General features: G+C 44.1%; 52 protein-coding genes (1 of these 52 running past the window's edge). 36 read left to right on the top strand and 16 right to left on the bottom strand.

Annotated elements, in window-relative coordinates; genetic code table 11:
* Window positions 1-12: 12 nt before the first annotated feature.
* Entirely contained in the window at window positions 13-2331 is a 2319-nt protein-coding gene (locus tag PSM36_RS03090; RefSeq protein ID WP_083711126.1) for a transglycosylase domain-containing protein, read from the top strand.
* Window positions 2332-2395: 64 nt separating this feature from the next.
* On the opposite strand, the gene PSM36_RS03085 is transcribed toward PSM36_RS03090, so the two are convergent.
* From PSM36_RS03085 to PSM36_RS03065, 5 genes are all read right to left on the bottom strand, one after another.
* Window positions 2396-3031, bottom strand: coding sequence for a tetratricopeptide repeat protein (locus PSM36_RS03085; protein WP_161947547.1), 636 nt, complete (start codon window positions 3029-3031; stop codon window positions 2396-2398).
* Window positions 3032-3074: 43 nt separating this feature from the next.
* On the bottom strand, window positions 3075-3404 hold the full coding sequence (locus PSM36_RS17585) for a hypothetical protein (RefSeq protein ID WP_179947215.1): 330 nt from the start codon (window positions 3402-3404) through the stop codon (window positions 3075-3077).
* A 254-nt stretch (window positions 3405-3658) separates the two neighbouring features.
* The gene (locus PSM36_RS03075; protein ID WP_019538484.1) at window positions 3659-4021 is read right to left on the bottom strand and encodes a BlaI/MecI/CopY family transcriptional regulator; all 363 of its coding nucleotides are present in this window, start codon (window positions 4019-4021) and stop codon (window positions 3659-3661) included.
* Window positions 4022-4166: 145 nt separating this feature from the next.
* Entirely contained in the window at window positions 4167-5246 is a 1080-nt protein-coding gene (gene serC, locus PSM36_RS03070; protein ID WP_076928740.1) for a 3-phosphoserine/phosphohydroxythreonine transaminase, read from the bottom strand.
* Between the two features lie 138 nt (window positions 5247-5384).
* Window positions 5385-6314, bottom strand: a complete 930-nt coding sequence (locus PSM36_RS03065; protein ID WP_076932009.1) for an NAD(P)-dependent oxidoreductase — start codon at window positions 6312-6314, stop codon at window positions 5385-5387.
* Window positions 6315-6557: 243 nt separating this feature from the next.
* On the opposite strand from PSM36_RS03065, the gene recR reads away from it, so the two are divergent.
* The 6 genes from recR to fmt all read left to right on the top strand — a co-directional run bounded on the left by recR (window position 6558) and on the right by fmt (window position 11795).
* Window positions 6558-7190 carry a recombination mediator RecR gene (gene recR, locus PSM36_RS03060; protein ID WP_076928739.1) on the top strand — a complete coding sequence of 211 codons (633 nt, stop codon included), beginning with the start codon at window positions 6558-6560 and terminating at the stop codon, window positions 7188-7190.
* A 14-nt stretch (window positions 7191-7204) separates the two neighbouring features.
* Window positions 7205-7786 carry a hypothetical protein gene (locus PSM36_RS03055; RefSeq protein ID WP_076928738.1) on the top strand — a complete coding sequence of 194 codons (582 nt, stop codon included), beginning with the start codon at window positions 7205-7207 and terminating at the stop codon, window positions 7784-7786.
* Window positions 7776-8291: a GNAT family N-acetyltransferase gene (locus tag PSM36_RS03050; RefSeq protein ID WP_232001504.1), complete on the top strand. Its 516-nt coding sequence runs from the start codon at window positions 7776-7778 to the stop codon at window positions 8289-8291. Before PSM36_RS03055 ends, PSM36_RS03050 begins: the two co-directional genes overlap by 11 nt.
* Before the next feature lie 27 nt (window positions 8292-8318).
* Window positions 8319-8882 carry an L-threonylcarbamoyladenylate synthase gene (locus PSM36_RS03045; protein WP_076928736.1) on the top strand — a complete coding sequence of 188 codons (564 nt, stop codon included), beginning with the start codon at window positions 8319-8321 and terminating at the stop codon, window positions 8880-8882.
* Between the two features lie 69 nt (window positions 8883-8951).
* Window positions 8952-10742: a chloride channel protein gene (locus PSM36_RS03040; RefSeq protein WP_076932008.1), complete on the top strand. Its 1791-nt coding sequence runs from the start codon at window positions 8952-8954 to the stop codon at window positions 10740-10742.
* 75 nt (window positions 10743-10817) lie between these two features.
* Window positions 10818-11795, top strand: coding sequence for a methionyl-tRNA formyltransferase (gene fmt / locus PSM36_RS03035; protein WP_076928735.1), 978 nt, complete (start codon window positions 10818-10820; stop codon window positions 11793-11795).
* Window positions 11796-11797: 2 nt separating this feature from the next.
* Here fmt and PSM36_RS03030 read toward each other — a convergent pair whose 3' ends face one another.
* Window positions 11798-13411: a DUF3078 domain-containing protein gene (locus tag PSM36_RS03030; protein ID WP_076928734.1), complete on the bottom strand. Its 1614-nt coding sequence runs from the start codon at window positions 13409-13411 to the stop codon at window positions 11798-11800.
* A gap of 193 nt (window positions 13412-13604) precedes the next feature.
* Here PSM36_RS03030 and PSM36_RS03025 point away from each other — a divergent pair, with 193 nt between their 5' ends.
* The 10 genes from PSM36_RS03025 to PSM36_RS02980 all read left to right on the top strand — a co-directional run bounded on the left by PSM36_RS03025 (window position 13605) and on the right by PSM36_RS02980 (window position 24438).
* Window positions 13605-14555 (top strand): PA domain-containing protein, encoded by a 951-nt coding sequence (locus PSM36_RS03025; RefSeq protein WP_076928733.1) that lies wholly within the window; start codon window positions 13605-13607, stop codon window positions 14553-14555.
* Window positions 14556-14798: 243 nt separating this feature from the next.
* Complete coding sequence (locus PSM36_RS03020; protein ID WP_076928732.1) at window positions 14799-15380, top strand: LemA family protein; 582 nt, start codon at window positions 14799-14801, stop codon at window positions 15378-15380.
* 58 nt (window positions 15381-15438) lie between these two features.
* The gene (locus PSM36_RS03015) at window positions 15439-15861 is read left to right on the top strand and encodes a TPM domain-containing protein (protein WP_076928731.1); all 423 of its coding nucleotides are present in this window, start codon (window positions 15439-15441) and stop codon (window positions 15859-15861) included.
* Window positions 15839-16636: a TPM domain-containing protein gene (locus PSM36_RS03010; protein WP_076928730.1), complete on the top strand. Its 798-nt coding sequence runs from the start codon at window positions 15839-15841 to the stop codon at window positions 16634-16636. Before PSM36_RS03015 ends, PSM36_RS03010 begins: the two co-directional genes overlap by 23 nt.
* Window position 16637: 1 nt before the next feature.
* Window positions 16638-17561, top strand: coding sequence for a tRNA (adenosine(37)-N6)-dimethylallyltransferase MiaA (gene miaA / locus PSM36_RS03005; RefSeq protein ID WP_076928729.1), 924 nt, complete (start codon window positions 16638-16640; stop codon window positions 17559-17561).
* 146 nt (window positions 17562-17707) lie between these two features.
* A complete protein-coding gene (gene lysA, locus PSM36_RS03000; protein WP_076928728.1) occupies window positions 17708-18865 on the top strand; it encodes a diaminopimelate decarboxylase in 1158 nt (385 codons plus the stop codon).
* A 5-nt stretch (window positions 18866-18870) separates the two neighbouring features.
* A complete protein-coding gene (locus tag PSM36_RS02995; protein ID WP_083710907.1) occupies window positions 18871-20070 on the top strand; it encodes a glycosyltransferase in 1200 nt (399 codons plus the stop codon).
* A 334-nt stretch (window positions 20071-20404) separates the two neighbouring features.
* The gene (locus PSM36_RS02990) at window positions 20405-21937 is read left to right on the top strand and encodes a Do family serine endopeptidase (RefSeq protein ID WP_076928726.1); all 1533 of its coding nucleotides are present in this window, start codon (window positions 20405-20407) and stop codon (window positions 21935-21937) included.
* A 203-nt stretch (window positions 21938-22140) separates the two neighbouring features.
* Window positions 22141-23001 (top strand): sigma-70 family RNA polymerase sigma factor, encoded by an 861-nt coding sequence (locus PSM36_RS02985; RefSeq protein WP_076928725.1) that lies wholly within the window; start codon window positions 22141-22143, stop codon window positions 22999-23001.
* Window positions 23002-23283: 282 nt separating this feature from the next.
* On the top strand, window positions 23284-24438 hold the full coding sequence (locus PSM36_RS02980) for an OmpA family protein (RefSeq protein ID WP_076928724.1): 1155 nt from the start codon (window positions 23284-23286) through the stop codon (window positions 24436-24438).
* Between the two features lie 102 nt (window positions 24439-24540).
* Here the strand turns inward: PSM36_RS02980 and PSM36_RS02975 are convergent, their stop codons facing one another.
* From PSM36_RS02975 to PSM36_RS02955, 5 genes are all read right to left on the bottom strand, one after another.
* Window positions 24541-27009, bottom strand: coding sequence for a bifunctional UDP-N-acetylmuramoyl-tripeptide:D-alanyl-D-alanine ligase/alanine racemase (locus tag PSM36_RS02975; protein WP_076928723.1), 2469 nt, complete (start codon window positions 27007-27009; stop codon window positions 24541-24543).
* Window positions 27010-27106: 97 nt separating this feature from the next.
* Complete coding sequence (locus tag PSM36_RS02970; protein WP_076928722.1) at window positions 27107-28078, bottom strand: GSCFA domain-containing protein; 972 nt, start codon at window positions 28076-28078, stop codon at window positions 27107-27109.
* Between the two features lie 407 nt (window positions 28079-28485).
* Window positions 28486-29679 (bottom strand): class I SAM-dependent rRNA methyltransferase, encoded by a 1194-nt coding sequence (locus PSM36_RS02965; RefSeq protein ID WP_076928721.1) that lies wholly within the window; start codon window positions 29677-29679, stop codon window positions 28486-28488.
* A gap of 56 nt (window positions 29680-29735) precedes the next feature.
* Window positions 29736-30311 (bottom strand): 3'-5' exonuclease, encoded by a 576-nt coding sequence (locus PSM36_RS02960; protein ID WP_076928720.1) that lies wholly within the window; start codon window positions 30309-30311, stop codon window positions 29736-29738.
* Window positions 30302-30874 (bottom strand): DUF5063 domain-containing protein, encoded by a 573-nt coding sequence (locus PSM36_RS02955; RefSeq protein WP_076932007.1) that lies wholly within the window; start codon window positions 30872-30874, stop codon window positions 30302-30304. The genes PSM36_RS02960 and PSM36_RS02955 overlap by 10 nt, the downstream gene beginning before the upstream one ends.
* Before the next feature lie 406 nt (window positions 30875-31280).
* On the opposite strand from PSM36_RS02955, the gene rimP reads away from it, so the two are divergent.
* The 19 genes from rimP (at window position 31281) to PSM36_RS02860 (ending at window position 53394) form a co-directional block, all read left to right on the top strand.
* Entirely contained in the window at window positions 31281-31748 is a 468-nt protein-coding gene (gene rimP / locus PSM36_RS02950) for a ribosome assembly cofactor RimP (protein WP_076928719.1), read from the top strand.
* A gap of 3 nt (window positions 31749-31751) precedes the next feature.
* Window positions 31752-33140 (top strand): transcription termination factor NusA, encoded by a 1389-nt coding sequence (nusA, locus tag PSM36_RS02945; RefSeq protein WP_076928718.1) that lies wholly within the window; start codon window positions 31752-31754, stop codon window positions 33138-33140.
* A 76-nt stretch (window positions 33141-33216) separates the two neighbouring features.
* Entirely contained in the window at window positions 33217-36318 is a 3102-nt protein-coding gene (gene infB / locus PSM36_RS02940; protein ID WP_076928717.1) for a translation initiation factor IF-2, read from the top strand.
* Window positions 36319-36536: 218 nt separating this feature from the next.
* Window positions 36537-37061: an OmpH family outer membrane protein gene (locus PSM36_RS02935; RefSeq protein ID WP_076928716.1), complete on the top strand. Its 525-nt coding sequence runs from the start codon at window positions 36537-36539 to the stop codon at window positions 37059-37061.
* Window positions 37062-37079: 18 nt separating this feature from the next.
* Window positions 37080-37931 carry a glutamate racemase gene (gene murI / locus PSM36_RS02930; RefSeq protein WP_076928715.1) on the top strand — a complete coding sequence of 284 codons (852 nt, stop codon included), beginning with the start codon at window positions 37080-37082 and terminating at the stop codon, window positions 37929-37931.
* A 5-nt stretch (window positions 37932-37936) separates the two neighbouring features.
* Window positions 37937-38518 carry a CvpA family protein gene (locus tag PSM36_RS02925; RefSeq protein WP_076928714.1) on the top strand — a complete coding sequence of 194 codons (582 nt, stop codon included), beginning with the start codon at window positions 37937-37939 and terminating at the stop codon, window positions 38516-38518.
* A gap of 90 nt (window positions 38519-38608) precedes the next feature.
* Window positions 38609-39289, top strand: a complete 681-nt coding sequence (locus tag PSM36_RS02920) for a phosphatidylserine decarboxylase family protein (protein WP_076928713.1) — start codon at window positions 38609-38611, stop codon at window positions 39287-39289.
* Between the two features lie 6 nt (window positions 39290-39295).
* Window positions 39296-39994 carry a CDP-diacylglycerol--serine O-phosphatidyltransferase gene (gene pssA, locus PSM36_RS02915; protein ID WP_076928712.1) on the top strand — a complete coding sequence of 233 codons (699 nt, stop codon included), beginning with the start codon at window positions 39296-39298 and terminating at the stop codon, window positions 39992-39994.
* A gap of 267 nt (window positions 39995-40261) precedes the next feature.
* The gene (locus PSM36_RS02910; RefSeq protein WP_076928711.1) at window positions 40262-40507 is read left to right on the top strand and encodes a hypothetical protein; all 246 of its coding nucleotides are present in this window, start codon (window positions 40262-40264) and stop codon (window positions 40505-40507) included.
* A gap of 174 nt (window positions 40508-40681) precedes the next feature.
* Window positions 40682-41944 carry an aminotransferase class I/II-fold pyridoxal phosphate-dependent enzyme gene (locus tag PSM36_RS02905; protein ID WP_076928710.1) on the top strand — a complete coding sequence of 421 codons (1263 nt, stop codon included), beginning with the start codon at window positions 40682-40684 and terminating at the stop codon, window positions 41942-41944.
* A 9-nt stretch (window positions 41945-41953) separates the two neighbouring features.
* The gene (locus PSM36_RS02900; protein ID WP_076928709.1) at window positions 41954-43285 is read left to right on the top strand and encodes a threonine synthase; all 1332 of its coding nucleotides are present in this window, start codon (window positions 41954-41956) and stop codon (window positions 43283-43285) included.
* A 51-nt stretch (window positions 43286-43336) separates the two neighbouring features.
* A complete protein-coding gene (locus PSM36_RS02895; RefSeq protein WP_083710906.1) occupies window positions 43337-44131 on the top strand; it encodes an SDR family oxidoreductase in 795 nt (264 codons plus the stop codon).
* Window positions 44132-44135: 4 nt separating this feature from the next.
* The gene (locus PSM36_RS02890; RefSeq protein ID WP_076928708.1) at window positions 44136-45230 is read left to right on the top strand and encodes a VOC family protein; all 1095 of its coding nucleotides are present in this window, start codon (window positions 44136-44138) and stop codon (window positions 45228-45230) included.
* A 53-nt stretch (window positions 45231-45283) separates the two neighbouring features.
* A complete protein-coding gene (locus tag PSM36_RS02885) occupies window positions 45284-46258 on the top strand; it encodes a PorP/SprF family type IX secretion system membrane protein (RefSeq protein ID WP_161947546.1) in 975 nt (324 codons plus the stop codon).
* An 83-nt stretch (window positions 46259-46341) separates the two neighbouring features.
* Window positions 46342-47760, top strand: coding sequence for a T9SS ring complex lipoprotein PorK/GldK (gene porK / locus PSM36_RS02880; protein WP_076928706.1), 1419 nt, complete (start codon window positions 46342-46344; stop codon window positions 47758-47760).
* Window positions 47761-47844: 84 nt separating this feature from the next.
* Window positions 47845-48600: a type IX secretion system motor protein PorL/GldL gene (gene porL / locus PSM36_RS17285; RefSeq protein ID WP_076928705.1), complete on the top strand. Its 756-nt coding sequence runs from the start codon at window positions 47845-47847 to the stop codon at window positions 48598-48600.
* Window positions 48601-48608: 8 nt separating this feature from the next.
* Complete coding sequence (gene porM / locus PSM36_RS02870) at window positions 48609-50159, top strand: type IX secretion system motor protein PorM/GldM (RefSeq protein ID WP_076928704.1); 1551 nt, start codon at window positions 48609-48611, stop codon at window positions 50157-50159.
* Window positions 50160-50249: 90 nt separating this feature from the next.
* Complete coding sequence (porN, locus tag PSM36_RS02865; protein ID WP_076928703.1) at window positions 50250-51215, top strand: type IX secretion system ring subunit PorN/GldN; 966 nt, start codon at window positions 50250-50252, stop codon at window positions 51213-51215.
* A gap of 130 nt (window positions 51216-51345) precedes the next feature.
* Window positions 51346-53394 carry an acylase gene (locus PSM36_RS02860; RefSeq protein WP_154670951.1) on the top strand — a complete coding sequence of 683 codons (2049 nt, stop codon included), beginning with the start codon at window positions 51346-51348 and terminating at the stop codon, window positions 53392-53394.
* Window positions 53395-53406: 12 nt separating this feature from the next.
* Here PSM36_RS02860 and PSM36_RS02855 read toward each other — a convergent pair whose 3' ends face one another.
* The 5 genes from PSM36_RS02855 to pyk all read right to left on the bottom strand — a co-directional run.
* Window positions 53407-54723 carry a UDP-glucose dehydrogenase family protein gene (locus PSM36_RS02855; protein ID WP_076928701.1) on the bottom strand — a complete coding sequence of 439 codons (1317 nt, stop codon included), beginning with the start codon at window positions 54721-54723 and terminating at the stop codon, window positions 53407-53409.
* A 202-nt stretch (window positions 54724-54925) separates the two neighbouring features.
* Window positions 54926-56149: an FtsX-like permease family protein gene (locus PSM36_RS02850; protein WP_076928700.1), complete on the bottom strand. Its 1224-nt coding sequence runs from the start codon at window positions 56147-56149 to the stop codon at window positions 54926-54928.
* An 11-nt stretch (window positions 56150-56160) separates the two neighbouring features.
* A complete protein-coding gene (rbfA, locus tag PSM36_RS02845; protein WP_076928699.1) occupies window positions 56161-56499 on the bottom strand; it encodes a 30S ribosome-binding factor RbfA in 339 nt (112 codons plus the stop codon).
* A gap of 7 nt (window positions 56500-56506) precedes the next feature.
* Window positions 56507-57139, bottom strand: a complete 633-nt coding sequence (locus PSM36_RS02840) for an O-methyltransferase (protein ID WP_076928698.1) — start codon at window positions 57137-57139, stop codon at window positions 56507-56509.
* 118 nt (window positions 57140-57257) lie between these two features.
* A protein-coding gene (pyk, locus tag PSM36_RS02835; protein ID WP_076928697.1) for a pyruvate kinase crosses the window boundary here: on the bottom strand, window positions 57258-57671 show its end. 1059 nt of this gene lie beyond the right edge of the window; only the last 414 of its 1473 coding nucleotides appear in the window; its start codon lies off the right edge, out of view; its stop codon occupies window positions 57258-57260.

The following is a 57671-nucleotide window of genomic DNA, read 5'->3' as shown; positions in this document are numbered from 1 at the left end:
ATCATCAAAGTGATGTGGGGTCTCTTCGGCCTCACAGCGGGAGGTGTCATCCTTTTTTTCCTACTTGTCTCCGCGGGGATGATAGGTTATATTCCCAAAATTGAACAACTGGAAAATCCGATTGACAAATACGCTTCGCAGGTAATTTCAACGGACAATGCACTGCTTTTCACCTATTCTCTAAGTGATGATAACCGTATATTAGTAGATTACTCTGAGCTCTCACCCCATCTTATCAATGCATTGATCGCTACGGAAGATATACGCTATTATTCTCATTCCGGCATCGACATTATCGGCCTGGGAAGAGTAATATTTAAGACACTTATACTCAGCCAGGAAGAAAGCGGAGGAGGTAGTACTATCACACAGCAGTTGGCAAAACTACTCTATTCACCAAGGGCTAATAATAAAATAGAACGTATTTTTCAGAAACCGGTCGAATGGGTAATTGCAGCCAAGTTGGAACGCTTTTACTCAAAAGACGAAATCATTAATCTTTATCTGAACAAATATGATTTCAACTATAATGCAGTAGGAATTGAATCTGCCGCCCGTACCTATTTCAACAAAACACCCAAAGATCTGAGCATTGAAGAAGCGGCCATGTTGATTGGAATGCTTAAAAACTCTTCCCTCTATAATCCCCAACGCCGTCCGGAAGTAACCAGAGACCGCCGGAATGTGGTAATCACACAGATGCAGAAAGCCGGCCACCTCAGCAAACAGGAAGCCGACTCTTTGAAGCAACTTCCTCTGGAAATCGATTTCAACCGTTCCGACCACATCGATATTATCGCTCCCTATTACCGTCAGCATCTCGCAAAAATAATGATGGCTAAAAAGCCGGAGAGGAAAAATTATGCGTCATGGGAAGGACAACAATTTGTTGAAGATTCGATTTCATGGGAAGAAAACCCGCTTTTCGGGTGGTGCAACAAAAATAAAAAATCGGACGGATCCAGCTATAATATCTATACTGACGGATTAAAAATTTACTCTACCCTCGATTCCCGTATGCAACGCCATGCGGAAGCAGCTGTAAAAGAACATTTGGGAGGTTATCTCCAGAATCAGTTCTTCCGTGAAAAGAAAGGAAAGAGTTATGCACCCTACTCCCGTGAAGTAAGCGACAGGGTAGACAACCTGATGATGGTCTCCATGAGGCAAAGCGAACGCTATCGTGTCCTCAAACAAGCCGGCCTCAACGAAGAGGAGATTATCCGGAACTTCAAGGAAAAACCGGTGGAAATGAAGGTCTTTTCGTGGGAACACCGGGAAGTAGATACACTCATGACACCTTGGGATTCCATCCGTTACCACAAAAATTTCCTCCGTACCGGTTTCATGGCGATGGATCCTTTGACGGGCCATGTAAAGGCCTACGTGGGAGGTCCTGATTTCAAGTTCTTTAAATATGATAGTGCCACCGGCAAACGACAGATCGGTTCTACTATCAAACCCTATCTCTACACATTGGCAATGGAGGAAGGGATGAGCCCCTGCGACGGTATGATCCACGGGCCGGTAACCCTGATGCCCGAAGTAGGAGAACCATGGACTCCACGTAATACACGTCCGGCAAGCCGAGAGTTTGTGAGTATAAAATGGGGGTTGCAGAACTCCGACAACTGGGTCACCGCCTGGCTGATGAGCCAGTTCTCACCCTATGCGTTTGCCAGGATGCTCCAGTCGTTCGGGTTAAAGACACCTGCCGATCCGGTAGTCTCCTTGGCATTAGGGCCGAATGATGCTTCCGTATATGAGATGGTGGGCGCTTATTCAGCTTTCATCCACAGAGGTATCCGTGTGGAACCGATGGTAGTGACCCGAATTGAAGATTCTTACGGAAATGAAGTGGCTTCATTCGTCCCACGGATGAAGGAGATCTTTAGCGAATCAACTTCTTACAAAATGCTCGATATGTTGAAAGGAGTTGTTGACGGTGGAACAGGTGGCCGGTTACGCCGCATCTATAACCTGAAAGGACAAATGGGTGCCAAGACCGGTACTACCAACAACAACTCCGACGGCTGGTTCATGTCCTTTACTCCCAACCTGGTAGCCGGCTGTTGGGTAGGAGGAGATGAACCCTCTATCCATTTCGACCAGATGGCTTATGGGCAGGGAGCCAGTATGGCACTACCTATTCACGGCATCTTCTATCAGAAGGTCTATGCCGATAAGGAGTTGAATTACACCGACAACGGGGTCTTTGATATCCCGGCCGATTTTGACCCCTGTCACGATATGCAGCGATATTCACCCGACTTCTACCGGAACAATGATCCGGTGATAGAAAGTGAAGGCATTGACGATATATTCAATTGATATTCAATTGTTGTTCGGTAGTTGTTCAACTGTTATTCGATGGTTATTCGAGCGCAAACAAGCATTATTTATTATTCTGGAAGAACAGTTCCTCCCTTAATTTTTCAAGGCGTAAGGCAACATATCTGTAAAGCCGGTCAGTGGTGCTAGGTTTTCCGGCTTCACCATCTGCCAGATCCTCCATATCCGCATCCCACCCCTCGGGAGCCGTCTTTAGAAAACGTTCAAAGTAGTTGATCGCATTCTTATAATCCTTGTTTAAATCATAGCAGTAACCAATATTGTAGAGTAGTGAGTGGGCCTGGGAATCGCGCTTATATGCCGAACTGTAATACTCCACGGCCTTGACAAAACTTCCCGACCGCATATAGGCATCACCAAAGGAGCGATCGAAATCAAACAACATCTCATTCATTTTCTCGATTATCTCCACTCCTTCCGCCAGCACCTCTATCCCTCTCTTCCGGTTGTATGTCCAGGAAAGGGCTGTTCCATAATAATAAAGCAGATAGATATTGGTATCGCTATTATTCTGATTGTATGCTTTTTCCAGCCAGGTAACGGCCTCATAATACAATTGGGAGGCATATAGGCTCATACCGAGATAGTAACAGGTTGTATACGAACTGTCACCCAGAATTATATTATCTTTTAACCGTTCGGTCGCTTCCTTATAATTGCCTGCCGAATAATGAGCCATCCCGTTCAATTGACCGATTAGTTGCTGTGCGGGATTAATATTTTCAAGATATGTCTGCGTCAGATTGTTCGTGCAACAGAATCTGGGACAATTCGGTTTCGGAATGCTTTTCGGCATGAATAAAAATCAAACTGAAAAAAGAGAAGGGAGTAATATCTTTCTTCAGTTGATGCACAGGTATCCCTGAAATAACCTGCTTCTCACTTTTTACCCATATATTATAAATGGATAGCAGCTGAAAGACAAACCGTAACAAGAGTCCAAGCGTGATAACTGTATAAAACAGTGCAAGGATGCTTCCCCAAGGAATAATTACAGGTCGTGTAGACTCCTCTTCCAATACCGTTGACGTAGTAGTTGGTTCACCCTTCATAACGGTGACAGCCGTTTCCTGAAGGTCAGAAGATCGGGTAGTCCACACATCACTCAGGCCAGGAATCGTAAAAAAAGGATAAAGGAGAGAAAAAATAACCACTGACAAGAAAAAAAGGCGCCTTAACCGCAGAAAGGTATCCCTCTTCAATACAATTGTATATAAGAGATAAAAAAGGGACAGCGCAATATTTACTTGTATAAGGTATATAAAAAAGAGTGACATGATTTGTTCAATTTGGTTGAAACAACTCCTTACTTCCGTTTCTTCTCAATAAGGCGAATAATCTCCTCAAGTTCGTCTGCCGTAATTTTCTGTTCCTTGGCAAAAAAAGAAACCAGCTCTTTATAAGAGTTATCGAAATAACTTTGCACTACCCCTGATAAAAAGTGCCTCTTATAGGCCGATTCCGATATCACGGGCTTAAATACCTTCACATTCCCAAATCGTCTCTTTGCAAGATATCCTTTATTCTCGAGGTTTTTGAAGATAGATGCCACCGTAGTATAGGGCGGTTTCGGATCTTCCATTCTATCTACCACATCCTTAATGGCACACTCGTTGAGTTGCCACACATGCAACATTACATTTTCTTCCTGATGAGTTAAACGTTCCATATCTTTTTATCTATATTAATAATACAAATCTACGACTTTATCGTAACAAACAATACGTTTCGTAAAAATAATCTGGTTAAATAATTATAAAAAGAGCCGCCTCCAATGGTAGAGACAGCTCTTGATAATCTACATGCAACAGGAATCAGGCCTGTTCTTCAAAGTCTTGCATACACCGGATCAAAGCCTCTACAGCCTCTTTTGGGCAGGCATTATAGATAGAAGCACGGAATCCGCCTACTGAACGATGGCCTTTGATACCTATCATACCTCTCTCTTTCGCGAACTCAAGAAAAGCGGACTCTTTATCTTTATACTCTTCATTCATCACAAAGCAGACATTCATGATGGAGCGGTCTTCTTTGGCAGCAGTCCCCACGAAAAGTTTATTACGGTCTATCTCATCATAGAGAAGTCCCGCCTTCTCTTTATTGAGCCTGTGCATCGCCTCAACACCACCTTGTTCCTTCACCCATTTCAAGGTCTCATGCATCACAAAAATAGGAAATACGGGAGGTGTGTTGAACATGGAACGGTTCTTTTCGGAGTCGCTGATATGTGTATGGTAATCGACCATGGTCTGCAATGGCCGGTCGATCTTGCCCAGGATATCTTCACGGACAATTACGAAGGCCACACCCGCCGGCCCCACATTCTTTTGGGCTCCACCGTAAATAATACCATATTTGGAAATATCTACCGGACGGCTCATTATGTCGGACGACATATCTGCAACCAATGGCACGGGACTATCTATATCTTCGTGTATCTCAGTTCCGTAAATGGTGTTATTGGTTGTGATATGAAAATAATCGGCATCTGCCGGAATAGTATAACCTTTGGGGATATAGGAGTAGTTCTTGTCATCTGAAGAGGCCACCACCTCCACTTCCCCGTAAAATTTCGCTTCTTTGATCGCTTTTTTAGCCCACACCCCGGTCTGCAGGTATGCCGCTTTCGTCTTCATCAGGTTGGCCGGAACCATAAAAAACTGTGTACTGGCTCCTCCGCCAAGCAAAAGTACCCGATAATTATCGGGAATATCAAGCAGTTCTTTCCACAAATCTGCTGTCTCTTTCATGATCCGCTCCCATCCCGGAGTACGATGCGATATTTCCAGAATACCTATTCCGGTGTTGTCGAAATCGCGTATCGCTTCAATGGCTGACTCTACTGCCGGCCGGGGAAGTACGCACGGACCAGCATTAAAATTGTACTTTTGCATACGATTATATTTATGAATTATGAGTTATGAGTTATAAGTTATGAATTCCTGAGAATTAAAAGTGAATAGTGAGGGATTAACCACTCAGGCACTTGGACATTCGGACACTTAGGCACCTAATCACTTTCCCACTTAAATTCACAGATTTACCCTGAAACGTTCGTCTCCGTTCTGAAAGTATGCCACAATTTGATTGGCAGCTGCCAATCCTGCATTTTTATTAGCATCTGTAGTTTGCGCACCCAATTTTTTAGGAGTGGCAAAATAACGTCTCGGGAATTTTTCCAGGAACTCCTCATGTTTGTCGGGCTTGACATCAGTAACATATTGGAAAGCGGGGCGCTCTTCCATGATACGGATGAGATCATCTTCAACCACCAGTTCCTTACGAGCTGTATTGATAAGAAGCCCATCTTGTGGCATCAGGGACAAAAGAGAATAATCCACACAGTACCGTGTTTCTTCCAGCAAAGGCATATGGAGTGATACAAAATCACTATTCCCGAACAGTTCCTTATTGGTATAGGCAGTGATTACCCCATATTCCCCTTCTTTACGCAAGTCGTCGTGTGTAAGCGTAGGTGAGAAAGCATACACCGGCATATCGAAGCCTCTCGCTATCTTGGCCACCATTTTTGCTACGTTCCCGAAAGCATATAACCCCAGCCGTCTGCGGGTCAACTCACGCCCTACCGAACCATCGAAATGGTTACGCTGAGCATAGATCATCATGCCAAAAACAAGCTCAGCTACGGCATTGGCATTCTGGCCCGGGGTATTCATCACACAGATACCGCAATTGGTAGCTGCCTCCAAATCCACATTATCGTAACCGGCCCCTGCCCTTACGATTATTTTCAGATTGGGGGCTGCCTCCATTATCTCCTTATTGACAATATCACTTCGTATGATCAAAGCATCCACGTCCTTCACAGCATCAAGCAACTGGCTTTCATTTTCATACTTCTCTAACTTCACGAACTTATGACCCGCAGATTCAATAATATGCTGAATCCCCTGTACAGCAGGTAAAGCGAATGGCTTACTCGTTGCCAAAAGTACTTTCATATTCATTCTTTGTTTATAAAAATTTTACCGGATACTTGACCGATTCCCTCAAGTCAGGGCTTTTTATATACTTTTTAAAATTATCACTTTGTAATTAAGAATTGCAAATTTACAAACTTATATCTAACAAAAAACGAAATCGGAATAAAAAATCCATGATGATTCCATTTTCTGTGATTTAAAAGTTATTTGTCCGATAAATTGAATCATCGTATCTTTGTACGACTCGAAAATGTTACATAAATGAACAGTCCTTACCCATCCGCTTTACTCGAAAATGCAGTCAACGAATTTGCCAATCTCCCCGGGATTGGAAGAAAATCGGCATTACGATTGGTACTCCATCTGTTGCGTCAGGATGAAGGGAGAGTAGCCAATTTTGCAGGTACTATGCTAAAATTGAAGCGGGAAATCAAATATTGTTCTGTCTGTCACAACATCTCCGATACGGATGTATGTAATATTTGCAGCGACAAATCACGGGATAGTTCTTTGATTTGCGTTGTGGAAAATGTAAAAGAGGTGATGGCCATCGAGAAAACGGTACAATTTGGTGGACTTTACCACGTTTTAGGAGGTATTATCTCCCCTATCGATGGCATTGGCCCGTCTGATCTGGAAATCGCCAGTCTCGAAGAGAGGGTGAAATCGGGTGAAATCCGGGAGGTGATCCTTGCCCTCAGTGCAACCATGGAGGGTGATACTACCAATTTTTATATCTACCGCAAACTTCAACCTTACGGGGTGAAAGTAAGCATCATAGCCAGAGGAGTATCGATTGGAGATGAGATCGAGTATGCTGATGAGGTGACACTTGGCCGCTCTATTATGAACCGGACTCCATTTGATGAATCCTATAAACTGGTATCAAAATGAAAAACACGCATGTAATGGAAAAAACCATAAAACTCTTGAGAGGACATTATTACGGGAACATTATCCTGCTGGCAGTCATTTTCCTGTTTTCCATATTTAGTATGATCCCGCTCTTTGCAGATAGACAGGCAATCAGTGCCACTCTGGAAAGATATGCCATCATGATCACTATTATAGCCATTCCGGCTTCACTGAAATTTTTTGTCGACCGGCTGAAAAAGTCGGCTTGTCCCGTAGATATCCCGACCGCCTCAAATAAATATAAAAATATCTCTTTCATACGTCTATACACCATCAGCACAGTGGCACTTATGAATATCTTCCTGTTTAATATCTCCCGAAACATGAATTTTTTCTGGTTTACAGTGGTACTTTTTATCGTATTTCTTTTTTGCAAGCCATCTTATGCGGAACTGGAAGGTCTCACCAAACTACCGGAAGGGCAGGGTCTGACAGAAGAAGAGGGACTAGTGGTACCTAAACAAAAGGAAAGAGAATCCGGAGAGATGGAAGAACAACTTCTGGAAGAGATACAAAATAATCCCGAGCCAATAGAATATAATTATCCGGAAAATGAACAAGTTGATGGAAAATAATATCCTTCGCCTACGTGCTCCCGAACCGGAGGATCTGGATTTGCTTTACGCCTGGGAAAACGACACTGCCATTTGGCAAAAAGGAGCCTCTATCGTACCTTTTTCCCGTTACTCCATCAAACAATATCTGATCGACTATAAGCATGACATATATGTAGACAAGCAGTTACGGTTGATGGTAACACTGAGGGAAACGGACGAATGCATAGGCACCGTCGACTTGTATGATTTTGACCCGTTCCACAGGAGAGCCGGTGTGGGGATATTGATAGACAGTAAACACCGTCGCCGGGGATATGGCATGCAGGTACTCATGCTACTTGAAGATTACGCGTTTCGATTTCTCAATTTGAGGCAACTTTACGCCATCATTCCTGAAAAGAACAACAGCAGTATCCGTCTTTTCTCTAAAACGGGATATCGGAAGAGTGGGCTGCTGGAAGAGTGGCTTGCCTCGGAAGATTCATTCTGCCACGCGTTGATAATGCAAAAACTCAATTCATAAGACCATACAATATTTTTTGAGAGAACAATGCAAGACGATATAAAAAAAGCATGCGACATATTAAGGAAAGGAGGAATCATCCTTTATCCTACTGATACCATCTGGGGTATCGGTTGTGATGCGACTAATGAAGAGGCCGTAAAACGTATTTACGATCTGAAGCAGCGAGACGACACCAAATCGATGCTTGTCCTGATGGACAATCCCGCCAAATTGCAGACATACGTAAAGGAGGTACCCGACATTGCCTGGGACCTGATAGATCTGGCCGACAAACCCCTCACCATCATTTATGACGGAGCCAAGAACCTGGCACCAAACCTCATTGCTCCGGACGGATCCATCGGCATACGTATTACAGCCGAAACTTTTTCCATGGAGTTATGCCGGCAATTCCGCAAACCTATTGTATCCACATCAGCCAATATAAGTGGAGATCCCTCGCCCTCTTCTTTTTCGGAAATCGGGCAAACGATCAAAGAGGGAGTGGATTATATTGTTACGTACCGGCAAAAAGAACAAACCAAAGCCAAACCATCGGGAATAGTTAAACTGGGAAAAGACGGCTCCATCAAAATTATACGTAAGTAAAAAAATTAATTATCTTTGCATAAAGGCTGTTCATTCACTAAAGTTAGTTATTTTGAATTTCATTCCCCGATGCAACTGACAGAAAGATTCAATAAATTTCTTATTTGGCGCGACAGACACATAAAGGAGCGTCATTTTTTACTGTTTGTCTGCTTTTTAGTGGGAATTCTCACGGCATTGGCGGCTTTCTTCCTTAAAACGGCGATCCACTTTTTCCAGGTCTTTCTCACCGAAAATTTCAGTCGTCCCAACCTCAACTTCTCTTACCTGCTCTACCCTATTGCAGGAATCCTGATTGCAGGCCTGTATGTAAAATATGTGGTGAAGGATGATATCAGTCACGGTGTCACAAAGATCCTTTTTGCCATCTCCCAGCGGAAAAGCAGGATCAAGCCTCACAATATGTATTCGTCGTTAGTAGCCAGTTCCATCACCATCGGATTCGGGGGGTCAGTAGGAGCGGAAGCACCGATCGTATTGACCGGCTCCGCCATCGGTTCTAACCTGGGAAGATTCTTTAAACTGGAGCAACGCAGCCTGATGATCCTGGTAGGTTGTGGAGCCGCGGGAGCTATCGCAGGTATCTTTAAAGCACCCATCGCAGGCATTCTTTTTGTGATAGAAGTATTGCTGCTCGACCTTACCATGGCCTCCATATTGCCTCTTCTGGTAACAGCCGTGACAGCCACTACGGTATCATACATCCTCACGGGCATGGACGCCATGTTTGCCTTTACGCTGATCGAACCTTTCACGCTCAATCGTATTCCCCATGTAATCTTTCTGGGTATACTCTGCGGTTTCCTCTCCTTATACGTGATACGTGTCATGAGCCGTTTGGAAAGACTTTTCCACCGACTTTCATATTGGAAAAAATTCCTGCTTGGGGGAACCATGCTGAGTTTGCTTATCTTTTTCTTTCCACCGCTTTACGGGGAAGGATACAATACTATCAATATCCTGTTAGCTAGTGGAGATCTGTTCAATTCACTTACCAATGAAAGTTTCTTTCACCAATTGGAAAGCAGATGGACTATTGTGGCTTTTCTGATACTGGTCATTCTCTTTAAAGTTTTTGCCACCAGTGCAACCAACGGTGGGGGCGGTACCGGAGGGGTATTCGCTCCCACCCTGTTCTTAGGCTGCATCGTTGGTTTTGTCTATTCGTACACACTCAATCAACTGGGATATACAATATTTCTGCCACAGGAAAATTTTGCGTTGATGGGGATGGCTGGGGTGATGGCCGGGGTAATGCATGCACCGCTTACCGGCACCTTCCTTATTGCAGAGTTGACCGGAGGCTATGACCTGTTCCTCCCCCTCATGATCGTATCGCTACTCTCTTACGGGACTATCATGATATTCGAAAAGCACAGTATCTACGCCATACGTCTTGCCAAAAAAGGGGAGTTGATCACTCACCACAAAGACAAAGCCGTTCTCACTTTTCTGAAGATTAAAGACCTGCTCGAAAAGGATATCCCGACAGTAACGCCTGAAATGACGCTCGGTGATGTAGTAAGGGTGATTTCTACCAGCCACCGGAATATTTTCCCGGTAGTAGATGACAAGGGTATTCTTTTGGGACTCGTGATGATGAATGATATCCGCAATATCATGTTCCGCCCCGAATTATATGATCGATTCACCGTAAAGAAATTCATGGTCGGGGCGCCAGCCACAATAGAATTACACAGCACTATGGAAGAGGCAATGGCGAAATTTGAGAATACCAAGGCATGGAATTTACCTGTGGTAGACCAGAAAGGAGTCTATCAGGGTCTGCTGTCACAATCGTCTGTTTTCAATTCCTACAGGGAGGTTTTGGTTGAAAATTACTCCGAAACAGATGAGTAGACTAATGTGCCAATATGCCAATGAGGTAATTGGTAATTGGTAATTAGTAATTAGTAATTTTTAATTAACTATTTCATGGACAAAAAATCATTACGTATCCTCTTCATGGGTACTCCCGAGTTTGCCGTAGAATCTCTAAAATCACTGGTAGAGAACGGATATAATGTAGTGGGGGTTGTCACCATGCCCGATAAGCCGGCAGGCAGGGGGTATAAACTACAACCTTCACCGGTAAAACAATATGCGCTCCAACAGAGGCTACCGGTACTGCAACCCGAAAAACTGAAAGATGAAGGGTTCCTAAATAAACTAAAAGAATTGGGTGTCGACCTGCAAATCGTCGTCGCTTTCCGCATGCTGCCCGAAGTAGTATGGAATATGCCGCCGAAAGGCACTTTTAACCTCCATTCATCCCTCCTGCCCCAATATCGGGGTGCTGCCCCTATCAATTGGGCTATTATCAACGGAGAGAAAGAAACCGGCGTGACTACGTTTTTTCTTTCACACGAGATTGATACCGGTAAGATAATCTTTCAGGAAAAAACCACAATCGATGATCAGGACAATGCGGGTACTCTACACGACAGGTTAATGACAATGGGAGCTCAACTGGTACTGAAGACGGTCGACGCCATATTGGAAGAGAATGTACAATCGATCCCCCAGGACAAACTTTTCAAAGATGCCTCCGAATTAAAAAGTGCTCCAAAAATTTTCAAGGAAGATTGCCAGATCGACTGGGATAAATCCACACAGGAAGTCTATAATTTTATCCGTGGCTTATCACCCTATCCGGCAGCATGGACAGAATTAGTAACCGAAAACAGTGAAGAGAAACTCCGCTTCAAACTATTTGACAGTAAACCGATTGCGGACACAACACACAACCTGTTGCCGGGAAGCATCAGGACAGACAATAAGACATACCTCGATGTGGTTGTAAAGGATGGTTTCTTACGAATTGGCTCACTTCAATTAACAGGCAAGAAACGAATGAGTATCATCGACTTCCTGAATGGATACCATTTCGAAAAGAAAGTACGATTCAATTAAGATTACCATTTATAATTCAGCCCAAAGCTAAGGGTCTGATTCACCTGTAAATATTTGAATTTAGGATCTGCGGGAACTCCATCGTCAAACCTCATGTTCACATAAATACGCGTGGAGAAAGCATTGCTCAATGCCATATTCAGGCTATTCTCAAATTCCGATATAACTTTCTCGTAACTGGTAAAGTAGGTCAGACGCGAATCCCAGGAAATATACCTAGTGATGTCGTATTTCAATATTGATGTAAGGGTACTACCGATATCCAGTTGGGATTTCTTTCCTTCATCAATCCCGAACCGTTTCACATCCACATCATTGTTCAACACATAGGTGTAGTTGATGGAGATAGGGGCAAGCGCCAATTCCCATCTCACCCGGCGATGCCGTACTCTCTCGGATTTTTTGTCGATATTATACTTTAACCCGATCCCTGCATTGACATACAAAGGAGACATAAATGACGAAAGAAGATCGTTCGAGTTGACCGGATATGCTTTAAACATCTGGGATTTTGCCTCTAAGTTGGTAGAGTAAGACCATCCTTTACCAAAAGCATCTACCCCAAAGTCGCCATAATAACGAATAAGGTCATTACCGATACGGTGCTTGCGTAACGAATCGTCAGGAGCATTAAAGACAGATAAACGCCACTCCAGTGTGTTATTAAATTTCACCTTATCTTTATGGTAATTAGCCCTCAATATATGCAGGCTATTAAAATTCAGATTATTAACCCCTCCTTTGTGCCAGTTATCCGAGAAATAGTTCTGGGCAAACTGGAAAGAGTGTTCTCCGGAACGCACCCAGTATTTTCTACCAATTGTAACACCTTCAATACCGGGAGCATCTAATGAATAAGCTGTTTCAACCTTTATCAACTCACGGAAAGGATTAAATGTCTCCCTCACTACCCGGTCATCTGATTCCAAACTGGGTATTGAATCAAAACTAGCCACGGAATATCTGATCCTGTCGGGATATTTTACATAATAATCGCGTCTCACCTTTTGAACAAAGTCCACATGATCCAGCCGGGGAGCAAAGGTCTTTTCCCGGGGAATGAGGGCTCCCTTATCATGATCCTCTTCAACAGGGTATAAAGATAATTCCCGAGGAAGCATCTTCCCCGTAAATATCATAGGCAGGAAAAGTGGATTATAAAAGAGTGTGTCACGGAACGAGAGTCCATTCATTGATCCAACATTATTATAGTTCACAGGAAGTTGCAGCGTCCCATTTTCCCTCCTGAAATAAATGGAATCCAACGGGTTACGGAATAGAGGGATTGAATCTTTAACTATTATCGAGACTGTTCCCCTCGCTACCGGGTTTGAAACCGGAGGTATGATGATAGTATCGGGAGGTGTGATAATGGGGTTGGGAGGTGTATCAGCCCCTTGTTGCGGAGATATAACCTCACTATCAATTCTCTCCTTGGCTTGCATTGTACGACGTTCAATCTGCCTGCTGATATCGGTGATATCCCTGAACAGATCAAGACTATCTATCATTGTTATAGAGTCCGGCCTCTCGACAACTTTATTTTCAATCCCGGAAGCTATCACTCCGAACGAACATATTGTTATTATCAAAAAGGGGATAATAATTCGTCTCATACGATTATTTTATTTTTTACGTCAATTCACCTATACATTCTTCCAATGGGCAAAGATATAAAAAAAGTTTTATTTATTCTTTGTTTTTCTTGCCTAGGACTTTAAAACTCACTATTTTTGAGGAGTAAAGAATTAAAACCGAAAAACAGACGTTTATATCTTAATTGATAATTACCGTTTTATAACCTCCATTATGATAAGAATCATCATTATTCTCCTGTTACTGCTGTCCGGCTTATTTGTTAATTGTCTTCATTCGCAAGAAGTATCCTCAAAAGGATTAGAACAAATTTCGGAACCTTTGGTGAAAGAGTTTATAGATATTCTGGCTTCAGACAAAATGCGTGGACGCTCGGCACCGAGTATAGAAGCAGATAGAGCCGCAAATTATATCGCCATGAAATTGAAAGAGTTCGGGATAAGATCTGTAAATGGATCTTATTTTCAACCAATTCCATTTTGTGCGGCCGACCTGAATATTGAAAACTGTAAATTTATTTTAACTAAGGGCAGTATAAATCACGCATATGACTTAAAGGAAAATTTCACTCCTCTGTTCAATACAGGAAGTAACCAGGTACAAGGTGAACTGGTTTTTGCGGGATATGGTATCACAGCTCCCCAATATAATTATGATGATTATAAAGATATTGATGTAAAAGGCAAGATTGTGCTGGTGATGAAACAGGAACCTCGCAAAAACGACACTATCGCCACATTCTTTGAAGGAAAAAAAGAGACACTATATTCCGGCATACCCTACAAAATACGGAACGCGGCGGAACACGGAGCAGCAGGACTTTTACTGGTAACCGACCCGCTTCACAATGTAGCCATTACCGCACAGGGTTATTTGTGGAACAGCCTGTATATGAAAGGCAAGACAAATCCTACATATAATGTATGCGAAGAAAACGCAAATATTCCCGCAGTACAGGTGAATCGGGATGTGATTAATGAATTATTCGGTAGTGTGGATTCGCTGAGGACTCTACAGCGAAAAATCGATGAAAGCATGCATCCGGTAAGAATGGAAGAGAAAACCGGTATGGATATGAGTATCATAATATCCGGCCCACAATCCATGGCTATTCCCATGACACAGAACACAGAAACAAAAATTCAATTCTCAGAAGTGGAATAACGAATGCATTCAAAAGAAAAACTTTTCTCTCCGTTTATCTGTTATTTATATCTGTTAAGATCTCTTGAGGCAGACGGTAGCAACAAAAAATTGTTTTACTTTTGCCGGACGGGACAAGACAATGCGAATAATCCCGACAAGTAGTGCCAATGAGACTAATATACCAATGTACTAATAGGACTAATTTAAATTGGTAATTAGTAATTAATAATTTGGTAATTCATAACTCATAAATACAACCAAATGAGAAAAATTTCTTTCGTTTTACTGATCGTAGTAGGTGCAATGGGGCTCACCGGATGCCAGGGATACAACCGGATGGTAGAAAAACAAGAGGCCGTAACCTCACAATGGGGTAACGTACAGAATGCTTATCAGCGTCGTGCCGACCTCATTCCCAACTTAGTAAACACGGTAAAAGGATACGCCCAACATGAACAGGAGACTTTTACCCAAGTAACAGAAGCAAGAGCCAAGGCCACGCAAACAACTATCAATCCTGAAAATCTCACGGCAGAGAGCTTACAGGAATATCAGCAGGCACAAGACCAGTTGAGCCAGGCACTGGGTAGATTGTTACTGATACAGGAGAATTACCCTGAACTGAAAGCCAACCAGAATTTCCTCGCACTTCAGGATGAACTGGCAGGAACAGAAAACAGGATCTCGGTAGAGCGGAACCGTTTCAACCAGTTGGCGCAGGACTATAATGCCTATATCCGCAAATTTCCACAGGTGATCTATGCTAAATGGTTCAAATTTGAACCAAAAGCCTATTTCGAAGCGACTCCCGCAGCACAGACTGCTCCTGAGGTACAATTCTGAGAAGATATTTCCACACCATACAATTTAACTTAACGGGAAAATAAAAACCGGTTGAGATATGTTGAACAAAGAGGAACTACAGAGAATCACGGAATCGATCCAACTCGCAGAAAGCCATACTTCGGGAGAGATACGCGTATGCGTGGCCCGGCAATGCAAAGGCGATCCGCTGGAAGCCGCATTCAAAAAGTTCAATCAACTGAAGATGGATACGACCCGGCTCCGTAATGGTGTGCTCATCTACGTATCTCCATCCGACCATAAAACAGCTATTATCGGGGATCAGGGCATCCATGACGCTGTGAATGGTGGATTCTGGAATGAAGCCCTGGAAAAGATGCTCTCCTATTTCAAAAAAGGAGAAATTTCGGAAGGGATCTGCAAAGGTGTAGAAAAAGTGGGAGAATTGATCAAGTCCCGTTATCCTGTATCGGAAAATGATATAAATGAATTAGGCGATGAAGTTATTATGGAAGAGTAAATATCTTCTTATACTTATATTCTTTTCTTCTTTAGGGTTATCGGCGCAGGATATCCCCGAACCGATGGTGCCCTACCGTTTGGTAAACGACTTTGCAGATATTTTCTCTCCGGCTGAAGAACAGGCTCTGGAGCAAAAACTACGTGCCTACAATGACTCCACATCCACACAAATATATGTAGTCTCAGTAACCGATCTGGGCGGTTATCCCGCCTCCGATTATGCTTTCAGGCTTGGTGAGAAATGGGAGATTGGACAGAAGAGTAAAGACAACGGTGCCGTCATCCTTATCAAACCGAAAATAGGGAATAGCCGCGGACAGGCATTTATCGCCACCGGTTACGGTCTGGAAGCACGGATCAATGATGCCTATGCCGGTCGTATTGTACGCAACGAGATGATCCCCTACTTTATTGACGAGGATTATTTTGGTGGAGTGAATGCCGCTATTGACGTAATGATAGCACGCCTCTCCGGTGAATTTGTTGCCGATGCCGAAGAAGAGGAAGGAATCCCCTTTTTCGTGATCATTATTATTCTGGTCGGCATCATCCTGTTGCTCTCTTTCCTTTCTAAGGGAGGAGACCAGCATATCGGCGGCGGTGGTCACCGGACAAGCCCCCCTATATTCTTCCCGCCAATGAGTGGTGGGCGTAGAAGCGGCGGCTTTGGCAGCGGAAGCGGCTGGAGCGGGGGGTTCGGTGGAGGTGGAGGCGGCTTCGGCGGCGGTGGCGGCGGCAGATTCGGTGGTGGAGGCGCCGGAGGAAGCTGGTAACATGGAAAAGAAAACTTTGATCACCGTTCTGGGCCCCACGGCGAGTGGAAAAACCGCATTTGCTGCACAATTAGCATACACGCTCGATGGCGAAATTGTGAGTGCCGACTCCCGTCAGATATACCGGCGGATGGATATAGGTACCGGCAAAGACCTTTCGGAATACACTGTAGAAGGATCTTCTATCCCCTATCATCTTATCGACATCCGCGAACCGGGAGAGAAATACACCCTCTTTGACTATCAACACGATTTTCATAAAATCTACTGCGACATCCTCAGCCGCAACAAGACTCCCATCCTGTGCGGCGGCACCGGACTTTATATCGAATCGGTGCTGAAAGGATACAATCTTCCTGATGTACCCGCCAATCCGAGACTGAGGTCAGCACTCGAACAAAAATCACTCGAGGAGCTGACCGACATCCTGCAAAGTTACCGTCCACTACATAACACAACCGACACTGACAGTAAAAAAAGGGCAATCCGGGCCATCGAAATAGAAGAATACAAATCGAAACAAGAGAGTTCTGCCACCACATTCCCTCCGGTAGAAAGTATTATCCTGGGCCTCGATATAGACAGGGAACTCCGGCGAAAAAAGATCACCGCACGCCTGCACGCACGTCTTCAGGAAGGGATGATCGAAGAGGTGCGGAGTATCCTTGATTCCGGAGTTTCACCCGAAGATCTGATTTATTACGGACTGGAATATAAATTCGTAACACTTCACGTGACCGGTAAGTTAAGTTACGGAGAGATGTTCCGGCAACTGGAGATTGCCATCCACCAATTTGCCAAACGGCAGATGACATGGTTCAGAGGTATGGAACGCCGGGGATTCGTTATTCACTGGATAGATGCATCCCTGACTTCCGAACAAAAACTGCAACTGGCAGGTAAATTGGCAGTGGACAATGGATAATGGACAGTGGATAATTTTCAGTTGTCAATTGTCAATTGTCAATTAAAGAAAAAAATCGTAATTTTGCCGTTCAGATAGTGATGCGCCTGAAAAAATAAGATACGCAAGGTGCTTTTAACAAACTCCATTTTTATAAATTAACACCAATGATCAAAGGAATATTTCCCGTTGAGAAGTTCAAACAACTCGACACCCCATTTTATTATTACGATATAGAGTTATTACGTGCCACACTCCAGGCTATAAAAAAAGAGACAGAGAATAAGCGTTTTCATGTGCATTATGCGGTAAAGGCGAATGCCAACCCGCGCATTCTGAAAGAGATTGCCGCTTTTGGCTTTGGTGCTGATTGTGTAAGTGGCAACGAGATACTGGCCGCCATGGAATCGGGATTTACCCCGGATAAAATAGTCTTTGCCGGTGTGGGGAAAAGCGACCGGGAGATAGAGATCGGACTTGATAATGACATTTTCTGTTTTAACGTGGAATCAATCCCTGAACTCGAGGTTCTCAACACATTGGCCTCTGCAAAAGGAAAAACGGCAAGGGTGGCATTCCGCATCAACCCCAATGTAGACGCACATACACATAAGTATATCACTACAGGACTAACTGAAAATAAATTTGGCATCAATGAACAGGATCTGCCCCGGATCCTGGAAGTGATGAAGGATTCATCCAACCTGCAACTGACAGGCATACATTTCCATATCGGTTCACAGATTACCGATCTCAAATCATTTGAAGACCTTTGTGTAAGAGTGAAGGAGTTACAGGAGTGGTTTAATACACAGGGGATTAAACTACCGGTCATCAATGTAGGAGGAGGACTTGGGATAAACTACCAGCATCCTAACCACATCCCAATGGCCGATTTCGAATCCTACTTCCGGCTCTTTGAAAAAAACCTGCAACTACAACCAAATCAGGAACTGCATTTCGAACTGGGACGGGCAGTAGTGGCACCCTGTGGCTCACTCATATCACGGGTACTTTTCGTAAAAGAGGGCATCCAAAAAAAATTCCTGATCGTGGATGCAGGGATGACCGACCTGATACGTCCCGCACTCTACCAGGCTTTCCACCATATAGAAAATATCTCCTCCGAAAAAGGACCGGCGCTATATGATGTGGTGGGGCCTATCTGTGAATCGAGTGATGTTTTTGCAGAACAGATCATGCTTGACGAAAGTGCCAGAGGAGACCTGATTGCCATCCGTTCCGCCGGCGCATACGGAGAAGTCATGGCATCCCGATATAACTGCCGCAACCTGCCCTTATCATACTTTTCCGACCAACTTTAAATGATATGCTTTCAGGAACACAAAAGATGGATCTTCTCAATTCATTATTCAACCAATTCACCCTGACGGAATGGATACTGGGAGGCATATTGCTGCTTTGCTTCCTGATACAACTCTTTTTTTGGCTTTTCATTTACAGGCGCCCTTACAGCTACCAGAAAAAAAAAGGTGAACTTTCCATTCCTGATGAAGCACTCCCTGCCATCTCGGTCATTGTCACCTCGAAGAACAACGCCGAAGAACTGGGACGAAACCTGCCGTCCATACTGGAACAGGACTATCCGAACTTTGAAGTGATTGTCGTAAACAGTGGATCGACAGATGACACCGACATGGTATTGAAAGCCGCTGAACTAAAATATCCCCATCTTTACCATACTTATGTGCCGGCAGAAGCCGACGGTGGCATCAATGAAAAGAAACTGGCACTCACACTGGGAATTAAAGCAGCAAAGTACGATTTCCTCCTATTCACCGAAGCCTATTGCAAACCATCTTCTAAACATTGGATCAGAGAATTCGGAAAAGAATTCACGCAGGGAAAAGAGGTGATCCTGGGTTTTAGCCGGCTGGAGATTCCCAAGAAGACAGGCCTACGGGGGTTTATGCTATATGATAATCTCATCCATCATTTGAAATTCCTATCAATGGCCATATTGAGAAAACCTTTTATGGGAATTGGGCGCAATCTGGCTTATAAAAAAGAACTTTTCTTCAAAAATAAGGGTTTCTCTCCGGTATTAAACCTGGAGGGAGGAGAAGACGACATATATATCAACAGGATCGCCCCGAAAAAAAAGACAGGCGTAGTACTTTCCCAACAGGGCCTGACTGAAACCGGCAGTGTGCATCATTTCTCGGAATGGCGTACTTTAAAGTCCCGGTATCTCTATTCGAAACAGTACTACAAAGGATTCTCGTTCCGTATATTTAGCCTGGAAACATTCTCCAAATATCTCTTCTATATCTCATTAATTGGCACTATTGCATTGGGGATAGTAGCCGGTAACCACATACTGACAGCTTCGGCCTTATTATTTTTTGTGATCAGATATGTGGTTCAATGGAGAGTAACCACCCTTAACAGCCGTCTCTTCAATGCAGGGAAATACCATCTCAATCTCTTCTTTTACGATATTTTTCAACCTCTTAATAACACCCGATTCAGGAGATATGCCATCAAGCGGAACAGGGCAAGAGGATAATGCAAGAGCAACTGACAGGAGTAACAGAAAGAGGGAAGGCAAATCAAAATAAACAGGTATCATATAAGGCAAAGAGAGGGAAACCCGTCAATCTGTCAGGCAAAAGCTGCTCTGAATGAAACCGATAGGGTTAAATCGGGTTAATCACTCTTTGTTTGCGTTAAAAGTGTTAAAAAGCCGGTCTGCAGCTAAAAATTCTGCATGTTATTTGTCATATATTTGCAGGATATAGGTGCGACCTCGGGTAAGCCCAAAACAAGTTTAGCTTGCCTCTCGACCTTCTCTATATTATTGTATTGGTATGAATAATAATAAACATCAACACACAAAGAATATGAACACAGGAAATAGTAAAAACGTATTCATTATCGTATTAGTGGCAATTTTAAGTTCAGTTGTCACTTTATTGGGTTACAATGTAATAAACAGAAACAACGGGAGCAGTTCATTCTCCGATTTACCAGGGAGCAGGATTTCCGAAGAAGTACGTGCTTATGCCGACTCTTTTGAACAAGACAAAAATGTAGTGCTCACCAATCTCACCACATCGGATGGATATCCCGATTTTACCGAAGCAGCTGCCAAGTCGGTCGATGGAGTAGTACACGTGAAAACAACAACAATTAGCCAGCAACAATACATCAATCCGTTTGATTTTTTCTTCGGGTTTGGCGACCGCATGCCTTCTCAACCACGTGAACAGGTAGGTTACGGTTCCGGAGTGATCATTTCCAAAGACGGATATATCATCACGAATAATCACGTAGTGGATAAAGCAAATGAGGTCTCCGTCACCCTGAATGACAACCGGGAATTCAAAGCTAAGGTAGTCGGTACTGACCGTATGAGTGATATCGCCTTACTGAAGATTGATGGGGATGATTTTCCTTATCTCACTTTCGGAAACTCTGACGCGTTAAAAGTAGGGGAATGGGTTTTGGCGGTAGGTAATCCGTTCAACCTCACCTCTACGGTCACCGCCGGGATTGTGAGCGCCAAGAACAGAGGTAATGTGATGGGAGGCGGATTAGGTATCCAATCCTTCATCCAAATAGATGCCGCGGTCAACCCCGGGAATAGTGGTGGTGCACTGGTCAATACACGCGGAGAGTTGGTAGGTATCAATACTGCCATTTATTCACAGACGGGCAATTTTGCAGGGTATGCTTTCGCCGTGCCTATTTCCATTGCCGGCAAAATAGCTGCAGACCTGAAGGAATACGGCACCGTACAGCGCGCACTGCTGGGAATCCAGGCACCCAATATAGAGATCATCGGGCGTCAGGATCCCCAAAAAGCACGGGAACTGTCACAAATCAAAGGCGTACTGGTAGAAGATTTCAGCGACCGAAGCGCGGCCAAAGCAGCAGGTATCCAAAAGGGAGATGTGATCAACGCCATCAACAATGTACCTATCCGCAATTTCGCCGAACTACAAAGCCAGTTGAACAGATACCGTCCGGGGGACAAGATCAGCGTTACGGTCGACCGCAACGGCAACAGCCACTCATTCAATGTTGAACTGACGAACAACGAAGGCAGCACCGAAATAACACGCGGTACAAACGCCTTGAACACTTTAGGTGCCACATTCAAACAAATACCGGATGAAAGGAAAAGGGCTTTAGGCATTTCAAGCGGTATCGAAGTAGAAAGTGTAAAAAGTAACGGACTTTTCAGAAAAGAAGGAATTAACAAAGGCTTCATCATTATGAGGATAAATAATACTCCGGTCAATAGCGAAAGTGACGTGGCTAATATTGTATCGGCTGCTAACAACAGTCAGGATAAAGTGCTGTTGATTGCAGGTTTTTATCCAAACGGAAGAACGCAATATATTGCCATCGATTTGACAAGCAGTCGATGATATCCGGTTAATAAAGGTTAATCTCAACTTTTTAAGTAACAAAAAAGTAGTGATTCGTGTTTTATAGCAAAGGAATTGGGTTTCATCCCAAATTCCTTTGTTATGGTTTATTGACAGGGCTTTTATTTCACTATCAGAAATATTTTGTACTTTTGCACCCCCAAATGATGAATCATAAGATAACTTAGAAGGATTAAGCATAAATGAGACAATTAAAGATTACAAAATCAATCACAAACCGGGAAAGTGCTTCTTTGGACAAATACCTCCAGGAAATCGGTCGTGAAGATCTGATCACTGTGGAGGAGGAGGTCGAGTTGGCACAAGCCATCAAAAGGGGTGATCGTCAGGCACTGGAAAAACTCACCAGGGCCAATCTCCGTTTTGTGGTATCGGTAGCGAAGCAATACCAGAACCAGGGATTGAGCTTACCTGACCTGATCAATGAGGGGAACCTGGGTCTGATAAAAGCTGCCGAGAAATTCGATGAAACCAGGGGGTTTAAATTTATCAGTTATGCCGTTTGGTGGATTCGTCAATCGATTCTGCAAGCTTTAGCCGAGCAGTCCAGAATTGTCAGATTACCGTTGAACCAGGTGGGATCACTCAATAAAATCAGCAAGGCTTTCCAGAAGTTTGAACAGGAGAATGAACGGAGGCCTTCTGCAGAAGAATTGGCTCACGAACTGGATCTGTCTGTGGAAAAAGTGACGGATTCACTAAAAGTGTCAGGCCGCCATATTTCTATGGACGCTCCTTTTGTGGAAGGAGAAGACAATAGCTTGTTGGATGTCCTGGTGAACGATGACGCTCCTGTTGCTGACCGTACACTAATTAATGAATCTCTCCAGAAGGAGATCGACAGGGCACTCTCCACACTAACCGAAAGAGAAAGCGATATAATTAAAATGTTTTTCGGTATAGGATGCCAGGAAATGACTCTTGAAGAGATCGGTGATAAATTCCAGTTGACGCGTGAACGTGTCCGCCAGATCAAAGAGAAAGCCATACGCAGACTCAGACAAGACTCCAGGAGCAAGTTATTAAAAACTTACCTTGGCTAATTTAGGCCTTTTTATCAGCGGAAAAAGTAAAAAAATGGCTTAAAATGCCCTCATCATCATGTTTTTTGGTGATTTTTTACACAAAATTGGACATATGTAAAAATTAAGTTTTATATTTGTGATCCGAAGTAAGAATGAATATACTTCGATGAACATTATTTCAATGGAGATGTTATACATGAAAGCAATGAAAATTGCGCTGAGTGTATAATACACATGTTGATGGACGACGGAAATAATATCGAGTTATTGTAATAAAATGTTTAATTAGAATTTAAATTTATGAAAAAGTTTGGTTTACTTTTATTTTCTGCTCTTGTTGCTTTCAGCATAAGTGCACAAGAAGTACAAAACGTTTCTCACGGTACAGTGTATCTGAAAAACAAAGCAAGTGATAATTGGTATATTGGTCTTGGCGGTGGAACCAACCTCTACATGACTAAAGGCGAAAATGATGCCGATGCGAACTTCGGTGATCGTCTGGGATGGATGGGACAACTTGAAATCGGACGCTGGAACTCTCCTAACTGGGGTGCTCGTGTGGTAATTGACGGTGGCCTTATCAAGCACGTAGCAGGTGCTCCTGTTCCTGATGAACAAAACTGGCTAGGCGGTCATTTAGACCTGATGTACAACGTTACCAATGCATGGGGCAGCTACAATCCTGACAGGGTTTACAGCCTGGTTCCTTATCTTGGTATCGGTTACATGTACGGACTGGACGACTGGAAAAAACCCAATCCTGACGGCGATCTGTTCAAACACCAGAATCAGACATTGACCTACAATGTGGGTTTGATCAACAATTTCCAACTTTCCAAGAGCGTAGCCCTCTTCCTCGAACTGGGATGGAGAGTAATGCAGGAATCCTTTGATAAGAGCGGAGCAGCCGGAGATTATGAATATGACAGCATGTTCACCGGTACTGCAGGTATCAAATTCGGTCTTGGAGGAAAACAGGATTTCACTCCTGCCGAACTGATGGATTACAACCTGATCAACGACTTGAACAGCCAGATCAACAGACTGCGTGCTGAAAACGAAGAACTGAGACTGAGACCGGAATCTTGCCCGGAATGTCCTGAAGTTCAACCGACTGTTGTTGAAGAAGCTGTATACGTTCCTAACGTAGTATTCTTCCGCATCAATTCCGCGAAGATCGACAGAGGTCAGCAAATCAGTGTTCACAATACTGCTGAATACATGAAAGCTAACCCGAATGCGAAAGTTAACATCGTAGCTTATGCCGACAGACAAACAGGTACTCCTGAATACAACTTTGCACTTTCTGAAAAACGTGCAAGAGCGGTTGCCGATGCTTTGACTAACGACCACGGAATCAGCAGCGATCGTATCTCTATTGACTGGAAGGGTGATACCGAACAGCCGTATGCAGAAAACGACTGGAACCGTGTTGCTATCTTCTTCGTTGAGTAAGATTAAGGCACAACAAATAGTATAAAAAAATCCCGGCCAATTGGCCGGGATTTTTTTATATGCCCAGTAAAAATGCACGAAGATTAAAAGCTATTATCTTATCTATTCTTTTATGTAAATACGTTTAACACGAGGAGACACAGAGGTAAGTATTTCATAGGGGATAGTACCGATACTCTCAGCCAACTCGATCACCGATAGATTTTCACCAAACAGGATAACCGTGTCACCTTCCTCTGCTTTAATGCCGGTCACATCCACCATGCAGAGATCCATGCAGACATTCCCTACAATAGGTGCATATTGCCCGTTAATCAGAACCTTTCCTTTACGGTTGCCGAATTGCCGATCCAATCCATCTGCATAACCAAAACGTATTGTGGCGATGCGTGCATCCCGTTCCAGTTTTTCTTTTCTTCCGTAACCTATAGTCTCGTTAGAGGAGATATGTTTGATCTGTAGAATAGTCGTCTTCAGGGTACAGACATTTTTAAGACCCGGCAAACCGCTAGCACTGATACCATATAGTCCGATTCCAAGACGGGTCATATCCCATTTGGTATCAGAGAAACGTTCCATACCAGCCGAGTTGAGTATATGCTTATAGACGGGATAATTGAATGCTTGCTCTATTTCCTCTGCTGCCTTCCTGAATATCTCCATTTGCCGGTGAGTAAAATCATCAAAATGCCAGCTTTCGCTTGCAGATAAGTGTGAGAATACAGATATCACTTTCAATCCTTTTTGTTTTTTGAGCACGGATAACATATCAGGTATCTGTTCCGGAAGAAAACCCAACCGATGCATTCCGGTATCGATCTTCAAATGGATCGGATAATCTGTGATGCCTCTTCGTTCCGACTCCTTAATGAACGCCTCCAGAATACGGAAATTGTATACTTCTGGTTCCAAATCTGCGTTAAAGAGCTCTTCGAAACCGTTCACTTCAGGATTCAATACTATCAATGGCAATGAAATCCCTTCCTTCCTGAGTTGTATTCCTTCTTCGGCTACAGCCACTGCCAGGTAATCACAACGATGGTATTGAAGTGTTTTGGCAATCTCCACAGCACCCGCACCATATCCGTTCGCTTTTACCATGCAGACCAGTTTTATATCTGATAACAAGCGGGATTTATAAAAATTGAAATTATGTACTACGGCATCCAGATCGACCTCCAGCAGAGTTTCGTGTATACGTTCCTCAATAAGAGCTCCAATCTGTTCAAAATGGTACCTACGTGCACCTTTCAGCAAAATCAACTCATGATCGAAATTTTTCCACTCTCCGGAAGAGATAAACTGATCTGTTGTCAAATAAAAAGATTTCTCCGGCGTTGAAAACAGATCCTGGTGAGTTGTGATATCCCGGCCTATGCCTATCACTCTTTCTACACCACTCTGTTCTATCATTCCTGCCACTTTTTTATAAAGGGATCCCGGAGGAATTCCCGCCTGAAGTATATCGGAAAGGATCAATGTTTTCTTTAAATGCCGGTCAACCTTACGCTGTTGTTGGAAATCAAGTGCAATTTTAATGGAATTGATATCAGAGTTATAGGTGTCATTTATAATAATGCAGTTTTCTTTTCCTTTCCGGACATCTAATCGCATAGCTACAGGTTCAAGAATAGCCATCCTGGAGGAGATACCTGTAGGTGAAATATGCAGGTAAAGTGCAACGGCAAGACAACTGATGGCATTCTCAATTGAAGCCTCATCGGTAAAAGGGATTGTGAAGGAGTCATCAAAATCCAGGAATGAATAGTTGATTACCGTCTTCTCCCCTTTCTTTTTCACCGCAGATATATACAAATGCGCATCCCTGCTTTTTCTGGACCAGGTAAAGGTTTTCTGGGAAAGCACCATCTGATCGACACACTCGGCAACCAGGTGGTTGTCCTCATCAAAAATAAACACATCGCAGTTGACAAAAAGTTCCAGTTTCTCCATGATCTTCTGCTGCAAGGAGACAAAATTTTCCTGATGCGCCTCCCCTATTTTTGTCAATACTCCAATAGTAGGCCGGATAACAGGCTCCAGTTTGCCCATCTCTTCCGGCTGCGATATACCCGCTTCAAAAATACCCAACTGCGAATCATCATCCAATTGCCAGACCGAGAGAGGCACACCAATCTGGGAATTATAACTCCTGGGTGAACGGACAATATTGTAATCTTTCTCCAGTATCTGGTAAAGCCATTCTTTTACAATAGTTTTCCCATTGCTACCGGTAATTCCAATGACAGGTATATTGAATCTCTTTCTGTGATAAGCTGCGATCTTCTGCAGTGCCGACAAACTGTTTTTCACTTTCAGGAAATTGGCATCTCCAAAATCCGCCCATTCCGGGAAAGTCTTAGATACTACAAAATTACGTACACCCTTTTCATACAGTTCACCTATAAAAATATGTGCATCATTATTTTTTGTTTCCAACGCAAAAAAAAGGGTCTCAGCCGGCAATGCCAATTTACGGCTGTCGGTAAGCAAAATCGATATTTTATCCGATCCCTCCTTATTGACCGGTACACCTAATATAGTCCCTATCTCTTGAATACTGTACTGCATAATTAATTATCAATTACCAATTACCAATTATGAATTATGAATTTGTCCATTTTCAATTTTCAATTTTCAATTATCAATTATCACCTTCCCACCTTCTTCACTTGGGCAGATCAATATCATCGCACGAAATCTCAGGATATCTCCGGCTAAAAGTCTCCAATTTCCTCAACGTATCCTTCACAAATGCCTCATGCTCTTTCGTTCCCGGATAAAGCGGTCGATGCTCCATTGCCCTCCTGATCTGCTCCCATTCTTTATTTATCCCGATTGTCTCACTCGAAAAGAATGTATTGCTGAAAAGCTGCCAGATATAATCAATGGCAAAGGACGAAGGATGTATCATATCTTCATCATAAAACCTGTAATCACGTAACTCATCTATCATTACTTCATAAGCAGGAAAATAACGCACGTTCTCCGGAAAAAGTTGTACTAAATTATCTATCGCCAGATGAAGTATCGATTTGCTAATCTGATTTTCATGCGCACCCTCTTTCCAGTGACGGACAGGACTCACAGTAAATAATAGTTTGATGTCCGGATGCATGGCTGTAAGCATTGAAATCAGCTTTTCCCACTCCTCCGTAATTTCTTCTACCGATAAACGGAACCTGTGGAACAGGCGGGCGGGTAATTTATGGCAGTTACCTGCAATTTCCCCGCTTTCCTTCCACTGATACACATAGGCCGAGCCAAAAGTAATCAGGAAAAGATTGGCCCGTTTGATCTGCAAAACAGCACTTTCAAACCGTTCCGAAATATTCCGCAGACAGACCTCTTTGTCGGGAGCCGAAAATTGTCCATGATGCATCAAACTATGATATAGCCCATTGTTGAATATAAGGTCAGCTTCCAAAAAAGGTTTTGTAGACAGTAACCTTTGCATGGCTGTAGAAATGGAAAAAGGATTGTATAAAATACCAAAAGGATTTACATCCACCCGAAATTTAGATTGCTGAAGCTTCCTGCCTATATTTTCAGAAAAGCAGGAACCGAAAAGCATCATCCGGGAAGAGTGATTAATCTGTATATCCGAGACGGGAATATTTATGATTGTCCTAAAATCCATATATAAATCATTTTCATTACAAAAATAACAATAATGGAGCCATTTTACCCATTCAACAAGTGTATATTTTGTGAAACCGCACTATGATGATGTGATTATAGGAAGTTTGGAATTTTAAATCTGGGATCTATATAAAAAAGGAAAGGTTGTCTCACGACAACCAATCTTCATTGTTAACCTTAAATCTAATACCATGAAAAACACGTTGCAAATATAAGCGTTTTTGTGTTATAAAACATACTTTCCGAGCATAAAAATCAAACATTTCATATAATTTAACTAAGAAAGGATTGAACAGCGAAGTTTTAAACAGATTTAAATGGAATATCTATCTATTTTTTTATCTTCATCCCTCCTGTTCTTTATCCTTTATTTCACTTTTAATTTTTCATTCTTCGTTTAGTTTTTCATTCCACCTGGAGCACCAACCCCTTCAGATACTCTCCTTCCGGATGATAAATATTGATAGGATGATCGGCAGGCTGTGTAAGTTGATGCAAAATACGCACTTTCCTGCCCGATATGGCTGCAGCACTGAAAACCGCCAACCTGAACTGTTCGGCGGAGATTACCTGTGAACAAGAAAAAGTGAAAAGGAAACCACCTGGTGCAATTTTCTGCAATGCTTGCAGGTTCAACTTCTTATAACCCTGCAATGCGTTATTAATAGCCCCACGATGTTTCGCAAAGGCCGGAGGATCTAAAATAATAAGATCCTTTTCTCCACCGGAGAGTTGTCTCAGAAACTTAAATGCATCTTCAGGAAAGGAACTGTGCCGCGGATCTTCCCCAAAATTGAGGGCTACATTCTGGTCTGTGATCGAAACCGCTTTCGCGGAACTGTCGACCGACATCACCGAAGCAGCACCTCCCCGCAGGGCATATACTGAAAAACCTCCCGTATAACAGAACATATTCAGCACATGGCGGCCTTTCGCATAATATTCCAATAGTGCGCGGTTTTCCCGTTGATCGACGAAAAAACCGGTCTTTTGCCCTTTCAGCCAATCGATACGGAAACGCAAACCGTTCTCCATGGCAATCTCATCGACATCCTCACCTCCCGACAGATAACTGTTTTCAGGAAAAATACCGGCTTTATAGGGAAGCGTTCCCTCCGATTTATAAAAGATATGTTTCACCATATCGGTGGGGAGTATCTGCTTTAATGCATTCGTCACAAGTTCCAGATCTCTGTGAATTCCCACCGAGTGTGCCTGTATCACCGCAGTATCTCCGTATATATCGACTATTAGACCCGGGAGACAATCACCCTCTCCATGTACCAATCTGAAGATCGTATTATCAGGCCTGACAAGATTCAATGATGAGCGCATCCTATAGGCATTGGAAAGACTTTTTTTATAGAATGCTGCATCTATGGGCTCATCCACGAAAGACATAATGCGTACCGCAATACTGCCGATCTGGAAATGTCCCACTCCCAAAAAAGTACCATCGGCAGCCAACACCCGTACCGTCTCTCCTTCAACCAGGTCTTCAGGCTTTCGGGCGATGGCACCTGAAAAAACCCACGGGTGAAATCGCTGCAGCGACGCCTCCTTTCCGGAACGTAATACAATCTCTTTGTAAGAACTCATACTATTATTTTACTTTTTTGTTTCGGTGTATGAAACGTTTTAGACTAATAGTCGTTTCATTTCCCTGTTCGGGTTAAATGGTTATAAATGCGAAGGCAAGCCCAGGCATCGATCGCAGCATAGGATTGCTGGGCAGGGGTTAACGTTTCTGCTTCCCAGTTCGAAACACGTTGATTTTTGGATATTTTTTTACCGAAGAGGATAGCATAGATCTTTTGCAGGCTATTGTCCTCTATCCCGTATTGATCCACGAAACCTTGTAAGTCGATAAAATTCTCCGGCTTTCGTACGGAACGTTTCCTGATTGCAGCAAAATCGTCACGTAACGAAAGACCTATCTTTTTGATTCCCGGATCACTCATGATCGCCTCCAGTTCGTCGGGATAACCGATCTTATTCAAACGGAACAGGAAACACACCTCTTCCGTGGAGAGTTGCATTAGCGCTACTTTATTCACTTGTCCCCGTTTGAATGCAGGTTTGGTCTCCGTATCGAAACCGAGCGCACTCTGTGAAGAAAGAAAATTACATGCGTCCTGTACTTCCTCAACATGGTCAACAACCACTACATCTCCCCTAAAGGTCTCTAAAGGCAACTCCGCCACCTGCTCTTTTGAAATCGTCAACCCCACAATTCGTCCTCCGATAAATCCGCCTCATCATTCTCATTTTCCAGAGACAGACATTTCAACGTGTGCAGCGGACGCAGCACGTTCACCAATTTTTGCCCCCAATAGAGACGGAAATTCTCACTACATTGATATAGCGCATCATTCATCTGTCCAGTCAGACCAAACTGGTACACAGACACAAAATTCCTGATATCCTGATAAATATCTGCAATATTTTCCGAAATGAATGTAGATACGGGCGTATCACTATACTTCATATCCTCTACAAACACATCGAGATAAACATCTTCCTCCCCCATCACTTCCGACACCATGTTCGCTACGCGGGAATAATCTTCTTCACGTACAAAAGTGGCAGGAACTTCTTCCTCCGTAGATACTGTCCCGGGTAACAAAAGTGCTTTCACATACAAAAGGGGAAGCATTTTCAATAGCCTGTCCACCCACTCTTCGCGCGGGAGAGGCTCATTCTTTTCTAAAAAGACACATACCTCTACAGCAATCGTGACAAAATCGATCACACTTTTGTCGTATACGATCTTATCAATATCTGCTCTCTCCATACTTTCAATCCGTTTAGCAGCATACATCTTCTAATTCGTTCAGGATGTACACTTTTTTTTCAGGAGACAAAATTACACATTATTTTTGTAGAATATAGGATGCGGTTCGGCAATCTTCGTATGCAAGCATCCAAGATTGCCCTCACCTTTCACTATATTTCGATAATATTACACACGGTGATATCAAACAGAAGCCGGAATAACACAAAAAAAGTGGCAAAGATTTTGTGAATCCGTTTGAAAATAATATCTTTGCACTCGTAAAGGAGGAGGGAAGCAGGACACACCGCTTCCTTTTTTGTTCATAAAAATTAGAGTCAAGAGCCAAAAATCAAGATGTAAGATATATTAATCACATTCTTGTCTGTAAACTCGTGCTCATCGTACTCCCTTGCGGATAAATAATATGATCGAAAAGAAACTGATTGTCGATTTCACGGAACAATATCTGGACGGTTCGCCAAACTACTTGACGGATGTTTCGGTTAGTGCTGATAATACGATTACCGTGGAAATAGATAACGATCATGGGGTGGATATTGACGATTGTGTAACACTGAGCCGTTATCTGGAGTCGAAACTCGACCGTGACACGGAAGATTTCGAGTTGACAGTTACATCTGCCGGGCTCTCTTCTCCCTTTAAAATATTGCGCCAATACAAAAAATATGAAGGCAAGGAAGTAGAAGTACTCTGCAGGAACGGCCAGAAAATTACAGGAACGTTGAAATCGTCTGATGATAACGGTTTTACCGTCTCTATTACAAAGAAAGTAAAGCCCGAAGGTGCCAAACGTAAAATTGAAGTGGAAGAAGATATCCGCTTTGCGTTTGATGAAGTAAAACATACAAAATATCTTATACGATTTAAATAATATATGGGTAAGAAGAAAGAAACCATCAGTCTCATCGATACATTTTCCGAATTCAACGAGCTGAAGAATATCGATAAAGCCACACTCATCAGCGTGCTTGAAGAATCGTTCCGCAATGTTATTTCCAAAAACAACGGTACGGATGAAAACTATGATATCATCATTAACCCCGACAAAGGCGACTTGGAAATATGGCGTAACAGGGTGGTTGTGGAAGACGATGAACTGGAGGATCCCAATTTAGAAATTAGCCTGTCGGAAGCCCGGAAGATCGACGAGGATTTTGAGGTGGGAGAAGAGGTTACTGACGAGGTATCACTCGATCATTTTGGCCGCCGCACCATCCTGAATCTCAGGCAGACGCTGGCATCCAAGATATTGGAACTGGAAAAGGACAACCTCTACAATAAGTATAAGGAAAAAGTAGGAGAAATTGTCTCGGGAGAGGTCTATCAGGTATGGAAAAAGGAATTGTTATTGCTCGACGATGAGCATAATGAATTAATCCTACCCAAGACGGAACAGATACCCAGCGATTTTTTCCGTAAAGGAGAACACGCCCGCGCCGTAGTAGCAAGGGTTGAGAACAAGAATAACAATCCCAGGATCATCCTTTCACGCACATCCCCCGTATTCCTTGAAAGATTGTTTGAACAGGAGATTCCAGAGATTGCGGACGGACTGATCACTATCAAAGGGATTGCCCGTATCCCGGGTGAACGTGCCAAAGTAGCTGTAGAGGCTTATGATGACCGCATCGACCCGGTAGGAGCCTGTGTGGGAATGAAAGGATTCCGCATTCACGGCATAGTGCGTGAATTACGAAATGAAAATATCGACGTCATCAATTATACCAACAACACCACCCTCTACATTCAACGGGCGTTGAGTCCCGCAAGGATCAACTCCATCACTGTAAGGGAGGAGGAGCGTCGTGCAGAAGTATTTCTCAATCCCGAGGAAGTTTCCCTCGCCATTGGGAAGGGAGGAGCCAATATCAAACTGGCCTCCATGCTCACCGGTTACAACATAGAGGTGTTCCGCGACATAGATGAGGTAGACGAGGAAGATATCTATCTTGATGAATTCCGTGACGAAATCGATGGTTGGGTCATTGACCAATTGAAAAAAATCGGCTGTTCTACGGCCAAGAACGTACTTGCGATGGGACGTGAAAGGCTAATCAGGGAGGCAGACCTGGAGGATAGTACAGTAGATGAGGTATTGGCCATCTTACGTTACGAATTTGAGGAAGAAGATGACGATACAGAAATAGATACAGACATGGATGTAGACATGGGGATAAATGCAGATGTAGATGTAGACGTAGACGTAGATACAGACGCAGATGTAGATGTAGAGATGGGTACTGACGAGGAAAACAACCACTGATCTCAAATCCGGTCCCGGTCAAATAGTACAACATACTGTTCACAACATTAAAAGAGAGTAAAGGTAGGAGAGATATATGCCTGTAAGACTAATAAAAGTATCAAAAAATTTAAATGTAGGAATCAACACCCTTGTTGAATTTCTGCACAAGAAAGGTATTGAAATAGAAGCAAATCCCAACGCAAAAATTGAGGATGAACAGTATGATATACTGATTGCCGAATTCGGGAAAGACAAAAATATACGGAAAGAAGCGACTATCACCCGCGAAAAATTGCATCGTCGTGACGAAAAGCGGGAGACTGTCGCCATAGAAGGATATGAACTTCCGGAACAGCAAATTCCCAGGAAAAAAGTGGAAAAAGAAGCTATCGAGACAGAGATCCCGGACGAATTGAAACCTCATTTCAATGTCGTAGGCAGTATTGATCTGGACAACCTTCATAAAAGGAAAAGCGAACCGAAGAACGAAGAGCCGGCAAAAGAAGATAAGGAAGAGATTGTTGCTCCCGATACTCCGGAAGTAGAAGCACAGCCCGAACCGGAACTAGAAAAACCGGATTCCGTAAAAGAGGTGGCTGCAGAGGAGACTCCTATTGAACAAGTCCCCTATGAAGAGGTAACTTCGCCTCAGGTTGAAGAAAAACCCGAAGAGGAAACGAAGAAGAGTCCAAAAGAGAAAACAGAGGAACAGGTCGAAGAGAAAAAGGAAGAGATAGTACATCAGGTTGAGGCGGAAAAAACTAAACCGGAAGAAATAAAAAGGGAGGAACCGAAGGAGGAAGCGGTAACAGCACCGGAACCAGTATCTGTACCTGAAGCGGCGGATGCAGAACCATACAGGAATGAATCTGAAGCGGAAACGGAAGAAAAAACCGATGAAGCTAAGTCCGACTCAGTATTCCGGTTACACAACAACAAGCTGGAATCCAATATTGTGGTAAAAGGGTCTATAGATCTGGATTCTATCAATGATCGTACCCGCCCCCCCAGAAAGTCGAGGGCACAGCGCAAGAAAGAACGCCTTGAACGTGAACAGAAAGCGCTTGACAACAAAAAGCTGAAAGAAGAAAAAGTAAAACAACTGAAGAAAGAGGCTATTGATGAAAAGAAAAAACAGCCTGACACTTCAGAGGGAGATACCGACAGCGGGAAAAAGAAAAGAAAACGGATACGTTCCGGACAGGTGAATATTGATAAACCGGTTACCTACAATCAGGGGTCCAAGAGCAATAACAAAAAATTGTCGCTCAGAAAACCACTTAAGGCTGAAGTCAGTGAAGAAGATGTACAAAAACAGATAAAAGAGACACTTGCGCGCCTCACAGAAAAGAGAGGTAAAAAAGCCGGAGCGAAGTATCGTCGTGAAAAGCGTGAAGCCAGCGCCCAAAAGCAGCAAGAGGAACTCAAACAGCAGGAAAAGGCAAGCCGCATATTGCAGTTGACCGAGTTTGTTACGGCAAACGACCTGGCCAATATGATGAACGTTCCTGTAACCAATGTTATTTCCACTTGTATGAGTCTGGGTGTAATGGTGGCGATCAATCAGCGCCTCGATGCCGAGACCATCAATATTGTGGCGGAAGAATACGGTTTCAAGACCCAGTATGTGAGTGCCGACGTAATTGAAGCAATTGCTGATCAGGAAGATGCACCCGAAGACCTGATTCCGCGCCCACCTATTGTCACGGTGATGGGGCACGTAGACCACGGGAAAACTTCACTGCTCGACAGGATCCGCAGCACCAATGTGATTGCGGGTGAAGCCGGCGGTATCACGCAACATATCGGAGCATATAACGTACAGTTGTCCGACGGACGCAAGATCACCTTCCTCGATACACCGGGGCACGAAGCCTTTACCGCCATGCGTGCACGTGGTGCTAAGGTGACTGACGTGGCAATTATCATCGTAGCGGCCGACGACAATGTGATGCCGCAGACAGTAGAAGCGATCAACCATGCAGGCGCAGCCGGCGTACCGATTGTATTCGCCATTAACAAGATCGATAAACCGGGGGCAAATCCTGAAAAGATAAAAGAGAAACTGGCCGAAATGAACTATCTTGTGGAAGATTGGGGAGGAAAATACCAATCGCAGGATATATCGGCAAAAAGCGGTATTGGTATCCATGAACTACTGGAAAAAGTATTGCTTGAGGCAGACCTGTTGGAGCTGAAAGCCAACCCGGATCGGAGAGCTACCGGATCCATCATTGAATCGTCACTCGATAAGGGAAGAGGTTATATGGCCACCGTATTGGTAGAAAACGGGACGCTCAGACAGGGTGATATCGTATTGGCAGGTTCTTATTTCGGCCGTGTGAAAGCTATGTTCAACGAGCGTAATCAACGTATTGAAGAGGCTGGCCCATCAGAACCGGCATTGATACTCGGTTTGAATGGAGCGCCTCAAGCCGGTGACACATTCAATGTAATGGAGACCGAACAGGAGGCACGCTCAATTGCCAACCGCCGTGAACAGTTGCAGCGTGAACAGTCATTGCGTACGCAGAAAATGCTTACTCTCGACGATATCGGGCGCCGCATCGCTATCGGCAGCTTCCAACAATTGAACATCATCGTGAAGGGGGACGTGGACGGATCAGTAGAAGCACTCTCCGACTCATTGATACGTCTCTCCACAGAAGAGATCCAAGTGAATGTGATCCACAAGGCAGCAGGGCAAATTTCAGAATCGGATGTGAGCCTGGCTGCGGTCTCCGATGCCATTATTATCGGCTTCCAGGTACGTCCCTCACTCGGAGCACGTAAAGAGGCAGAGAAAGAAGGTGTGGATATCCGCCTCTACTCTATCATCTACGATGCCATAGAAGAGGTCAAAGCGGCTATGGAAGGCATGCTTTCTCCCGACATCAAGGAGGAGATTACCGGTAACGTTGAAGTACTGGAGGTATTCAAAATATCAAAAGTAGGTACTGTAGCCGGATGTATGGTACGTGACGGAAAAATAAAACGTTCAAGCCGTATCCGTCTTATCCGCGATGGTATTGTGATCTTCACAGGAGAACTGGAATCGTTGAAACGATTCAAAGAGGATGTAAAAGAAGTTACTTCAGGCTATGAGTGTGGAGTCACCATACGCAATTTCAATGATATCAAAGTGGGTGATGTCGTTGAAGCATATGAAGAGACTGAAGTAAAAAAGAGATTATAAAAAATCCCCAATCATGAATTACCTGTCAAACACGAAGGGAATTCAGGGGCTTTATTTATGGTAACCAGTTGACATTGTAATTTTAATTCCTACCCTGAGAGCGGCCGCATCTGCTCTTTACAAGTAGATGCGGCCACAACACACAGGAGATGGAAAAGAAATTACAATAGCAACCATGGTTCATCAATTGAATATTCACTTTATAAAAATAGTTGACAATGACAAAAAAAGTTTTTTTCACGCTTACCCTGCTTATTTCATTGGTCGGTGGAACTGCTTTTTCACAGGTGTTGCCACAAGTATCCGTTGCGTATGTAAATACCACTGAACTATTGGATCAAATGCCTGAAAAAGCACGGGCCACACAGCAACTGCTTACATTAAGTGAGAACTACGAAAAAGAGCTGGAACTGATGCAGAACGAGTACAACAAAAAGTATTCCGACTACATCACTTATCAAGCCTCTCTTTCAGAAAATATCAAGCTGCGGAGGATGCAGGAACTAACCGAATTGGAAGGCAGAATAAACCAATTCATGGAACTGGCCCAGAAAGACATTGAAAATCAGGAGAAAGAATTAGTGGAACCCCTGAAACAAAAAATAAACAATGCCATTCATGCTGTCGGGATCGAACAGGGATATACTGTGATTTACGATTTGGCCAATCCCGGGATCGCTTTTGTATCGCCTGACGCGGTAAATGCCAATCCTTACGTAAAATCAAAATTAGGCATCCGTTAAGCGAAATCCTCAACAGACGTGGAGGAACAGAGTAACTATAAAAGCCGGGAAACAAATCCCATCGGTATCTTCGACTCCGGATACGGCGGACTTACGGTACTTTCCGAAATAAAGACGCTGATGCCGGAGTATGATTATATTTATCTGGGCGATAATGCCCGCGCGCCCTATGGCAGCCGCTCATTTGAGCGGGTATACCAGTTTACACTCGAAGCAGTGAAATGGTTCTTCAGGCAAGGGTGCCATCTGGTAATCCTCGCATGTAATACGGCATCTGCAAAAGCATTAAGAACCATCCAGCAGGTCGACCTTCCGCAACTAGACCCTTCGAGAAGGGTGCTGGGTGTGATTCGTCCTACTGCTGAGTCAGTGTCAACTCTTTCGGAAAGTGGTCATATAGGTATTTTGGGGACAGAAGGGACTATTCGCTCGGGATCATATGAACTGGAAATCAAAAAACTTTATCCTGATGTAACCGTAACCGGTGAATCATGCCCCATGTGGGTTCCCCTTGTAGAAAACAGGGAGTATGACAAACCGGGAGCCGATTATTTTGTACAACAACATTTGGGAAGGATTCTTGAAAAAGATCCTCTTATCGACACGATAATCCTGGGATGCACCCATTACCCGCTTCTCACGGAAAAGATAACCCGATACCTGCCGGAAAACGTAAAAATAATCTCTCAGGGAAAATATGTAGCCGAAAGCCTCAAAAACTATTTGCAAAGACATCCGGAAATGGACAGGAACTGCACAAAGAATGGAAACATGTACTATTTTACAACCGATTCGGCGGAAAGATTCGGACAGCAAGCGTCGATCTTTCTGAATGAGCAGGTTGCAGCATTACAAACCAATCTCGAATAAAAGTTATGAACTGGTTTGATCTGACCGTAGGCATACTGCTGCTCATTGCCTTCATCAATGGATACCGTAAGGGGTTGATTATGCAGCTCGTGGGATTGGCAACCATCATATTGGCAGCTGTCTTCGGAGGAAGGTTGGCCCAGACCATCCTACCTCAAATAAACAGAATAATTGATCTCTCACCCGAGGTGGCGAGGGTATTGTCTTTCATTCTGGCATTCGTAGCCATTGCCGTAGGTCTCTCTCTGGTCGGCCGGTTATTGCAGCGTTTTATTGATATAGTTTTTCTCAGCTTTATCAACCGGTTGTTGGGAGCTGTGATTGCCGCCGGTACCATGATGGTTTTCCTGAGTATTATTCTCAATCTCGTATTGATGCTCGACCTCAACCAGCAAGTCATCAATAAAAAAACAAAAGAAGAATCATTCTTCTTCGAACGGGTCGAAGCAGTAGTTCCTGCTATCGTTCCCTATCTGCAACCCCAACTCTGGGAAGAGGTTATACCCGAGAAATATCGGGAAGAGATAGAAAAAAAGAGTGAACCCGCTATTGACTCAACATACCAACAACGTCATTTTTCTACTTAAGAATGAAAGTGGAAAGTATGGTGATAAATTGAAAATTGAAAGTTGAAAATTAGTCTTGAATCTTGGTTCTTGGCTCTTTATTCTTAAAAAATGAAACTATTACGAATACATAAAGAAGGTAAATCTGCAGTGATAAAGATCGGCATAGTGCTGATAATATTCAATGTGATTTTTTTCATATTACCATCCGGTAAAATATTTACGTCCATCCAGGTATCTTTGTCAATACTGCTATATGCCATGGCTCTCAACTTTTACCGGCATCCCAATCGCACCTATAAAGGCGATCTGCATGGATTGGTAAATGCACCTACTGACGGAAAGGTCGTGGTCATTGAGAAAGTATTCGAAAAAGAGTTCTTTCATGATGAACGTATCCAGATATCCATCTTTATGTCATTCTTTAATGCTCACTCAAACTGGATACCGGTTACCGGCAAGATCACCCATTTTTCCCATGTGGAAGGGAACTTTCATGCGGCTTACCTGCCTAAATCGAGTCATGAAAATGAACATACAAATATTTTGATTGAAACACCCGATCATGGGACTATACTTACCAAACAGATCGCCGGGGCAGTGGCACGAAGAGTCGTCACCTATGTGAAAGAAGGAGACGAAGTACATATAGGATCTCCACTCGGATTCATCAAACTAGGCTCACGTATGGATATTTTCCTGCCACCCGACAGTGAAATATTGGTCGAACTGGGAGAAGAAGTACATGCCAATGTCACCTTTTTGGCAAGGCTATCCCAAAAAGAAAGATAACGGACTATGCGGAAACAAATACCCAATATACTCACTCTGTCAAATCTCTTCTCGGGATGCATAGCCGTTGTCATGGCTTTTCAGGCCAACTTCAAGGCGGTGGTGATATGGGTGGCAGTTGCCGCCCTGTTCGATTTTTTGGATGGGATGGCGGCACGATTGTTAAAGGCTTATTCTCCTCTGGGAAAAGAACTGGACTCCCTGGCAGACGTGATCAGCTTCGGTGTGGCTCCTGCAGCGGCAGTTTTTATACTACTCAGGGATTACTTCTTACTACCAGGTTATCTGGAACCTCTACACGTCTGGATCCCATACCTGGCATTTCTCATACCCGTTTTTTCTGCCTACCGGCTGGCTAAATTCAATATTGACGAACGACAAACCAGTTCATTTATAGGCCTGCCTACTCCCGCCAACGGACTATTTTGGATCAGCTACAGTTACGGAATGACTCAATTCGTAACCGGGAATGAGAACTTTTTCTATCTCACTACAGGATTGATTATCGTGATGTCAGTGTTGATGGTCTCCGAAATACCGATGTTCTCACTGAAAATCAAAAAAATATCGTTCAAAGGCAATGAGAAACAGATACTCCTGATTGTAGTAATGTTACTGCTTATAGCATTACAAGGTATCAGCGGCATCTTCTGGGGAATCGGTGCCTACATCTTTCTCTCTGTTATAGGGCACAGTAGAAAATAGAGAACTATTTCGTTAAGCAATACGCGCAGAAGACAAACTTGGCTGAATGTTTTCGATAAGCGAACACAGAGGAAAAACAAGTTTTTACTATGTTAAGTGTAGAAAACAACTAAATTATTTGAATTATGCCGTTGCGAGAATTGAAAATCGAGGAACCTATGACTCAAATAGTCTAACTTTAGTGAACCGTTAAATAATACAAATAGATTGATTATCATTTCGTAAATCATTGTATCTTTATTCCTAAATCAATTTATCACACAATATATGGGATTCCTAATTAAATTTCTTCTGGGTTTTATGGTTGTCTATTTTTTGCTGAAAGCAGTCGCCGCCTTTCTTATGGGAAAGCGTGGCAGACAGACTTCAAACTTCCGGCAGCAACGGGCACAACAAGACAAACAACCTGAAAACCAGCAGGATCGAATCATTGAGTATCAGAAAAAGAAATTCGAGTCGAGCGAAATCGAAGATGCAGATTTTGTAGAAGTAAAAGACAGCCGTAAAATATAAATCCGACAAGATAAAGGATCTATACAAACAACCCGTCGACAGCCGCTCTTTTCAATTCAGGATAGGGGCGGCTCATTTTCTACAGGAAAGGGATTTACCTGTACAGATATTTCTAAGTTAGTTTAAAAATAGCTATTTTTGCAAAAAGGAAAATCATTACAATCATATACAATCATGACAGATATTTTTGACCGGCTGAAAAGTGCCGAAGGCCCGCTTGAACAGTATCGCAAAAAAGCGGAAGGATATTTTATATTTCCCGAATTGGAAGGTGAAATAGGCCCAAGAATGAGGTTTCTCGGTAAAGAGGTGATCACCTGGAGTCTGAACAACTATCTGGGATTGGCCAACCATCCCGAAGTACGTGAAGCGGATGCGAAAGCAGCAGCCGACTGGGGAATGGCATATCCCATGGGAGCGCGCATGATGTCAGGCCAAACGAAATATCACAGAGAATTGGAGGAAAAACTCGCTGCCTTTGAGAAAAAGGAGGCTGCCTACCTACTGAATTATGGCTATCAGGGAATGGTTTCGATTATCGATTCACTGGTCTCAAGGAATGATGTCATTGTTTACGACTCCGAATCCCATGCTTGTATCATGGACGGTATTTTTCTGCATAAAGCCAAGGGTGGAAAGAGTTTTGTCTATCCCCATAATGATATGGAGAGATGCGACAAGATGCTTGGTTTCGCAACAAAAAAAGCAGAAGAGACAGACGGTGGCATCCTGGTGATTACCGAAGGGGTATTCGGTATGTCGGGCGATTTGGGAAATCTTCCCGGGATTGTCAAACTCAGGGAGAAATACAATTTCCGCCTCATGATAGATGATGCACACGGATTTGGTACCATGGGTGAGACCGGAGCGGGTGCAAGCGAACATTTCGGATTGATGGACGAAGTAGATATCTATTTTGGCACCTTCGCTAAATCGATGGCCGGTATTGGTGCTTTTGTCGCTTCTGAAAAAGCTATCGTCAACTCATTGAAATACAATATGCGCTCTCAGATTTTTGCCAAATCACTTCCCATGCCCATGGTGATCGGAGCATTGAAACGCCTCGAGATATTACAAACACAGCCCCAATATAAAGAAAACCTGTGGAAAATCGCCAAGTCGCTGCAACAAGGGCTGATTGCAGAGGGATTCAATATTGGCAATACGCAATCACCGGTGACACCCGTCTATTTCAGCGGCTCGGTTCCCGAAGGTACCAATATTGTGATCGACCTGCGTGAGAATTACAACGTATTTTGCTCTATTGTCGTATATCCGGTAGTACCCAAAGGAGTATTAATGCTCAGACTGATCCCCACGGCTTCCCATACGCAGAAGGATGTGGATGAGACCATTGAGGTATTCAAGAAGATAAAGGTAAATCTCGAAGCGGGAAAATATATGGCCGACGAGATGAAATCGATGTCCACTACATAAAAAAAGAGAATGCTCCGTATAAAAATTCAGCATAAGTACCATTTGGCCTGTACCCAATGCGGGCACGTTACTCCCAACTTCTGGACATGGTTCGAACAGAACCAACAATGCCCGAAATGCGGAAGTAAACATTCCGAGGTATGGTACAACCGCCGTTATCAGCGGTTATCCCGACTTATCGGGCGCCGTGCTCCTAACAGTTTCTGGCACTATTTCCCTTTTCTTCCGTTGTTACGCAGGAGACATATCATATCAAAAGGAGAAGGTGCCATTCCGGTAGAACGATGGACATTCCTGGAAGAGTTTGCAAAAAAGAAGTACGGGCTCGATCTCAATGTACATGTCTATAGGAATGATTTAAACGGAGGTACCGGTACATTCAAGGATATTGCTGCTTCATTGGCGGCCAGCCTGTTCAACGAGATCGGTATCGACCAATATTGCATCGCTTCCACCGGTAATTCAGCTACAGCTTACGCAAAATACCTTTCACTGGCAAAGGTAAACTGCTCGGTATTTATGCCGGAGGATGCCATCAAGACATCGGAAGCGACCATCAGCTCCTACGGGCAGCAGGTGTTCCGTGTGATGGGCGACTATGCCAAAGCAAAGGAGATCGCCGCAGGATATGCCAAATTGCACAATATCCCAATATCGACCGGCAATATCGATCCTATCCGTGTGGAAGCAAAGAAGACCATGGTATTCGAATGGCTCCGCCAGATGGATAAGTTCCCTGACGTATATATCCAGGCAGTCAGCGGCGGTACAGGCCCCATTGCCATAGACAAAGGTATCCGCGAGATCAAACATGTCTATCCTGAATTGAAAAATCCCCGCTTCCTTCTGGTACAGACAGACGGCTGCGACCCAATGGTGCAGGCGTGGGAAGATGCCGAAGCCGCCGGATTCCCCGAAGGTTTCGAGAAGAAGTATCCTATCATCGACAATCCCCAGACAGAGGTACCTACCCTGGCGACCGGTAATCCTGCTACCTACCCCATCGTAGCAAAATTGGTAAAAGAGTCAGGAGGCAGCTTCCTGCGAATGCACGAAAAGAAACTGGTACCTGTGGGTAAACTGACTGCCTATGAGCAGAAAGTAATCCCCGGACCGGCATCTGCCGTTTCCATCGCCGGATTCTTCGTGGCACTCAGGAAGAACTTGATCAAAAACGGGGAGACAGTGCTGCTCAATATCGGAGAAGGCCCCAATCGTGCTCCCTATTTCCTGGAGCAGATGATTTACACTTCCCATAATGTCTATAATGTGGATGAATGTGCCCCCCACTCCATTGGCGATTACCGGTCACAACTCTGGAATGAGGTGATGAGGGAGTGAAGAATGAAGAGTGAAGAATGAAGAGTGAAGAATGAAATTGGTAATTAATAATTGGTAATTGATAATAAAACCATATGGATCACGGGCGCTTCATCGGGTATCGGTGAAGCATGCGCTTATCTCTATGCACGGGAAGGAGTCGACCTGATCCTTACGGCTACACGGGCTGACCGGTTGGCGGAAGTGCAGGCAGAGTGTATCCGGCTTGGTGCACAATGCGTAATATTACCATATGACCTGACCGACCTGGCACATATCGACGAGCTGACCGACAAAGCCATTGCTGCTTTCGGGAAGATCGACATTGCTTTTCTGAATGCCGGTATCAGTCAACGCTCCAAAATACTGGAAACAGACGGCAAGGTAGATGAAAAGATCATGGCCGTGAACTTCTTCGCACCGGTAAAGATCAGTAGACGGCTATTACCTGACATGATTAAAAAAGGCGGAGGAACTATCGCTGTCACCACCAGCATCTCCGGGAAATTCGGCTTTCCTCTGCGATCGGCCTATGCTTCATCCAAATTTGCCCTTTATGGTTTTTTCGAAACCCTCCACGCGGAGTACTACGACCAGAATATCCGGGTAGTGATGGTCTGTCCCGGACGGGTAAAGACAAACATCTCTTACAATGCGTTAGAAGCCGATGGCAGAAAACACGGACAAATGGATGACGGGCAGAACAGCGGCATCTCTGCGGAGAAAGCAGCAAAGAAGATCGTGAAGGCTATTGATAAACAAAAACCTGAGGTGCTCGTCGGAGGTAAAGAGTTACTGATGGTATATATCAAGCGTTTTTTTCCCGGACTGGCAAGAAAAATGGTTAGAAAGATCAAAGCGACATAACTATATGAAAGAGAACTATATCATTGCAGGGATCCAACAGGTAGGTATCGGAGTAGAAAAACTGTATGAAGCATGGAAATACTATATTGACCTGTTCAATATGGATATCCGTATTCTTGAGGACGATAAAGTTGCCGAACTGATGCTACCCTACACGGGTGGAAAACCACAACGGCGCCACGCTCTGATTGCTGTTAATATGCAGGGTGGCGGCGGTTTTGAAGTGTGGCAATACTCAGAACGGAAGCCAAAACCGCTTGACTTCACATTGAATATGGGCGACCTGGGTGTTTTGATATGCAAAGTCAAAAGCAGGGACGTTGCCCACACGTTCGAAGAATTTTCCAAAAATCCGAAAGCCCATATCCTCGGCGGACTCAACAAAAATATCGACGGAAATCAGACTTTTTATGTGAAAGACCCATATGAAAATCTGTTTCAAATCGTACAGGACGATTACATTTTTAAAGACGAAGGGCAGTCGACAGGCGGTGCGGTTGGCGTAACTATCGGTGTGACAGATATCGATAAAGCGATGACAGTATATCGTGATATTCTGGGTTACGACAAGATTATCGCAGACGAGACAGGCGTTTTTCCCGATTTCGAAGGATTGCCTTCAGGCACACAAAAATTTCGTCGTCGTTTGCTGACACACTCACAACCCAGAAAAGGTAGCCTTAGTGAACTGTTCGGCCCCTCCTATATCGAACTGGTGCAGGTACTGGAACGTACCCCGAAAAAACTTTACGAAGGGCGTTTCTGGGGTGATCCCGGCTTTATTCAGGTTTGTTTCGATATCCGGAATATGGATGCATTACGCAAAAAGTGTGCGGAGTTGGGGCATCCCTTTACGGTAGACACCACACAAAATATCAAGGAAGGCAACTCCTTCGATATGGGTGATGCCGCAGGACAATTTGCCTATATTGAAGATCCGGACGGTACGTTGATCGAATTTGTGGAAACACACAAAATACCAATCGCAAAAAAATTAGGACTAAGCCTTAACCTGAAAAACAGGGATCCCGAAAAACCGCTTCCGAAATGGATGCTCGGAATGCTCCGGCTTATGCGGGTAAAATCCTCCAAAATATAGTAGGAAATTCCTCCTGGACACAATTTTTTCGTCGTTTTTCAGTTATACACATAATGGAAAAACGGTGTTTATTATTAACCATACTCCTGTTGCTATGCAGCCTATTACATCTGCAGGCACAATGGGATGACCCGCCCGGTCAATACTGGGCTGTAAAGAGTTATCTCAATTCCTCGTTTGCAGGTGATGCAGAGGCAATCAGCACCACTGCCTTTTACCGTTATGCATGGAGAGGCATAGAAAATGCACCTCAACAACTTATCCTTACTGCTGATATGCCCTTTGAATTTTTCGGCAGACGCCACGGCGTCGGATTGGTGATTAATAATGAAACCGTAGGTCAACTGCGCAACTCATTACTGGCAGTACAATACAGTTTCAAAAAAGAGTTCGGTAAAGGCTTTCTGAATATGGGGCTACAAGCCGGAGTGTATGACTTGAATTTCGATGCAGGAAGCAAATATATTTTTGAAGATTCCTTACAACACGGCCGGGGGACGCTGAAAGTGGATCCGGCCGACAAACAGGTGATCGACCTGGGCGCCGGTATCTCCTGGACAGGGAAATCTGTTTTCATAGGTCTGTCGGCAATACATCTCAATCAACCCCGGTTTTATGCACATAATGACTCTCTCGGAGCTGATCTTCAAAGCGATTCTACGTTGTCGGCTATCCCCCTTTCCTATAATTTGATGGCCGGATACAATATTACTCTCTTTCATACGTTAGAAATACAACCGATGTTGTGGGTTCAGACCGACCTCAGCACGCTACAAGTGCAGGCTACGCTTCGCCTCGAATACAATAAAAAATTATCAGGTGGTGCATCATGGAGGATGAACGACGGATATCTGCTTTTTGCCGGAACTACCATCCGTGAAGTAGAGTTGGGATATGCCTACGGATTGCATACTATGGGAATCGGACAAAATAGCAGGGGGAGTCATGAGCTCTACCTCCGGTATAATTTTCCACTCGATCATTTCAAACCGAAGCGGCAACCGCATAAGAGCATCCGGCTTTTATAGTGAAAAATGAAGAATGAATAGTGAAAAATGAGACGATTGATGCTAATTTTTAATTATTCACTTTTAATTTTTAATTGGAAATTATGAAAAGATATATATTATTCGTGCTGATACTGATTATGATTGCTTCCTGTGGCAGACGGGGGATCGGTAACAGTATCGGCGGTGAACTGACCGGCGTTCCTGTAGGTAAAGTGTGGGGGGAACCCACACCATACAATATGGTATTGGTGTCACGGGGAGCTTATATCATGGGGCCGGGAGAGATCGATTCGCTTTGGGGATTCTCGATACCTACCCGCGGCGTATCGGTAGACAATTTCTGGATGGATGAGACGGAGATCACTAACTCCCAATACAAACAGTTTGTTTACTGGGTACGGGATTCCATCATCCGAGAACGGCTGGCAGACCCGGCCTACGCCGGCGATGACTTTTACAAGATCACTGAGGATGAATACGGTGATCCTGTCACCCCCCGGTTGAACTGGAGGATTCCCATCCCCTGGACAAGAAATACCGAAGAGGAAGAGGCTGCCATCAACAGTGTTTATACCACACATCCCATCACAGGAGAAAAAATGCTGGATGCCCGCCAGATGAATTTTCGTTACGAGTGGTTTGATGCGGCAGAAGCGGCCAGACGACAGCACCGACTGAATCCCGCAGAGAGGACATTGAACAGTGACATCATCATCGATCCGAATGAAATCATCATAATATCGAAAGATACAGCTTATATTGCTTCCGACGGACGAATTGTCAATGAAACCATTACCCGTCCCCTGAGCAGCCTTTACGACTTCGTACACACACGTATCGTCAATATATACCCTGATACCACCTGCTGGGTGAACGATTTTCCGAACGCGGATAATGAACGCTATTTACGTAACTATTTTTCCCATCCCGCCTACGCACACCACCCGGTAGTAGGAGTTTCATGGGAGCAGGCGACTGCTTTCTGTGAGTGGCGTACCCTCTTTCTGCGCAGGAGTATTAACAAACAAGGGGTGACAATAGAAAAATACCGTCTCCCCACCGAAGCTGAATGGGAGATGGCAGCACGGAATGCCAACTCCGACAATAAATACCCATGGGATTCAGATGCCACAACAAGTGAAAGCGGCTGTTTCCAGGCCAACTTCAAGCCGGGCGACGGAGCCTATGGTGCCGATAACCACCTTATCCCCGCTAAAGTAAGAAGTTTCAAGCCTAATAACTCAGGATTGTATGATATGGCCGGGAATGTGGCGGAATGGACCTCTACCGCTTACACCGAGTCGGGGAACGAACTGATGGGTGACCTGAACCCTGAATACAGTTATAATGCTACTACCGAAGATCCCTATGTCCTGAAACGAAAAGTAGTGAAAGGAGGTTCATGGAAAGATATCTCTACCTTTATCCGGTCGGATATGCGCGATAATGAATACCAGAACCGGGGACGTTCTTATATTGGGTTCCGATGCGTAAGAACACAGGTCAGCTCGGGGAAATAAATTCAAAATTTCAAATTCAATATTTAAGATTTGTACAATTCCTATTCATCGGTAATTAGTAATTAGTAATTGATAATTAAAAAAATGAACGCCTACAAAAGATATAAAAACCGGCTTGAACGGTTTCTACAAACCGAGCGGGGGAAACGGTTCATCAATTTCGCCTATAGTTTCGGAGCTGCCATCGTGATACTCGGTGCGATGTTTAAACTGCTCCACTTTCCCTTCGGCAATGAGATGCTCTTCATCGGGATGGTCACCGAATGTATCGTCTTTATCCTCTCGGCGTTCGATTCACCAATACGCGATTACAGGTGGGAGCAGGTATTCCCGGCACTCTCTTCCGTAAACTCTGAAGAGGATCCCGGTTTTAACGCTGCTATAGCACAACAGACACCACCATCTGCTCGTGAAACGATTTCCGTTTCCGCTACCCACAATTTTACTCCACAACACTCCGAAGTATCTACAACTCCCCACATCCATCCAACAAATTCGCCCGGCGAACCGGGGTATGAAGTCCCTCATAATCTTTCGGCACATTCCGAAGAATACGGCAAACAGATGGAAAACCTTAATCGTACATTGTCAGGACTCAACTCCATCTATGAGATACAGCTCAAAAGCGTCAGCAGCCAGATCGGTGCTATCGAGCAGATCAATCAGGGGCTGGCCCGCCTCAGAACTATGTATGGTGATACCCTCCCCGACGGATCAGTTATTAAAGCAGAAACAGAGAAAATGGCGGATCAGCTCAGAGAACTGAACGAAGTCTATGCGCGTATGCTGAATGCTATGACAGTCAACAAACAGAACAATCCCGGTAACCCCATCACATAATCCTATCCATGGCAGTCAACAGTCCCAACTCCCCCCGTCAGAAAATGATCAACCTGATGTATCTGGTATTCATTGCAATGCTGGCGTTGAACGTATCGGTCGAAGTACTCGACGGATTCGAAATGGTGGATAATAGTCTGGGAAATTCATCCGGTACGATGCTGGAACGCAATAGGCTGATCATGGATGAATTAACGGCCTATCATGCACAAAACCCGGAAAAGGCCGGGGAGTGGTACCGGAAAGGGGTGCAGGTACGCGCCATGAGCGATTCGCTGACAAGGTATATTGGAGAACTGAAACTGCGTATGGTGCGTGAAGCCGACGGAAGAAAAGCGGATATCAGTAACATCAAACACAAAGACGATCTGGAAGCCGCGTCGGTGGTTATGCTCTCCCCCGTAAATGGTGAAGGAAGAAAATTCAGGAATACAATCGATACCTACCGCGACTCAGTAACGCAACTCGTAACAGATCCCGCCCGTCGGGCAATTATCGAAAAAAATCTCAGCACACAACCACGGTCAGCCAATAAAAGCTGGGAAGCCTCTCTCTTTGAACAAATGCCGCTGGCTGCAGCTATCACCATGCTTACCAAGATAGAGAATGATATCCGTTCATCGGAAGGAGAAGCACTCTCCAATATCCTGCACAATGTGGATATTGGAGATTTTCGTGTAAACCGGCTGAATGCCTATATCATCCCCGAGTCCGATATCGTCATCCAAGGTGGTTCCTATAATGCCCGTATTGTACTCTCGGCAGAAGACTCTACCCGACAACCTCTTATTATGGTCAACGGGGAGATTCTCGATACAGAAGAAAACGGATCCTTTTCCGTCCGGGCTGACCGTACCGGAACATTCCCTGTAGAAGGATATTTAGAAATGACCGGCAGTGATGGTAGCGTGACCCGTCGCCCGTTTGCAGGCAGCTACACTGTGATTGAACCGATCGCTACCATTGCTCCTACCCTGATGAATGTATTGTATGCCGGCATCGATAACGAGATCGGCATTTCCGTACCCGGTATCGCTCCGCAGGATGTCAGTGCGACTATCACCAACGGCACCCTCACCCGTCGGGGAAATATGTGGGTTGCCCGTCCCTCGTCCATAGGACAGGATGTCACGATATCGGTATCGGCCCGTACCACGGACGGAGATGTTCGTCGTGTGGCCATTAAAGAGTTCAGGGTACGCGCGCTCCCCGATCCCACTCCATATATTGAATACAGCGATGCGAACGGAAATCCGGTGATGTTCAGGGGAGGAGGATTACAGAAAGCGGTTTTAATGAATGCCAGCGGGATCAAGGCAGCCATTGACGATGGCATCCTTTCCATTCCGTTCCGGGTGACCAGTTTTCGTACTGTCTTTTTCGATTCCATGGGAAATGCTATTCCCGAAGTTTCTGATGGGAGCCGTTTCTCTGATAGGCAGAAAGAGCAGATCAGACGTCTTGCACGAGGCAGTTATTTCTATATTTCGGGCGTACGTGCGGTTGGCCCTGATGGTACTGAGCGGGAGATTGCAGTGATGGAAGTGAGGGTACAGTGAAAAAGTGGAAAGGCAAAATAAGAAGTCTGAAGTTGAGAAGTAAAGAAATTTTGAATTTTGAATCTTGAATTTTGAATCTGAAATAAAGATATGCAAACAAAAGTATTATTGATATTGATCCTTTTCACAGGAAGTTTTACAGCCCTTTTCCCACAGGAAACGGCGAGGGAAAGAATAGAACGGCGTCGACAAAGTACTGTACAGACTGCCGGTACAAATATCCGTATGGAACAACAAAACCGCCACAGCGACGAAAACATAGAAAATGCCAAATGGTCGCGTATCATCTACCGCTATCTCGATCTTACCAAAGAGGCCAATGCCCCGCTCTATTACCCGCCCACCCCTGTAGATGGAAAGATGAGCCTGTTTACTATGCTATTCAATCTATTACAGGAAGATGCTGTTGTGGCTTATGAATATCTGGACGGACGGGAAGAGTTTACAGAGGAGTACCGGGTCGATTTCCAGGAATTGCTGGATCGGTTCGGTGTTTACTATGAAACAGCCGACGGGAAAATCGTAGTGAATGACGTCGATATTCCCGGCAATGAGGTAGAAAGTTATTTCGTGAAAGAAGCTTACTATTTCGATACAGGCAGCTCTTCTTTCAAGGTAAGACCGCTCGCCATCTGCCCTGTCTTGCAGCGCCGGGACGATTATGGTACCACCACCCGTTATCCCCTCTTCTGGATTCCTTACGACGAAATAGCTCCTTATGCACGGCGGATACCGGTCATGAGTTCTTCACTCAATAACAACATGAGCGGCAGCGTTGATGATTTTTTTCGCATGAGAAAGTACGACGGGGAGATCTACAAAGCACAGAATCCACGGAACCTTGCCATCTCGCAGTACACCTCCACTCCCGAAGAAATAAAGGCGGAACAGGAGAGGATTGAACAGGAACTGGTTGATTTCGAAAAGAGTCTCTGGAAGCATGAAAATCATTCCATTGTCCCTCCACAGCAGAAAGTAAACCGCCGGAACAACAGAAGACCTCCGATAAGTTCGTCCGGCGCTGCTTCCGTTTCAATGAGAGACAGAAGATATTAATAATATCTGTCAGTTTGTGAATAATAGCCTAATACGCTGATGGGCGAGCCTTCAGGGATAGTATTAATCTATAAATTCAGATAAAATGCAAGTAACAGTTTGGGACACCTATGTAACGCGACAAACAGAAATGATAACGATAGTCTTCACTATCTTTATTCTTTCTTCCTGCTCTAACCCGCAAAAACCGGAGAACACGGAAATCATCTGGGACAATTACGGCGTGCCGCACGTGTATGCTAACAATGAAGCGGAGATGTATTATGCTTTTGGATGGGCACAAATGCAGAACCATGCCAACCTGATCTTGAAATTATATGCCCAGGCGCGGGGGAGGGCATCGGAATATTTCGGCGAGGAGTATATGGATTCTGATAAACTGGTCCATCTGTTCAACCTGCCCGATTCTGCAGAGGCGCACTATAACAAATCCGGCAGCAGAGATAAACAGTATTTAGAGGCATTCGTAAAGGGTCTCAACGATTATGCAAAAGCACATCCCGATAAAATAGATGATAGGGTGAAACAGGTGTTGCCTGTTTTAGTCACGGATGTACTGGCTCACGGTAAAAGAGTTATATGTCTTGAATTTATTGGAGGAAACGATATAGCCGAGACCATAAAAGAAACAACGCCGGGCTCTAACTCCTATGCAATTGCTCCTTCTAAATCCGAATCAGGGAATGCGATGTTGGTTGCCAATCCTCATCTACCCTGGAATGATTTTTACTTGTTTTTTGAAGCACAGTTGACTGCTCCCGGCTTTAACGTGTATGGTGTTACTTTGGTAGGTATGCCTGTGTTAAACATCGCCTTTAACGAACAGCTAGGATGGACGCATACTGTAAATACCATTGATGCTTCGGACAGATACGAGTTAACGCTGCAGGAGGGTGGTTACCTGCTTGATGGCAAAAGTGTGCCTTTCCAGGAAAAGAGAGTGCCTTTAAAAGTACTGCAAAAAGATGGCACGGTTCAACAGCTGGATATTGAATTAAGGTATTCCAAACATGGACCCGTAATGGGTGAGAAAGACAACAAGGCTTATGCCGTAAGGGTTGCAGGACTTGAAAACAGTTCATATTATGCCCAGTATCATGAAATGGGTAAAGCTAAAAACATGAAAGAGTTTGAAGATGCTTTAAAAATGATGCAAATTCCAATGTTCAATCTCATATATGCCGATAAAGAGGGTAACATTCTCTATCTCTTTAATGGCAATGTTCCTGTAAGATCTGAAGGTGATTGGGTTTTCTGGAATGGTACTGTGGATGGCACACAGTCGAAATATATCTGGAACAGGTACCATGATTATGATGATCTGCCGAAGTTGATTAATCCCTCTTCGGGTTTTGTACAAAATGCGAATGATCCGCCCTGGACATCTACTTATCCGCTTTTACTGGACTTTGAGGACTTTCCTCCTTATATGTCTCCGGAGGATATGCCGGTATCTTTAAGGGCGCAACGTGCAGTGAACCTGATTAAAGATGATGCTTCTATCAGTTTTGATGAACTGGTTGATTATAAGTTAGACACGGGAATGGAGGCTGCCGGCCGTTTTTTAGATAACCTGCTGACTGCAGTAGAACAACACCCTGATTCAACAGCACTGAGAGCTGCTTTGGTACTGGAACAGTGGGATAGAGCTACCAATGTAGATAGTCGTGGTGCTGTCCTTTTTGGAAGATGGCTCGATAAGCTTGACAGTGATATGTTTGCAATTCCATGGAGTGCCGAGAGACCTGTTTCCACTCCTGAAGGATTAAATAATCCAAAGCAGGCTGTCGAGCTGTTAGTAAGTGCTGCCAGGGAGGTAGAAGAGACCTATGGTTCAATGGATGTTGCCTGGGGTGATGTTAACCGGTACAAAGCAGGTGAATATGAATTTCCGGCGAATGGAGGTCCTGGCAAATACGGCGTTTTCAGAACTATGTATTTTCAACCAAACGGGGGGAACAATAAAAACTATGCATATCATGGTGACACGTTTGTAGCGGTTGTTGAATTTGGAGAGATAGTGAAAGCAGAGGTTTTACTAAGTTATGGCAATGCTACTCAGCCGGACAGTAAGTTTATCGGCGATCAGTTGCAACTGCTTTCTGAAAACAGGCTGCGTCCCGCATTTTTGACCAGGCAGGACGTTTTACAAAATATGGATAAAAGAGAAAAGCTGTAAAACAGTTTCCTATTACTGCCCGATACCGCTATAAGCAAAACCGTAAGAGGCAAGCTCTTCCATATTGTAGATATTTCTCCCGTCGATCACAACATGGTTGTTCATGATCTTCTTCAGAATGCTCCAGTTGGGCAACCGGAATTCTTTCCATTCAGTAGGTACTATCAGCGCATCAGCGCCATTAGCGGCATCATAAATATCGGTAGCGTAATAGATAGAATCGTTCAGGTAATAACGGGCTTCCTGCATTGCTGCGGGATCATAAACCCGTACAGACACGCCTGCCTCCCGCAGGCTTCTGATCAGAGTGAGTGACGGGGCTTCACGCATATCGTCGGTTTCCGGCTTAAACGACAATCCCCATACAGCTGCGGTCCTCCCTTCCATCTTGCCGTTAAAATGATGTTTAAATTTTTGAAACAGGATATCTTTCTGGCGATTATTCACTTCTTCGACTGCCTTCAAAACGTTCATCTCATATCCGGCATCTTCCGCCACCTTAATCAATGCACGAATATCTTTGGGAAAACAGCTACCTCCATAACCGCAACCGGGATAAAGGAAACTTCTGCCGATACGGGAATCGCTGCCCATACCACGGCGCACCATATTCACGTCGGCCCCTACCCTCTCGCACAGATTGGCGATATCGTTCATAAAACTGATACGGGTAGCCAGCATGGCGTTGGACGCATACTTGGTCATCTCCGACGAGAGGATATCCATAAAGATAACCCGGAAATTATTCAGCACGAAAGGACGGTAAAGCTTAGTCATCAGGTTTTTTGCTTCTTCGCTTTCCACTCCCACAATCACCCGGTCGGGGCTCATAAAGTCGTTTACAGCCGCACCTTCCTTCAGAAATTCGGGATTGGAAGCCACATCAAATCGCAGATCTGTCAATCCCCGTTCATCAAGTCGTTTTCTCACCAGATCCCTGATACGATATGAAGTTCCAACGGGTACAGTACTTTTGGTGACAATCAACAAGGGTTTGGACATGTGCTCGGCAATAGTGTTTGCCACCGTCATCACATAAGAAAGATCGGCAGTCCCGTCTTTGCCGGAGGGAGTACCCACCGCGATGAACACAATTTCCATATCGTTCAGTATGGCCGGCAAATCAGTCGAAAAATGAAGACGGTCCGCTTCATAGTTGCGTACCACAATATTCTTTAACCCCGGTTCGTAAATGGGAATAATTCCCTTCTTCAGTCTCTCTATCTTTTCACTATCGATATCCACACAGGTCACATCGACACCCATTTCAGAAAAGCAGGCTCCGGAAACCAACCCTACATAACCTGTTCCAACAATAGCTATTTTCATATTTTAATAGATTTAAAATTCCAGATTCAAAATTCAAAATTCTCAATCATCAAATCGTCAAATTATCACATCTTCAAATCATCGAATCATTAGTCCTATTATCACATTGGCATCACCTGTCCCGATTTATCGGGATTGGCATATTGACTCATTGGCAGATTAATCATCACATCGTTAAGTCACCCACCTTATCCCGTCAACTTTACTGTTGGAGTTTCTTTCTCAAGTTATTGACGGGATAAAGCACTGTCAACAGGCTTATCAAGCTTACAACCGCAAAGGCGATTACCACATCCGTCATTTTGACGATCACCGGATAGGCATCGATAATATAAGCACCGGGCGTATCACTTAACTGAAGTAATCCGAAATATTGTTGTAATAAACATAATGCCAATCCGGTAATTATCCCGGAGATGATACCGATAAACGAAATCAGCCATCCTTCGTACAAAAAGATACGCGATATCAATTGTTCGGATGCTCCCATATTCTGCAGGCTTTTGATATCGTCCCGTTTCTCCACGATCAGCATTGAAAGCGAACCTACCAGATTAAAAACAGCAATCAACAAGACGAATACCATGATAAGGAAGGTCACCCATTTCTCAATTTGCATCATCCGGTACGATTCTTTTTGTTGTTGATACCGGTCTTCCACAAGAAAATTATCTCCCAGGATACGTTCTATTTCACGCTTCACTCTGTTTACCGAGACGTTGGGTTCCAATTTGATATCCAGTGATGTCACTTGGTTTTCATACCCAAAAAGATCCCGCGCCAGTTGAATAGGAACGATAGCCATTTGTTCGTCATATTCCGGGGAATTGAGGCTGAACACACCACCAATCTGAATGTATGCTCTAGTGAATGCTGCTGCCGGGTTAGCCAGGTTTACCCTTACGTCACGCTTGGGTGCATATATTTCAATCGGATTGATAAAACCGGGACGTGCGCCAAGTGTCATTGCCAATCCGGAACCCAGCGTAGTATAGTCCACTACATCTTCGCGCAGGTTAAACGATCCCTCCAGTAATAACTTCTCCATGTCGGTCATCAACTTGAACTCCTCCGATACTCCTTTCATCAGCACCGGAACCTGACTTTCGCCGAACATAAAAAGAGCATTCTCTTCCAGTGATTCGGAGATGATCTGTATACCATTTATCTGTAACGCCTTTTCAAATTCCGGCGTATGATAATCGAACACTTTTCCCTCTTTCACCGTGATCTTCAGATCGGGATCGAAAGCATTGAAGGTACCCTCCACAATACCTCCGAAACCATTAAAGATAGAAAGTACGCATACTATAGCCGCAGTAGCGACAGCAATACCGCACACCGATATAGCAGAAATCACATTGACGACATTGTGTGATTTCTTTGAGAAGAGATATCTGCGCGCTATGAAAAAGGAGACGTTCACCGGCCGGGATTTTACTGGTCATTCAATAGCCTGTCGATGTTTTCGATATAATCGAGCGAGTCATCCACATGAAACGTCAGTTCAGGGATCACCCGCAATTGGTTTCTTAACCGCTTGCCCAGATCGTAACGGACGGTCTTCACATTTTCATTGATATTTTTAACCAGCTCTTCTGCTTTCTCCGACGGAAACACACTCAGATAGGCATGAGCGATACCCAGGTCGGGCGATACCCGTACGTTGGTTACCGAAATCAATACGCCCTGCATCTTTTTGGCATCCAGCAGAAAAATCTCACTGAGTTCTCTCTGTATCAACCGGTTTACTTTTTGTTGTCTGTTCGTATCCATGCTATTGTCATTTTTTTCTTATCAATGTTAATCCGTCGCGGAGAGGTAGGATCACCTTCTCCACCCGGTCGTCGTCGGCCAGTTTCCTGTTAAAATCCAATATCGCCCGGGTTGCCCAATCGTTACTTTTCACCTCTTCTATTACTTTTCCGTACCAAAGGGTATTATCGACCAGGATAAAACCTCCTTTCCTGATCTTCGGGAGGGTGTCTTCGTAATGAAGACAATAATCTTCCTTATCGGCATCAAGGAAAGCGAGGTCGAAACTTTCATCCGGAAAACCGGAGAGGATATCCAACGCATCACCAATATGAAGGATAATCTTGTTTCCGTGTTCAGACTGTGCAAAATTATCGCGTATCCGATCCTCTAATTCATCATCAATTTCGATGGTGTGAAGTTCACTGCCTTCTACAAGGCCTTCTGCAAAACAGAGAGCTGAATATCCGACAAAGGTTCCGATTTCCAGTACCCGCTTCGGACGGATCATTTGCGTGATCATTTTCAGGAAGCGTCCCTGCAGATGGCCGGAAGTCATGTTTCCCTGCAACAGTTTCATATGCGCATCCCGGTCGATCTTTTTCAGCACCTCCGGCTCCGCATCTATATGGGACAGTATGTATTCTTCTATTTTACTCATTCGCCCCCTTTTCAATTACTAATTACTAATTATTTTTATCGCACGAAATGCATTATCACTGAAAGTATTATCGTGCGAAGCGCATATCGCCGAAGGCATTATCATTCACTCAAAGAGACTACATCGTATAATCGGGCAGATTATATTTCTCTTTTGCCTCGAGAATTCTCCAGGCATCTATAATCTCCAAATAGGTAGTCCCACCGGTCTCCCCAAAGCTTCCTCCCAGATAAGCTACCCTATCCTGCGATTCAATTGTATTTTTATTTACCAACTGCTGGATGGCTTCTGTAAAATAAGCCCTGCGGCTTTCCTTGGTATTACCGTCACCTTTTCCCTGTTGGAATTCTGCCCAAATACCGTATGATAACGCCAACTCACGCGCCAACCTTTTAGTAGTGGTGATAGCGTAAACGGGACTCTTTCCCCTAAATGCCGCCAAAACCCGGGCAGTTCTGCCTGTGTGGCTATCGGTCACGATTGCCTTCACATTTAGAAGTGCACATGACTTCACTGCCTGTTTGGCCAGAAA

Origin of the sequence: Proteiniphilum saccharofermentans, from assembly GCF_900095135.1 — a bacterium.
Classification (GTDB): domain Bacteria; phylum Bacteroidota; class Bacteroidia; order Bacteroidales; family Dysgonomonadaceae; genus Proteiniphilum; species Proteiniphilum saccharofermentans.
This window is presented reverse-complemented; position numbering and strand designations above follow the sequence as displayed.

What these genes read in the sequence shown, in the direction of transcription:
- PSM36_RS03090 (WP_083711126.1), top strand. Translation starts at nt 13, where the DNA reads ATGTGGGGTCTCTTCGGCCTCACAGCGGGAGGTGTCATCCTTTTTTTC.
- PSM36_RS03085 (WP_161947547.1), bottom strand. Translation starts at nt 3,031, where the DNA reads ATGGCTCATTATTCGGCAGGCAATTATAAGGAAGCGACCGAACGGTTA.
- PSM36_RS17585 (WP_179947215.1), bottom strand. Translation starts at nt 3,404, where the DNA reads ATGAAGGGTGAACCAACTACTACGTCAACGGTATTGGAAGAGGAGTCT.
- PSM36_RS03075 (WP_019538484.1), bottom strand. Translation starts at nt 4,021, where the DNA reads ATGGAACGTTTAACTCATCAGGAAGAAAATGTAATGTTGCATGTGTGG.
- serC (WP_076928740.1), bottom strand. Translation starts at nt 5,246, where the DNA reads ATGCAAAAGTACAATTTTAATGCTGGTCCGTGCGTACTTCCCCGGCCG.
- PSM36_RS03065 (WP_076932009.1), bottom strand. Translation starts at nt 6,314, where the DNA reads ATGAAAGTACTTTTGGCAACGAGTAAGCCATTCGCTTTACCTGCTGTA.
- recR (WP_076928739.1), top strand. Translation starts at nt 6,558, where the DNA reads ATGAACAGTCCTTACCCATCCGCTTTACTCGAAAATGCAGTCAACGAA.
- PSM36_RS03055 (WP_076928738.1), top strand. Translation starts at nt 7,205, where the DNA reads ATGGAAAAAACCATAAAACTCTTGAGAGGACATTATTACGGGAACATT.
- PSM36_RS03050 (WP_232001504.1), top strand. Translation starts at nt 7,776, where the DNA reads ATGGAAAATAATATCCTTCGCCTACGTGCTCCCGAACCGGAGGATCTG.
- PSM36_RS03045 (WP_076928736.1), top strand. Translation starts at nt 8,319, where the DNA reads ATGCAAGACGATATAAAAAAAGCATGCGACATATTAAGGAAAGGAGGA.
- PSM36_RS03040 (WP_076932008.1), top strand. Translation starts at nt 8,952, where the DNA reads ATGCAACTGACAGAAAGATTCAATAAATTTCTTATTTGGCGCGACAGA.
- fmt (WP_076928735.1), top strand. Translation starts at nt 10,818, where the DNA reads ATGGACAAAAAATCATTACGTATCCTCTTCATGGGTACTCCCGAGTTT.
- PSM36_RS03030 (WP_076928734.1), bottom strand. Translation starts at nt 13,411, where the DNA reads ATGAGACGAATTATTATCCCCTTTTTGATAATAACAATATGTTCGTTC.
- PSM36_RS03025 (WP_076928733.1), top strand. Translation starts at nt 13,605, where the DNA reads ATGATAAGAATCATCATTATTCTCCTGTTACTGCTGTCCGGCTTATTT.
- PSM36_RS03020 (WP_076928732.1), top strand. Translation starts at nt 14,799, where the DNA reads ATGAGAAAAATTTCTTTCGTTTTACTGATCGTAGTAGGTGCAATGGGG.
- PSM36_RS03015 (WP_076928731.1), top strand. Translation starts at nt 15,439, where the DNA reads ATGTTGAACAAAGAGGAACTACAGAGAATCACGGAATCGATCCAACTC.
- PSM36_RS03010 (WP_076928730.1), top strand. Translation starts at nt 15,839, where the DNA reads ATGAAGTTATTATGGAAGAGTAAATATCTTCTTATACTTATATTCTTT.
- miaA (WP_076928729.1), top strand. Translation starts at nt 16,638, where the DNA reads ATGGAAAAGAAAACTTTGATCACCGTTCTGGGCCCCACGGCGAGTGGA.
- lysA (WP_076928728.1), top strand. Translation starts at nt 17,708, where the DNA reads ATGATCAAAGGAATATTTCCCGTTGAGAAGTTCAAACAACTCGACACC.
- PSM36_RS02995 (WP_083710907.1), top strand. Translation starts at nt 18,871, where the DNA reads ATGCTTTCAGGAACACAAAAGATGGATCTTCTCAATTCATTATTCAAC.
- PSM36_RS02990 (WP_076928726.1), top strand. Translation starts at nt 20,405, where the DNA reads ATGAACACAGGAAATAGTAAAAACGTATTCATTATCGTATTAGTGGCA.
- PSM36_RS02985 (WP_076928725.1), top strand. Translation starts at nt 22,141, where the DNA reads ATGAGACAATTAAAGATTACAAAATCAATCACAAACCGGGAAAGTGCT.
- PSM36_RS02980 (WP_076928724.1), top strand. Translation starts at nt 23,284, where the DNA reads ATGAAAAAGTTTGGTTTACTTTTATTTTCTGCTCTTGTTGCTTTCAGC.
- PSM36_RS02975 (WP_076928723.1), bottom strand. Translation starts at nt 27,009, where the DNA reads ATGCAGTACAGTATTCAAGAGATAGGGACTATATTAGGTGTACCGGTC.
- PSM36_RS02970 (WP_076928722.1), bottom strand. Translation starts at nt 28,078, where the DNA reads ATGGATTTTAGGACAATCATAAATATTCCCGTCTCGGATATACAGATT.
- PSM36_RS02965 (WP_076928721.1), bottom strand. Translation starts at nt 29,679, where the DNA reads ATGAGTTCTTACAAAGAGATTGTATTACGTTCCGGAAAGGAGGCGTCG.
- PSM36_RS02955 (WP_076932007.1), bottom strand. Translation starts at nt 30,874, where the DNA reads ATGGAGAGAGCAGATATTGATAAGATCGTATACGACAAAAGTGTGATC.
- rimP (WP_076928719.1), top strand. Translation starts at nt 31,281, where the DNA reads ATGATCGAAAAGAAACTGATTGTCGATTTCACGGAACAATATCTGGAC.
- nusA (WP_076928718.1), top strand. Translation starts at nt 31,752, where the DNA reads ATGGGTAAGAAGAAAGAAACCATCAGTCTCATCGATACATTTTCCGAA.
- infB (WP_076928717.1), top strand. Translation starts at nt 33,217, where the DNA reads ATGCCTGTAAGACTAATAAAAGTATCAAAAAATTTAAATGTAGGAATC.
- PSM36_RS02935 (WP_076928716.1), top strand. Translation starts at nt 36,537, where the DNA reads ATGACAAAAAAAGTTTTTTTCACGCTTACCCTGCTTATTTCATTGGTC.
- PSM36_RS02925 (WP_076928714.1), top strand. Translation starts at nt 37,937, where the DNA reads ATGAACTGGTTTGATCTGACCGTAGGCATACTGCTGCTCATTGCCTTC.
- PSM36_RS02920 (WP_076928713.1), top strand. Translation starts at nt 38,609, where the DNA reads ATGAAACTATTACGAATACATAAAGAAGGTAAATCTGCAGTGATAAAG.
- pssA (WP_076928712.1), top strand. Translation starts at nt 39,296, where the DNA reads ATGCGGAAACAAATACCCAATATACTCACTCTGTCAAATCTCTTCTCG.
- PSM36_RS02910 (WP_076928711.1), top strand. Translation starts at nt 40,262, where the DNA reads ATGGGATTCCTAATTAAATTTCTTCTGGGTTTTATGGTTGTCTATTTT.
- PSM36_RS02905 (WP_076928710.1), top strand. Translation starts at nt 40,682, where the DNA reads ATGACAGATATTTTTGACCGGCTGAAAAGTGCCGAAGGCCCGCTTGAA.
- PSM36_RS02900 (WP_076928709.1), top strand. Translation starts at nt 41,954, where the DNA reads ATGCTCCGTATAAAAATTCAGCATAAGTACCATTTGGCCTGTACCCAA.
- PSM36_RS02890 (WP_076928708.1), top strand. Translation starts at nt 44,136, where the DNA reads ATGAAAGAGAACTATATCATTGCAGGGATCCAACAGGTAGGTATCGGA.
- PSM36_RS02885 (WP_161947546.1), top strand. Translation starts at nt 45,284, where the DNA reads ATGGAAAAACGGTGTTTATTATTAACCATACTCCTGTTGCTATGCAGC.
- porK (WP_076928706.1), top strand. Translation starts at nt 46,342, where the DNA reads ATGAAAAGATATATATTATTCGTGCTGATACTGATTATGATTGCTTCC.
- porL (WP_076928705.1), top strand. Translation starts at nt 47,845, where the DNA reads ATGAACGCCTACAAAAGATATAAAAACCGGCTTGAACGGTTTCTACAA.
- porM (WP_076928704.1), top strand. Translation starts at nt 48,609, where the DNA reads ATGGCAGTCAACAGTCCCAACTCCCCCCGTCAGAAAATGATCAACCTG.
- porN (WP_076928703.1), top strand. Translation starts at nt 50,250, where the DNA reads ATGCAAACAAAAGTATTATTGATATTGATCCTTTTCACAGGAAGTTTT.
- PSM36_RS02860 (WP_154670951.1), top strand. Translation starts at nt 51,346, where the DNA reads ATGATAACGATAGTCTTCACTATCTTTATTCTTTCTTCCTGCTCTAAC.
- PSM36_RS02855 (WP_076928701.1), bottom strand. Translation starts at nt 54,723, where the DNA reads ATGAAAATAGCTATTGTTGGAACAGGTTATGTAGGGTTGGTTTCCGGA.
- rbfA (WP_076928699.1), bottom strand. Translation starts at nt 56,499, where the DNA reads ATGGATACGAACAGACAACAAAAAGTAAACCGGTTGATACAGAGAGAA.
- PSM36_RS02840 (WP_076928698.1), bottom strand. Translation starts at nt 57,139, where the DNA reads ATGAGTAAAATAGAAGAATACATACTGTCCCATATAGATGCGGAGCCG.